56 protein-coding genes (2 of these 56 running past the window's edge) are annotated in these 56,078 nt (G+C 70.4%); 18 read left to right on the top strand and 38 right to left on the bottom strand.

Annotation, left to right across the window (positions count from 1 at the left end):
* Positions 1–578, top strand: the 3' portion of a protein-coding gene (locus HUS56_RS10790; protein WP_173923436.1) for a hypothetical protein. 310 nt of this gene lie to the left of the window's left edge; the window shows 578 of its 888 coding nt (coding positions 311–888); its start codon lies beyond the left edge, outside the window; the stop codon is at positions 576–578.
* On the opposite strand, the gene HUS56_RS10785 is transcribed toward HUS56_RS10790, so the two are convergent.
* Positions 565–1,344, bottom strand: a complete 780-nt coding sequence (locus tag HUS56_RS10785; protein WP_173923435.1) for a hypothetical protein — start codon at positions 1,342–1,344, stop codon at positions 565–567. The two genes, HUS56_RS10790 and HUS56_RS10785, sit on opposite strands and share 14 nt — an antisense overlap.
* A 226-nt stretch (positions 1,345–1,570) precedes the next feature.
* Between HUS56_RS10785 and HUS56_RS10780 the strand changes: the two genes are divergently transcribed.
* Both HUS56_RS10780 and HUS56_RS10775 read left to right on the top strand, forming a co-directional pair.
* Positions 1,571–2,266 carry a hypothetical protein gene (locus HUS56_RS10780; protein WP_173923434.1) on the top strand — a complete coding sequence of 232 codons (696 nt, stop codon included), beginning with the start codon at positions 1,571–1,573 and terminating at the stop codon, positions 2,264–2,266.
* Positions 2,259–3,113: a family 16 glycosylhydrolase gene (locus HUS56_RS10775; protein ID WP_173923433.1), complete on the top strand. Its 855-nt coding sequence runs from the start codon at positions 2,259–2,261 to the stop codon at positions 3,111–3,113. The genes HUS56_RS10780 and HUS56_RS10775 overlap by 8 nt, the downstream gene beginning before the upstream one ends.
* On the opposite strand, the gene HUS56_RS10770 is transcribed toward HUS56_RS10775, so the two are convergent.
* The gene (locus HUS56_RS10770) at positions 3,110–3,985 is read right to left on the bottom strand and encodes an alpha-1,2-fucosyltransferase (protein ID WP_173923432.1); all 876 of its coding nucleotides are present in this window, start codon (positions 3,983–3,985) and stop codon (positions 3,110–3,112) included. The genes HUS56_RS10775 and HUS56_RS10770 overlap by 4 nt on opposite strands.
* 115 nt (positions 3,986–4,100) lie before the next feature.
* On the opposite strand from HUS56_RS10770, the gene HUS56_RS10765 reads away from it, so the two are divergent.
* Together HUS56_RS10765 and HUS56_RS10760 are read left to right on the top strand one after the other, a co-directional pair.
* The gene (locus tag HUS56_RS10765; RefSeq protein WP_173923431.1) at positions 4,101–5,111 is read left to right on the top strand and encodes a malate dehydrogenase; all 1,011 of its coding nucleotides are present in this window, start codon (positions 4,101–4,103) and stop codon (positions 5,109–5,111) included.
* Positions 5,112–5,133: 22 nt separating this feature from the next.
* Positions 5,134–5,307 carry an HPP family protein gene (locus HUS56_RS10760; protein ID WP_173923430.1) on the top strand — a complete coding sequence of 58 codons (174 nt, stop codon included), beginning with the start codon at positions 5,134–5,136 and terminating at the stop codon, positions 5,305–5,307.
* Between the two features lie 83 nt (positions 5,308–5,390).
* Here the strand turns inward: HUS56_RS10760 and HUS56_RS10755 are convergent, their stop codons facing one another.
* The gene (locus HUS56_RS10755) at positions 5,391–6,164 is read right to left on the bottom strand and encodes a TetR/AcrR family transcriptional regulator (protein ID WP_173923429.1); all 774 of its coding nucleotides are present in this window, start codon (positions 6,162–6,164) and stop codon (positions 5,391–5,393) included.
* A gap of 74 nt (positions 6,165–6,238) precedes the next feature.
* Here HUS56_RS10755 and HUS56_RS10750 point away from each other — a divergent pair, with 74 nt between their 5' ends.
* Together HUS56_RS10750 and HUS56_RS10745 are read left to right on the top strand one after the other, a co-directional pair.
* Positions 6,239–7,234: an ATP-binding cassette domain-containing protein gene (locus HUS56_RS10750; RefSeq protein WP_254431404.1), complete on the top strand. Its 996-nt coding sequence runs from the start codon at positions 6,239–6,241 to the stop codon at positions 7,232–7,234.
* Positions 7,231–8,064, top strand: a complete 834-nt coding sequence (locus tag HUS56_RS10745) for an ABC transporter permease (RefSeq protein ID WP_173923427.1) — start codon at positions 7,231–7,233, stop codon at positions 8,062–8,064. The genes HUS56_RS10750 and HUS56_RS10745 overlap by 4 nt, the downstream gene beginning before the upstream one ends.
* A 254-nt stretch (positions 8,065–8,318) precedes the next feature.
* Here HUS56_RS10745 and HUS56_RS10740 read toward each other — a convergent pair whose 3' ends face one another.
* From HUS56_RS10740 to HUS56_RS10690, 11 genes are all read right to left on the bottom strand, one after another.
* Positions 8,319–10,454 (bottom strand): acyl-CoA dehydrogenase, encoded by a 2,136-nt coding sequence (locus HUS56_RS10740; protein ID WP_173923426.1) that lies wholly within the window; start codon positions 10,452–10,454, stop codon positions 8,319–8,321.
* A 204-nt stretch (positions 10,455–10,658) separates the two neighbouring features.
* Complete coding sequence (locus tag HUS56_RS10735) at positions 10,659–11,060, bottom strand: hypothetical protein (protein ID WP_173923425.1); 402 nt, start codon at positions 11,058–11,060, stop codon at positions 10,659–10,661.
* 51 nt (positions 11,061–11,111) lie between these two features.
* Complete coding sequence (locus HUS56_RS10730; protein ID WP_173923424.1) at positions 11,112–11,525, bottom strand: hypothetical protein; 414 nt, start codon at positions 11,523–11,525, stop codon at positions 11,112–11,114.
* 84 nt (positions 11,526–11,609) lie between these two features.
* Positions 11,610–12,041, bottom strand: a complete 432-nt coding sequence (locus tag HUS56_RS10725) for a hypothetical protein (protein WP_173923423.1) — start codon at positions 12,039–12,041, stop codon at positions 11,610–11,612.
* Positions 12,042–12,110: 69 nt separating this feature from the next.
* Positions 12,111–14,105, bottom strand: coding sequence for a DNA helicase RecQ (gene recQ, locus HUS56_RS10720; RefSeq protein ID WP_173923422.1), 1,995 nt, complete (start codon positions 14,103–14,105; stop codon positions 12,111–12,113).
* A 57-nt stretch (positions 14,106–14,162) separates the two neighbouring features.
* Positions 14,163–14,744 (bottom strand): copper resistance CopC family protein, encoded by a 582-nt coding sequence (locus HUS56_RS10715; RefSeq protein WP_173923421.1) that lies wholly within the window; start codon positions 14,742–14,744, stop codon positions 14,163–14,165.
* Positions 14,741–15,442: a YcnI family protein gene (locus HUS56_RS10710; RefSeq protein ID WP_173923420.1), complete on the bottom strand. Its 702-nt coding sequence runs from the start codon at positions 15,440–15,442 to the stop codon at positions 14,741–14,743. Before HUS56_RS10710 ends, HUS56_RS10715 begins: the two co-directional genes overlap by 4 nt.
* Positions 15,443–15,521: 79 nt before the next feature.
* On the bottom strand, positions 15,522–16,121 hold the full coding sequence (locus HUS56_RS10705; protein WP_173923419.1) for a hypothetical protein: 600 nt from the start codon (positions 16,119–16,121) through the stop codon (positions 15,522–15,524).
* A 113-nt stretch (positions 16,122–16,234) separates the two neighbouring features.
* Positions 16,235–18,208: a bifunctional UDP-sugar hydrolase/5'-nucleotidase gene (locus HUS56_RS10700; RefSeq protein WP_173923418.1), complete on the bottom strand. Its 1,974-nt coding sequence runs from the start codon at positions 18,206–18,208 to the stop codon at positions 16,235–16,237.
* Positions 18,209–18,502: 294 nt separating this feature from the next.
* Positions 18,503–21,196, bottom strand: coding sequence for an RNA helicase (locus tag HUS56_RS10695; protein WP_173923417.1), 2,694 nt, complete (start codon positions 21,194–21,196; stop codon positions 18,503–18,505).
* Between the two features lie 38 nt (positions 21,197–21,234).
* On the bottom strand, positions 21,235–21,720 hold the full coding sequence (locus tag HUS56_RS10690; RefSeq protein ID WP_173923416.1) for an LGFP repeat-containing protein: 486 nt from the start codon (positions 21,718–21,720) through the stop codon (positions 21,235–21,237).
* Positions 21,721–22,048: 328 nt separating this feature from the next.
* On the opposite strand from HUS56_RS10690, the gene HUS56_RS10685 reads away from it, so the two are divergent.
* The gene (locus HUS56_RS10685; RefSeq protein WP_173923415.1) at positions 22,049–24,142 is read left to right on the top strand and encodes a hypothetical protein; all 2,094 of its coding nucleotides are present in this window, start codon (positions 22,049–22,051) and stop codon (positions 24,140–24,142) included.
* A 15-nt stretch (positions 24,143–24,157) separates the two neighbouring features.
* Here HUS56_RS10685 and HUS56_RS10680 read toward each other — a convergent pair whose 3' ends face one another.
* Together HUS56_RS10680 and HUS56_RS10675 are read right to left on the bottom strand one after the other, a co-directional pair.
* Complete coding sequence (locus HUS56_RS10680; protein ID WP_173923414.1) at positions 24,158–24,964, bottom strand: DUF1353 domain-containing protein; 807 nt, start codon at positions 24,962–24,964, stop codon at positions 24,158–24,160.
* A 55-nt stretch (positions 24,965–25,019) separates the two neighbouring features.
* Positions 25,020–25,940 carry an AEC family transporter gene (locus HUS56_RS10675; RefSeq protein WP_173923413.1) on the bottom strand — a complete coding sequence of 307 codons (921 nt, stop codon included), beginning with the start codon at positions 25,938–25,940 and terminating at the stop codon, positions 25,020–25,022.
* 122 nt (positions 25,941–26,062) lie between these two features.
* On the opposite strand from HUS56_RS10675, the gene HUS56_RS10670 reads away from it, so the two are divergent.
* Entirely contained in the window at positions 26,063–28,513 is a 2,451-nt protein-coding gene (locus HUS56_RS10670) for a phosphoketolase (RefSeq protein WP_173923412.1), read from the top strand.
* Between the two features lie 87 nt (positions 28,514–28,600).
* Here HUS56_RS10670 and HUS56_RS10665 read toward each other — a convergent pair whose 3' ends face one another.
* From HUS56_RS10665 to HUS56_RS10640, 6 genes are all read right to left on the bottom strand, one after another.
* On the bottom strand, positions 28,601–29,590 hold the full coding sequence (locus tag HUS56_RS10665) for an aldo/keto reductase (protein WP_173923411.1): 990 nt from the start codon (positions 29,588–29,590) through the stop codon (positions 28,601–28,603).
* A 6-nt stretch (positions 29,591–29,596) separates the two neighbouring features.
* Entirely contained in the window at positions 29,597–30,454 is an 858-nt protein-coding gene (locus tag HUS56_RS10660) for a PhzF family phenazine biosynthesis protein (protein ID WP_173923410.1), read from the bottom strand.
* Between the two features lie 7 nt (positions 30,455–30,461).
* On the bottom strand, positions 30,462–31,064 hold the full coding sequence (locus HUS56_RS10655) for a hypothetical protein (RefSeq protein WP_173923409.1): 603 nt from the start codon (positions 31,062–31,064) through the stop codon (positions 30,462–30,464).
* Between the two features lie 148 nt (positions 31,065–31,212).
* A complete protein-coding gene (locus tag HUS56_RS10650; protein ID WP_173923408.1) occupies positions 31,213–31,653 on the bottom strand; it encodes a VOC family protein in 441 nt (146 codons plus the stop codon).
* A 66-nt stretch (positions 31,654–31,719) separates the two neighbouring features.
* Entirely contained in the window at positions 31,720–32,202 is a 483-nt protein-coding gene (locus tag HUS56_RS10645) for an SRPBCC family protein (protein ID WP_173923407.1), read from the bottom strand.
* Positions 32,199–32,555: a helix-turn-helix transcriptional regulator gene (locus HUS56_RS10640; RefSeq protein ID WP_217424013.1), complete on the bottom strand. Its 357-nt coding sequence runs from the start codon at positions 32,553–32,555 to the stop codon at positions 32,199–32,201. The genes HUS56_RS10645 and HUS56_RS10640 overlap by 4 nt, the downstream gene beginning before the upstream one ends.
* Before the next feature lie 264 nt (positions 32,556–32,819).
* On the opposite strand from HUS56_RS10640, the gene HUS56_RS10635 reads away from it, so the two are divergent.
* The 3 genes from HUS56_RS10635 (at position 32,820) to HUS56_RS10625 (ending at position 36,584) form a co-directional block, all read left to right on the top strand.
* Positions 32,820–33,236, top strand: a complete 417-nt coding sequence (locus HUS56_RS10635; protein ID WP_173923406.1) for a VOC family protein — start codon at positions 32,820–32,822, stop codon at positions 33,234–33,236.
* A 148-nt stretch (positions 33,237–33,384) separates the two neighbouring features.
* Positions 33,385–35,523, top strand: coding sequence for an amylo-alpha-1,6-glucosidase (locus HUS56_RS10630; protein WP_173923405.1), 2,139 nt, complete (start codon positions 33,385–33,387; stop codon positions 35,521–35,523).
* Positions 35,520–36,584 (top strand): glycosyltransferase, encoded by a 1,065-nt coding sequence (locus HUS56_RS10625; protein ID WP_173923404.1) that lies wholly within the window; start codon positions 35,520–35,522, stop codon positions 36,582–36,584. Before HUS56_RS10630 ends, HUS56_RS10625 begins: the two co-directional genes overlap by 4 nt.
* A 150-nt stretch (positions 36,585–36,734) precedes the next feature.
* On the opposite strand, the gene HUS56_RS10620 is transcribed toward HUS56_RS10625, so the two are convergent.
* The 4 genes from HUS56_RS10620 to HUS56_RS10605 form a co-directional block, all read right to left on the bottom strand.
* Entirely contained in the window at positions 36,735–36,941 is a 207-nt protein-coding gene (locus HUS56_RS10620; RefSeq protein ID WP_173923403.1) for a cold-shock protein, read from the bottom strand.
* A 107-nt stretch (positions 36,942–37,048) separates the two neighbouring features.
* Positions 37,049–38,185, bottom strand: a complete 1,137-nt coding sequence (locus HUS56_RS10615; protein ID WP_173923768.1) for an acyl-CoA desaturase — start codon at positions 38,183–38,185, stop codon at positions 37,049–37,051.
* Between the two features lie 98 nt (positions 38,186–38,283).
* Positions 38,284–38,943, bottom strand: coding sequence for a UdgX family uracil-DNA binding protein (locus HUS56_RS10610; RefSeq protein WP_173923402.1), 660 nt, complete (start codon positions 38,941–38,943; stop codon positions 38,284–38,286).
* A gap of 183 nt (positions 38,944–39,126) precedes the next feature.
* Complete coding sequence (locus HUS56_RS10605) at positions 39,127–39,330, bottom strand: cold-shock protein (RefSeq protein ID WP_173923401.1); 204 nt, start codon at positions 39,328–39,330, stop codon at positions 39,127–39,129.
* A gap of 377 nt (positions 39,331–39,707) precedes the next feature.
* Here HUS56_RS10605 and HUS56_RS10600 point away from each other — a divergent pair, with 377 nt between their 5' ends.
* A complete protein-coding gene (locus HUS56_RS10600; protein WP_173923400.1) occupies positions 39,708–40,253 on the top strand; it encodes a VanZ family protein in 546 nt (181 codons plus the stop codon).
* Positions 40,254–40,308: 55 nt separating this feature from the next.
* Entirely contained in the window at positions 40,309–41,124 is an 816-nt protein-coding gene (locus HUS56_RS10595) for a sulfite exporter TauE/SafE family protein (protein WP_173923399.1), read from the top strand.
* 67 nt (positions 41,125–41,191) lie between these two features.
* On the opposite strand, the gene HUS56_RS10590 is transcribed toward HUS56_RS10595, so the two are convergent.
* Positions 41,192–42,451: an RNA polymerase sigma factor gene (locus HUS56_RS10590; protein WP_254431403.1), complete on the bottom strand. Its 1,260-nt coding sequence runs from the start codon at positions 42,449–42,451 to the stop codon at positions 41,192–41,194.
* Between the two features lie 13 nt (positions 42,452–42,464).
* Positions 42,465–42,839, bottom strand: coding sequence for a YciI family protein (locus tag HUS56_RS10585; protein ID WP_173923398.1), 375 nt, complete (start codon positions 42,837–42,839; stop codon positions 42,465–42,467).
* A gap of 209 nt (positions 42,840–43,048) precedes the next feature.
* On the opposite strand from HUS56_RS10585, the gene HUS56_RS10580 reads away from it, so the two are divergent.
* Together HUS56_RS10580 and HUS56_RS10575 are read left to right on the top strand one after the other, a co-directional pair.
* Positions 43,049–44,188 carry a YbdK family carboxylate-amine ligase gene (locus HUS56_RS10580; protein WP_173923397.1) on the top strand — a complete coding sequence of 380 codons (1,140 nt, stop codon included), beginning with the start codon at positions 43,049–43,051 and terminating at the stop codon, positions 44,186–44,188.
* 171 nt (positions 44,189–44,359) lie between these two features.
* A complete protein-coding gene (locus HUS56_RS10575) occupies positions 44,360–44,653 on the top strand; it encodes a DUF1905 domain-containing protein (RefSeq protein WP_173923396.1) in 294 nt (97 codons plus the stop codon).
* Between the two features lie 163 nt (positions 44,654–44,816).
* On the opposite strand, the gene HUS56_RS10570 is transcribed toward HUS56_RS10575, so the two are convergent.
* From HUS56_RS10570 to HUS56_RS10525, 10 genes are all read right to left on the bottom strand, one after another.
* Positions 44,817–45,296 carry a hypothetical protein gene (locus tag HUS56_RS10570; RefSeq protein ID WP_173923395.1) on the bottom strand — a complete coding sequence of 160 codons (480 nt, stop codon included), beginning with the start codon at positions 45,294–45,296 and terminating at the stop codon, positions 44,817–44,819.
* 353 nt (positions 45,297–45,649) lie between these two features.
* Complete coding sequence (locus tag HUS56_RS10565) at positions 45,650–46,246, bottom strand: hypothetical protein (RefSeq protein WP_173923394.1); 597 nt, start codon at positions 46,244–46,246, stop codon at positions 45,650–45,652.
* A 79-nt stretch (positions 46,247–46,325) separates the two neighbouring features.
* Positions 46,326–46,559 carry a hypothetical protein gene (locus HUS56_RS10560; protein ID WP_173923393.1) on the bottom strand — a complete coding sequence of 78 codons (234 nt, stop codon included), beginning with the start codon at positions 46,557–46,559 and terminating at the stop codon, positions 46,326–46,328.
* A gap of 82 nt (positions 46,560–46,641) precedes the next feature.
* On the bottom strand, positions 46,642–47,526 hold the full coding sequence (locus tag HUS56_RS10555; RefSeq protein WP_173923766.1) for a MurR/RpiR family transcriptional regulator: 885 nt from the start codon (positions 47,524–47,526) through the stop codon (positions 46,642–46,644).
* Positions 47,516–48,544 (bottom strand): N-acetylmuramic acid 6-phosphate etherase, encoded by a 1,029-nt coding sequence (gene murQ, locus HUS56_RS10550; RefSeq protein WP_173923392.1) that lies wholly within the window; start codon positions 48,542–48,544, stop codon positions 47,516–47,518. Before murQ ends, HUS56_RS10555 begins: the two co-directional genes overlap by 11 nt.
* Positions 48,541–49,806, bottom strand: coding sequence for an anhydro-N-acetylmuramic acid kinase (locus HUS56_RS10545; RefSeq protein WP_173923391.1), 1,266 nt, complete (start codon positions 49,804–49,806; stop codon positions 48,541–48,543). The genes murQ and HUS56_RS10545 overlap by 4 nt, the downstream gene beginning before the upstream one ends.
* The gene (locus HUS56_RS10540) at positions 49,803–51,449 is read right to left on the bottom strand and encodes a glycoside hydrolase family 3 protein (protein WP_173923390.1); all 1,647 of its coding nucleotides are present in this window, start codon (positions 51,447–51,449) and stop codon (positions 49,803–49,805) included. Before HUS56_RS10540 ends, HUS56_RS10545 begins: the two co-directional genes overlap by 4 nt.
* Positions 51,446–52,273 (bottom strand): carbohydrate ABC transporter permease, encoded by an 828-nt coding sequence (locus HUS56_RS10535; protein WP_254431402.1) that lies wholly within the window; start codon positions 52,271–52,273, stop codon positions 51,446–51,448. Before HUS56_RS10535 ends, HUS56_RS10540 begins: the two co-directional genes overlap by 4 nt.
* Complete coding sequence (locus HUS56_RS10530) at positions 52,270–53,241, bottom strand: carbohydrate ABC transporter permease (RefSeq protein ID WP_217423998.1); 972 nt, start codon at positions 53,239–53,241, stop codon at positions 52,270–52,272. The genes HUS56_RS10535 and HUS56_RS10530 overlap by 4 nt, the downstream gene beginning before the upstream one ends.
* A gap of 4 nt (positions 53,242–53,245) precedes the next feature.
* Positions 53,246–54,535, bottom strand: a complete 1,290-nt coding sequence (locus HUS56_RS10525) for a sugar ABC transporter substrate-binding protein (protein ID WP_173923389.1) — start codon at positions 54,533–54,535, stop codon at positions 53,246–53,248.
* 148 nt (positions 54,536–54,683) lie between these two features.
* Here HUS56_RS10525 and HUS56_RS10520 point away from each other — a divergent pair, with 148 nt between their 5' ends.
* Positions 54,684–55,694, top strand: a complete 1,011-nt coding sequence (locus tag HUS56_RS10520; protein ID WP_254431401.1) for a BadF/BadG/BcrA/BcrD ATPase family protein — start codon at positions 54,684–54,686, stop codon at positions 55,692–55,694.
* Positions 55,695–55,728: 34 nt separating this feature from the next.
* Positions 55,729–56,078 carry the 5' portion of an NUDIX domain-containing protein gene (locus HUS56_RS10515; protein WP_173923388.1) on the top strand. It continues 112 nt past the right edge of the window, so only the first 350 of its 462 coding nucleotides appear in the window; its start codon is at positions 55,729–55,731; its stop codon lies off the right edge, out of view.

Raw genomic sequence — 56,078 nt, 5'->3', positions numbered from 1 at the left:
GCTTCCTGCCCGACGAAGGATTCATGAACGCGGCGCTCCGCGGCGGAAGGTCGCTCGCGGGCAAGGACATCGAAGGGCTCATCACGCTCCTCGTGGACGCCGAGATGAAGATGTTCCACGGCCTGGCGACGCCCGTGGTGTTCCTCCAGAACATCGTGGTCGACCTGCTCCTCGGCCTGCGGTTCGATGCCGCGTTCTCGATCTTCGCCGAGCATGTGCGGTCGCGGTACGGCGCGGAGCCGGGGTTCATCACGATGAACCTGCCGATGGCGGTCGACGCGCTCGAGCGGGCTGGGATCGACGACCCCATCGTGTGCTCGAACATGAACAAGCTGGCATTCCGGGTATCGGGCGGCATGCATGCGTACGACGACGTGCTCGCGACGCGCGAGTTCCGGCCGGTGGCGATGTCGGTGTTCGCGTCGGGTGCCATTCCGCCACGTGAGGCGCTGACGTGGGTGCGCGAGCGCCCGCAGATCCGTTCCGTGGTGTTCGGCGCATCCACGCCGCAGCACATCCGTGCGACGGTGGAGATCGCCGAGGAGCTCTGGGGAGCGGAAGTCCTCAGCCCTCGGTGACGCGCTTCTCGGCGTCGCCCCGCGCCGCACGGGGCCGGCGGCTTTCCTTCACGCGGTCCCAGATGAGGGCGACGAAGGCCCCGACGAACAGCCCGAGGAAGATGCCAGCGCCGACGAAGACGTACAGGCCCGGGGTGTTGGAATCCTCGGGGGGCGTCGCCGGATCGATGAGGGAGCCCGCGTTGATCGAGGTCGCGATGAGCACCGCACGCTGGGTGTCGAGGGCGCGGACCTGACCCTCGAGGGAGAGTCTCAGCGGATTCTCGGGTTCCAGGGCCGCGAGCTGCGCGCGAAGCTCCTCGGCGGTCGACGCCAGCGCGTCGGATGCCTCCGAGATGCGTCGCTGCGCGGCGGCCGTCCGCTGGTCGAGGTACGCCGTGGCGATGGTGTTCGCGAGCTCGGCGGAGCGCTCCGCGTCGCCGGTGGTCACGCGGAACTCGAGTACCTGCGAGCCTCGAGGGATCGTCACCTCCAACTGGCTCCGGAGGCCCGAGACGGACGTGTCCTCGATCTCGTCGACCGCGATGGAGAGCACCTCGGTCGACCGCGCGATGAGCCGCTGCGTCTCCATGTTGACGTCGGGCGTCGACCCGTCGGCCGCGGGGATCGCCTCGACCGTGACGGAGGCCGTCGCGGTGTACCGGTCGGGCCAGATGAGGCCGAGCACGGTGGCTGCGACCGCGACGAGGGATGCCACCACGACGAGCACCCGCCACTGGCGAGCGATGCTGCGGTACACGTCTTCGAGCATCGCAGCTCCCTCCACGCAGCTGCTTCTCCGACCGGTCGACACCGTCGGAATGTGCCCAGCATATGCCCGCCGACGGATACGGCGCGGATTTTGTCCTTCCCGGAACCGTCACGTAAAGTGGGGCGCTGTTCGTTACCGAATCGAGATAGTTGAGCAATACTTGCGACACGCGAAGCACAGGGAAACCCCCGCCGGAACCACCCGATCCCGCCTGATCGTCGCCGGAGCCCTCGCATCGGCCATGGCACTCTCCCCCATCGCCGCAGGCGCCATCGCGTCGACCACCGGAACCGATTCCGGCGAGGTCGCCTTCGGAAGCGGCGACTGGTCGTACTATCGCGGCACGTCCGCGCCGGCCGCCGACTGGCGCGACGGCGACAACGGATGGCGCACCGGCACCGCGCCCCTCGGCTTCGGCATCGGTACCGGCTCACTCGGCACCAAGGTGAACAACGACTTCAGGACCCGCCCGCTGGCGACCTACTTCACCAAGACGTTCACCCTCTCCGAGGTGCCGGCCGCCGGCATGACGCTGACGACGTGGGCCGACGACGGCCTCGTCGCCTACGTCAACGGCGCCGAGGTCGTGCGCCGCAACATGCCGACCGGAGAGATCAAGCACACGAGCTACGCGACGGCGGCCCCGCAGAGCAGCACGGCACGTTCCGCGTCGTTCGAGGTGACCGTGCCAGCCTCGCAGCTTCGCGTCGGTGAGAACGTGATCGCCGCGCAGGTGCAGTCGAACTGGCGAGCCACCCACAACGTGACCTTCGACGCGGAGCTGACTGCGAACGCCCCGTCGACGCCCGAGACGACGCCGTCATCCACGCCGGGCTCCGGAGTGGGCGTGGATGACGGCGTCGTCTCGGCCCGCGCCGGAGCCCGCGCCGACCCCCACTCCCACGCCCACGCCCACTCCGGAGCCCGGCGTGGATGACGGCGTCGTCTCGGGCTGGGGCGCACCCGCTTGGCGTGACGAGTTCGACTACGTCGACTCGGCGACCGGCCAGCCGGCCATCGATCCCGCGAAGTGGAACGTGCGAGACCGGTCGGACCTCGGCCTGCTGCAGGACGTGGCCGTGCCAACTCGCGAGCAGGTTTCGGTCGACGAGAACGGCATCGCGCACCTGAAGGGCGAGTGGCTCGACACGCCGATCTCCCGCCCGGCCGGGCAGGCGGGCGCCTCTCCGACGCTGACGCACAAGACCGGCTACATGGACCAGCGCTCGCTGGGCGGCGACGACATGTCGTACAGCCAGCAGTACGGCCGCTGGGAGATCCGCGCCAAGACGCCGACCGGCCCGAAGACGTACGGCTCGCTCGCCGCATTCTGGCTGCGCAACAGCCAGTCGGGTGAGATCGACATCATGGAGGCGTGGGGCTACAACGATGGTCCCGCACCGGGCGGCCAGCGCATCGACACGGCGACGACGACCGTGCACACGCAGACCTCCGGTTCGGGCAACGAGAAGTACGCCTGGACGCACACCGAGTTCGCGAACGACACCGCGCCGTGGCAGGACTTCCACACGTACGCGTTCGAGTTCACGCCGACCTACGCCGCCATCATCGTGGACGACAAGGAAGTGGCCCGGGCAACCCCGGCGACGCATCCGAACCTCTGGAACAAGGACTACTTCGGCAGCCCGCTGCACGTGCGCCTGAACCTGCACGTCGGCCCGTCCGCCCAGTACTGGGGTCTGCCCGACCCGAACCACAAGGACTGGACCCAGCCGCTCGACTACCAGGTCGACTACGTGCGGATCTGGAGCTACCAGGGCTAGAGCCGAACCCAGTCTCGGGGCACCAGTTCTCCCGCATCGCTGTGCCCGTCGGCGAACCACGTCGACGGTGCGATCACCGGATGCGTCGGGGAGCTCGGTGCCCCGAGCCATCCGCCCCACCAGCTGAAGCTGCTGTTCGCGATGATGCGCGTCGAACACGACGCGATCAGCGCGATCTCGCCGCCATCCTGCCGGGTGGCGTCGGCTGGGCACAGCACGTCGCCGTCCTGCGCGAGGTGCTCGCGCACCCAGTCGAGGTCGTCGCTGAACCAGACGCGGCGGGTGCGGCCCAGCGCGGAGACGCGTTCGAGCGCGCGGTCGTAGTAGCCCGCGCCGAGCGCGCCGTGTCGCGCGGCCGCCCCGGGATCGCTCACGTAATCGCCGCGGCGCACGTGCACCGCGACCCGATCTGGGTCAGCACGGAGCTCGTCGGCGAGACGCCGTCCCTGCGGCGAGAGCATCCCGTCGAGGAGATCGCGCACCGTCGCGCGCACCTCGGGCTCGATGTCCGCGAAATACCGCGGCGACTGGAAGTACCCGAGCAGGTACGAGGTGCCGCCGAGCCGCTCGAGCACCGACGGGTCGTACCCCGAACGACGCTGCCGCACGAGTCGGGGCCGTGATCGGTCCGACAGCAGCCCCGCCTTCGTCGCGCCGGCCAGCGCGAGACCCACGGGTGCGGCGAGCCGCTCGCGGGCGGGCAGGAGCGGCCCGATCATGAGCGGCCGGTCGCCGCGGCATCGAACGGCGTCGAACAGCACGCGACGGCCGCTCGCACGCAGCGCGGCCCCGAACGCCCACTCGAACAGCTGGTTGCCGACGCCCCCCTGCAGGCTGAGCACGATCTCACCGGTGCGGATGCGCCAGACCATCCGACCTCCCACCGTCGGTGCCCCGAGCATACTCGTTCGCACGCGGACCGACGGTTCGTCGGCCGTGCCGAGGGCGCGGATGCCGCGAGTCCGCGGCTCGGCGTAGGCTCGCCTCATGAGCGCCGCACCGGTCACGATCACCATCACCGGAGCCGGAGGGCAGATCGGGTACGCCCTGTTGTTCCGAATCGCGTCGGGCGCCATGCTCGGTCCCGAGACGCCGATGCGACTCAACCTGCTCGAGATCCCCCAGGGCCTGCGCGCGGCCGAGGGCGCGGCGCTCGAGCTGCAGGACTCCGCCTTCCCCCTCCTGGCCCGGGTCGAGGTCTTCGACGATGCGGCGGCCGCGTTCCGCGGAGCGAACCACGCGCTCCTCGTCGGAGCCCGTGCCCGCACGGCGGGCATGGAACGGGGCGACCTCCTCGGGGCGAACGCCGGCATCTTCGGGCCGCAGGGCGCGGCGATCAACGCCGAGGCGGCCGACGACATCCGAGTCACCGTCGTCGGGAACCCGGCCAACACGAACGCGCTCATCGCGGCCGCGCACGCTCCCGACGTGCCGCCCGAGCGCTTCTCGGCGCTGACCCGACTCGACCACAACCGAGCGCTCGGCCAGCTGGCACCGGTGCTCGGCACGCCCGTCAGCGACATCCGGAACCTGACGATCTGGGGCAATCACTCCGCGACCCAGTTCCCCGACGTCGCGCATGCGACCGCCGGCGAGCGCCGGGTGCCCGAACTGCTCGCCGAGCGGCTCGGCGGGGCTGAGGCCGCGCGCACCTGGCTCACCGAGGAGTTCATCCCCCGGGGGGCCAAGCGCGGCGCCGAGATCATCGAGGGGCGCGGCTCCTCGTCGGTCGCCTCGGCGGCGAGCGCCACCATCGACCATGTGCGCGACTGGGGGCACGGCACGTCCCGCGGGTGGACGAGCGCCGCGCTCGTCTCCGACGGATCGTACGGGGTACCCGAGGGCCTCATCTCATCGTTCCCGGTCGAATCCGTCGATGGCGCCTGGCGCGTGGTGCAGGGCCTCGAGCTCGACGACTTCGCCCGGCAGCGGATCGAGGCATCCGTTGCCGAGCTCATCGACGAGCGCGAGGCGGTCCGGGCTCTCGGAGTGCTCTGAAACGCGCGACTAGTCTGGACGGATGGCTCGCGAACCGATGACCCCGGCACGCCGCAAGCAGCTCATCGTCGGGCTCGCAGTCGGCGTGATCGTCGGCGTGGGCATCAGCCTCTGGACCGGCTTCTGGCTCTGGCTCGCAGCCGGGCTCGCGGTCGGGCTGGCCGCGGGTGCACTCATGAAGCCGCCGGCCGAATAGTCCACGGTCGTCAGAACAGGCTCACGGAGCCGAACCAGGCCCGTCGCGCCTGTTCTCGCTGCGGGTACGGCGTGGCGCCTGCTTCAGGGGGACGAAGCGGATGCGACGTACGCCTCGATTCCGTCGATGACGCGCGCGAGGCCGAATTCGAAGGCGCGCTCGGGGTCGGAGGGCGCGCCGTACTCCTCGCCGGCGGCCTGCCCGACGCGGCCCGAGATCGGGTACCGTTCGGGCTCCATGATCTGGTCGAGGATCGGCGCGTTCCGCTCCCACCACTCCTCGTCGGTCTCGTCGGTCGTGCGATGCAGGCGTTCTGCGTCGATGTACGCGCGGGCAGGCCCCGACACGAACCCGGTGACGAGCGTGATGATCTGGTCCATGTCGAGGTCGCTGAGCCCGAGTCCCTCGATCATCCTCAGGCTCCACTCCCAGCGGTCGGACACGTTGGGCCCGAGCGGCGGGCGACTCGTATCGATCGAGAGCAGCCACGGATGCCGCAGGAACTCGTTCCACGTGAGCCTGGCGATCTGCTCGAGCCGCTCACGTAGGGATCCGGCGGGCTCGGGCAGCGGTTGCTCGCCCGCCGACCGGTCGACCATGAGGTCGATGAGCTCGGCCTTGCCCGGAACGTAGGTGTAGACCGACATCGGCTTCATCCCGAGCCGCTCTGCGATGCGGCGCATCGAGAGCGCCTCCATGCCCTCCTCATCGGCGATCGCGATGGCGGCGTCGACCACGGCGTCGACGCTCGCGCGCTGCTTCGGGCCGCGGGAGCCCACCGGTTCACCGAGCCGCTCCCGCCACAGCAGGTGCAGGGTGCGGTCGGGTTCGCCGAGGCCGGTCGATTCGGTCGACATGGGGGCTAGCCTACATTCTCCGTATGGTGTACGGTTCGAGAATAATCCCGTACGATGTACGCTGAAAGTGGACGATGAACACAGCCATGGGCTCCACCGCACCTCGACCACCGGCGCTGCGCGGCGCCGGCCTCGCCAAGCGCTACGGCACGACGACCGCGCTCGACGGATTCGACCTCGTCGTCGAGTCGGCCACCGTGCACGGCCTGCTCGGCCCGAACGGCGCCGGCAAGACCACCGCCGTGCGCTGCTTCACCACCCTCACCGATCTCGACGAGGGCACCGCAGCGATCGACGGCATCGACGTACGGCGCGACCCTGCCGCGGTCCGCGAACGCATCGGCCTCGTCGGCCAGTTCCACGCGGTCGACGAGGCGCTCACCGCGCGCCAGAACCTCGTGCTCTTCGGCCGGCTCAGCGGGCTCTCGAAGACGCACGCTCACGAGCGCAGCGCCGAACTGCTCGACGCGTTCGACCTGACGGATGCCGCGGACCGAGCCGTCTCGGGGTTCTCCGGCGGCATGCGCCGCCGCCTCGACATCGCCGCGAGCCTGGTGCTGACGCCGGCCGTGCTGTTCCTCGACGAGCCCACGACGGGCCTGGATCCCCGCGGACGCGCCACCGTCTGGCAGGCCGTGCGCGACATCGCCGCCGCGGGCACGACGGTGCTGCTCACGACGCAATACCTCGACGAGGCCGACCAGCTCGCCGACCGCATCTCGGTGATGGATCACGGCCGGGTCATCGCCGAGGGCACGCCCGACGAGCTCAAGGCGCGGCTCGGTGGCGACCGCGTGCAGGTGGTGGTCGCCGACGCGGGGCGAGCGGATGCCGCAGCCGCGTCCATGGCGCGAGCGGCGGGGGCGGAGGCATCCGTCGACCTCGACACTCGCACCGTCACCGTCGAGGTCGCGAACGGCGCGGCGACGCTCGCGCCGATCGTCCGAGCGTTGGACGCAGACGGCATCGCCTTCGACGACCTCGTGCTGCGCCGACCCACGCTCGACGAGGTGTTCCTGCACCTCACCGGCCCCGCCACGTCCGCCGAACCCCGACTGGAGCCACGATGACCACGACCACGAGCACGCTCCGCGGCGCACCCGTGCGCCGCGGTCACCGCCCGAACGCGCTTCGCGAGGGGGCGCTCATCGCCCGACGTGATGTGCTGCACTGGGTGCGCGAGCCGTGGGGCATCATCTTCGGGCTCGCCTTCAACTTCATGCTGGTGCTGATGTTCGGGTTCCTCTTCGGGGGAGCGATCGCGCTGCCCGGCGGGGGCGACTACCTGCAGTTCCTGCTTCCGGGCATGTTCGCGCTGACGATGCTCTTCGGACTCGAGTCCACGATGACGGCGATGGCGGAGGACGCCGGGCGCGGCATCACCGACCGATTCCGGTCGCTCCCGATCTCGAGCGCGTCCGTCGCCCTCGGTCGTGCCCTCGCCGACCTCGCCAGTTCGGCGTTGAGCCTCGCGGTGCTCATGCTCGGGGGACTCGTGATCGGATGGCGCCCGACCACCGGGCCGGCCGAGATCGCGTTGGGCGTCGTCCTGTTGCTCTGGCTCCGCTTCGCCCTGCTCTGGCTCGGCATCTTCCTCGGGCTGCGGCTCCGCGGCTCGGGCGCCGTCACCGCGGTGCAGGTGCTCGTGTGGCCGATCGGGTTCCTCTCGACCGTGTTCGTGTCGGCCGAGACGATGCCCGGTTGGCTCGGCGCGATCGCCGAGTGGAACCCCGTGTCGGCCACGGCGACGGCCGCTCGAGTCCTCTTCGGCAACCCGACGGGAGCGACGAGCGGGTGGCTCGCCGAGAACGCGGTGCTCGCGGCATCCGTCTGGCCGCTCGCCATCACCCTCGTGTTCCTGCCGCTGGCGGCCGGCGCGTACCGGCGGCTGCGCCGCTGACGCCTCTGCTGATCGAGGAGCGCCGGCGCGAAGCGCCGACCCCTCTGCTGATCGAGGAGCGCCGTCGCGAAGCGCCGACCCCTCTGCTGATCGAGGAGCGCCGGCGCGAAGCGCCGACGCGTCTCGAGATCGGGGGACCGGGTCTCGATACGCGGCCGCCTCCGGCGGGCGCTACTCGACCACCAGAGCCGCCTCCGGCGGGCGCTACTCGACCAACAGAGCCGCCGCCGCGGGCGCTACTCGACCAATGGGAGTTACCGCTGCTTCGCGGACTTCTCGGGAACGGGGAGCGTACCGGCGGCCCGCTGTGCCGCGTAGTACGCACGCGCCTCCTCCTGCCGCTCGAGCTCGGCGCCCGACGCGATCTTCGCGCGCAGATGCTCGGGCTTGAAGCCGAACGCATCGACGAGATCCTGGGCGTGCGGGCGCAGTCGCTCGAGCAGGCGGTCGATGTAGGCGGTCACGGCCTGCGCGCGCTGCGGCGACAGGCGCCCGTGCATCAGGTACCACGCGAGGTGCTTCTCGATGAGGCCGAGTCCGAAGAGGTCGCGCACCCAGGTGAGCACCTGCTTGGTGCCGGGATCGGTCGTGCGCTCGAGGCCGCGCGTGAACGCCTCCCATTGCAGCAGCTCGCCGTGCGCACGGGCCGCCTCGATGAGCTCGTTCTGGTTGCGGTTGAACGCAGCCGCCGCCTCCGCCTTGGGTAGCTTGCGCGCGTCGCGCAGGCGTCCGGCGATCTCGGAGATCATGGTCTCGACGCGGTCGGTGAGCAGCTCGCGCTGGGTCTCCTCGTCGCGGAGCTCGGTGACCGAGCGAGCGGTCGAGCCGAAGTCGGCGATCGTCTGGGCGAGGCGGCGCAGGCCGGTGCCGTGGTACGCGCGCTCGGCGGTCTGTGCGACGACGTAGCGCGCGAGCGCGCCGGCATCCGCCTTGGCGAACTGCTTCGAGAAGTCGGTCAGCAGGCGCTTTGCGACGAGCTGGAGCAGCACGTTGTTGTCGCCCTCGAAGGTCGCGTAGATGTCGAGGTCCTGTCGGAGGCCGACGATGCGGTTCTCGGCGAGGAAGCCGGCGCCACCGGTCGCCTCGCGTGCCTCCTGCAGGGTGTCGAGGGCGTGCCAGGTCGACAGCGGCTTGAGTGCCGCGGCCATCGTCTCGAGGTCTTGACGGTCGTCGTCGGTGTCGGCCTTGCCCGAGAACACGGCGTCGAACTTCAGGAGGAACTCGTCGTGTGCGAAGAACTGCGCGTACGTCGTCGCGAGCTTCGGGAGCAGGCGGCGCTGGTGCCGCTGGTAGTCGAGGAGCACCTCTTCGTCGACGTCGCTCGCCGCGTTGAACTGCCGGCGCTGGTTGCCGTAGGTGATGGCGATGGCGAGTGCCATCGCGGCCGCTGTCGTCGACGCGCCGTCGAGCGAGACGCGGCCCTGCACCAGCGTGCCGAGCATCGTGAAGAAGCGGCGGCCGGGGCTCGAGATCGGGCTCGAGTAGGTGCCGTCCTCGGCGACCGATCCGTAGCGGTTCAACAGGTCCTGGCGCGGAACGCGCACGTTCGTGAAGTGGAGGCGCCCGTTGTCGATGCCGTTGAGCCCGCCCTTGAGACCGTCGTCCTCGCCGCCGACCCCGGGCAGGAACTCGCCGTTCTCGTCGCGGATCGGCACGTAGAACGCGTGCACGCCGTGGTTCACGCCCTTGGTGATGAGCTGGGCGAACACGACCGCGGCCGTACCGTGCAGTGCGGCGTTCCCGAGGTAGTCCTTCCACGCGCCGCGGAACGGCGTGTCGATCACGAACTCCTGCGTGGACTCGTCGTAGGTCGCGGTCGTGCCGATCGCCGCGACATCCGACCCGTGCCCGGTCTCGGTCATCGCGAACGCGCCGGGCACCTTGAGCGACATGATGTCGGGCAGGAAGCGCCTGTGGTGGTCCTCGGTGCCCAGGTGCAGCACGGCCGCACCGAAGAGCCCCCACTGCACGCCCGACTTGATCTGCAGGCTCGGGTCGGCGATCACGAGCTCTTCGAAGGCGGCGATGTTGCCGCCGTGGTCGGCCTCGCCGCCGAGCTCCTTCGGGAACGCGCGGTGCACCGCGCCCTGCTCGACGAGGATGTGCAGCTGCTTCAGTACGCGGTCGCGGTGCTCGGCCATCGACTGGCCCTCGATGCGCTGGAGGTCGGGGTGGGCTGCGCGCTCCCGTGCGGCGAGGCGCAGGTCGGCCCAGGTGCCGAGCAGCTGGCGTCCGAGCGCCTCGACGTCGACCTTCGGAGCCCGGGGTGCGGCAGCGGCCGGTGCGCCGGGGATCGGCGTGGCGTCGGTGTCGTGCGACGGCGTTGCGGGCACGGTGGCGGCGTGATCGCTGGAGGTTTCGGAGGTGGTGCGGGATGCCGTGTCGACCATCGTGAGTACACGTCCTTCGTCAGGTGGATTGGGCTCATTCCAACGTAGGACGGGCCCGACGGCCCTGGAAATGAGGCGTGCGACGCCCACAAACAGCCTCGGCGGGGTCTCGGCGGCGCCTGTTCAGACCCTACAAGGCGACCTCAGCCGGGCATTGCGATATCGACAAGCGGATGCCGCGGCATCCGCTCGGTGTCATGACGCTCAACCGCGGAAGAACGCGCTCGCCCGACGCGTCCAGAGCAGGAAGAGCACGATCACCGCGACCGCGATGCTGAAGTACTCGGCGATGGCGCCGGCCGGATACGCGATCGCGAGGAACACCGAGCCGATGATCGAGAGCATCTCGAAGATCGTGATGAGGATGCGAGAGGCGTTGTTGCCCCGAAGCAGCCCGACGGCGACGACGATGACGACCACGCCGATGAGGATCGTGAGCAGTGCCGACGCGATCAACTGGCTCTCGCCGCCGAACTGCTCGACGGTCGCGCTGACGCTCGTCTGGAACAGCAGGAGGCTGCCGCTGACGATGTCGAGCAGGCCCGAGATCCAGGTCAGCACGGCGACGAGGGTGACTCCCCCAGGTCGATCGATCGAACCGGCCACGACCACTCCCTTGATCGGGCACCGCCAGGACACGGTGCGCCTGCTGCGATGCTAGTGCGCGGCGGCCTGACTGCTGCGGAAATAGGAGCTCGCCGGTCGCGTCCAGAGCAGGATCAGAACGACCGCCGACAGGAGCACGCTCGCCCATTCGCCAACCGGGTTCCCGAGGTACGCGACCGCGAGGAACAGGGAATGGATGAGCGACAGCGCCTGCAGCACGGTGACGATCATGCGTGCGAGTCCCCAGCCGGTCCAGAGGCCGAGCGCGAGCACCACGACGACAAGGCCGAGCACCATGGAGCCGATCGAGTGGGCGAGCACACCGCCCGACCCACCGAGCCCGGCCTCCGCATCCTCGCCGCCCAGCAGCACGAGGACGCCGTTGATGATGTCGACGACCCCCGAGATGAGCGCCAGCACCGCGACGATCGACACGCCGACGGGTCGAGCCACTGCTTCAGCCATGATGCGCACCCCATTCGCTCGGCGCCGCGGCGGGCGACGCCCTGCGCTGATGCTAGCGCGGTGACGGATGCCGCGGCGAGAGCGTCAGCTCGTCGGCTCGTCGGGAGCCAGCCCACGGAAGTACCGGGTCGCGTCGCTCGTCCAGAGCAGGATCACGATCGCGACCGCGAGCAGCGCGCTCGGGATCTCGGTGGCCAGCGTCGTCGGCTGCGTGATGCCGACCCAGATCGACATCGCGAGCGACAGCGCCTGCAGGATCGTCGCCGCGATGCGCGCGACGGGGTTGCCGCCCAGGAGGCCGAACGCGACGACGAGCGTGAGGATGCCGACCAGCGTCGAGATCACGGCCATCGTCACGACCATCGCCGCTCCGCCGAACCGGTCGGCCACGGCGGCGTCGCCCTGGAGGGGAAGCAGCAGCAGGCCGCCGATGATGTCGAAGGCGCCCGAGATGAACGCCAGCGCAGCGACGATGGTGACGCCGAGCGGTCGCCGGGGTCCGAACTGCTCTGACATGACACTCCCTACGACGCAGTGGGTGGTGCACGGATGCCTCGCCGGGCCGCGCTTGCGCTGATCTTAGCCTCAGGCGCTCGCGACCACCGCGAGGAGCGCGTCGCCGTACGCCTCGAGCTTCTTGGCGCCGATGCCCGTGATGCCGTTCAGGTCGGTGAGGGTCTCTGGCCGTGCGACCGCGACGGCGCGCAGCGTGGCGTCGCCGAAGACGATGTAGGCCGGAACACCCTGCTCGCGCGCCTCGCCGGCGCGCCATGCGCGCAACGCCTCGAAGAGCTCGGCCTGCATCGGTTCGAGGTCGGATGCCGCGGGCGCCGGCCTCGCGCCGCGAGCGCGGGGGGCCCGCTCGGGTTCGGTGCGGAGCATGACCGTGCGGCGGCCCGAGAGCACGTCGGCCGCGGCATCCGTCACGACCAGGGTGCCGTATTCGCCGTGCGTGGCGAGCAGGCCCTGCGCGAGGAGCTGGCGCACGACCCCGCGCCACTGCTGCTCGCTGAGATCGCCGCCGATGCTCCAGGTGGCGAGCGAGTCGTGGCCGTACTGCTGCACGCGCGGCGTCTGCTTGCCGCGGAGGATGTCGATGAGGTGGCCCGCGCCGAACCGCTGTCGACGCTCGCGCTGCAGCCGAACGATGGTCGACATGAGCTTCTGCGCCGGGACCGTGCCATCCCACGCGGCCGGGGGTTCGAGGCACGTGTCGCAGTTGCCGCACGGCTCGCTCGCCTCGCCGAAGTACGCGAGCAGGTTCTGGCGGCGGCACTGCACGGTCTCGCACAGGGCGAGCATCGCGTCGAGGTGCTGGCTCAGGCGACGACGGTGGGCGAGGTCGCCCGGGCTCTCGTCGATCATGCGGCGCTGCTGCACCACGTCTTGCAGGCCGTAGGCGAGCCACGCGGTGGCGGGTTCGCCGTCGCGACCGGCGCGGCCGGTCTCTTGGTAGTAGCCCTCGACCGACTTCGGCAGGTCGACGTGCGCGACGAACCGCACGTCGGGCTTGTCGATGCCCATGCCGAACGCGATCGTCGCGACCACGACGACGCCGTCTTCACGGAGGAACTGCTCTTGGGTAAGGCGGCGCGTGCCGGCATCGAGACCCGCGTGGTAGGGCAGCGCGTTCACGCCGTTCGCGGTCAGGAACGCCGCGAGCTTCTCGGTGCTCGCTCGCGAGAGGGCGTAGACGATGCCCGAGACCGGGTTGCCCGCGGCATCCCTGCCCTCGGTTCGAACGAAGTCGAGCAGCTGCGAGCGCACCTCGAGCTTCGGCACGATGCGGTACTGGATGTTCGGGCGGTCGAAGCTCGACACGAAGTGGCGAGCGCCGTCGAGCGAGAGTCGCGCGGTGATCTCGCGATGGGTCGCCTCGGTCGCCGTCGCGGTGAGCGCGATGCGCGGCACCTCGGGCCAGCGCTCGGCGAGCTCGGCGAGCGCCAGGTAGTCGGGCCGGAAGTCGTGACCCCACTGGGCCACGCAGTGCGCCTCGTCGATGGCGAACAGCGCGATGCGCCCACGTTCGAGGAACCGCTTCGTCGCTTCGGTGTTGAGCCGCTCGGGGGCGACGTAGAGCAGGTCGAGCTCGCCGGCGAGGTAGGCGCGCTCGACCTCGGCACGCTCGAACGGCTGCTGGCTCGAGTTGAGGTAGCCGGCGCGCACGCCGTTGCGCACGAGCGCGTCGACCTGGTCGTGCATGAGCGCGACGAGCGGAGAGACGACGACGCCGGTGCCCTCTCGGAGCAGTGATGGGATCTGGTAGCAGAGGCTCTTGCCGCCGCCGGTGGGCACGAGCACGACGGCGTCGCCACCGGCGCTGACGTGGGCGATGATCTCGGCCTGCTCGCCCCGGAACGACTCGAACCCGAAGACGGTGTGCAGCGCGTCGTCGGCGCCGGCGAAGCGGCGCGGCGCGGCGCGGACCTCGGCAGGGGCCGCATCGAGGGGCACCGGGGCCTCGGCCGGCGGCGCCCACTCGTCGGGCGGCGGTGCCCATTCGTCGTCGGGCGGCGGCGGGAACGCCTCAGGATCGGAGGGCACCTCGTCGGCGCCGTGGAGATCCGGGTTCCAGCTCACCCGTCGAGTGTAACGAGCACCCCCGACGGGTGAGCCGTACCATCCCCAGGGCCGCGGTCAGGCTCGGCGACGTACCACGAGCCACGTGCCGAGCGCGGCCGCGATCACGACGAGCACGCCACCGCCGATCCACAGCACGTCGCCGAGGGCGACGGATGCCGCCGACGCGGACCCGCTCGACTCGGCCTCGCCACGTGGCGACTCCTCTGTGGCGTCGCCGCACGCCGGATGGTCGGAGCCAGCTGCGAGCGCCTCACCTTCGGCCGGCGCCCAGTGGAACGCGAACTCGCCGGAGATCGGATGCCCGTCGGCCGAGACGACCTGCCACTCCACGGTGTATCGACCGGCCTGGCCGAGCTCGGCGGAGACCTCGGCGGTGACCCCGTCGACCGTCGCGCAGGCCGTCTCGAAGTGCCGGCCGTCGGGTCCGACGACCCGCATCACGGTGCTACCCCCGATGTCGATGAGTTCGTCGCTCGTGGTCAGCGAGACCGAGCCCGGCTGCTCCGAGACGACCGACTTCTCGGTCGGCGAGGTGGCCACGACGGTGTTGTGGGCTGACGCCGGGCTCGCGACCATGGTCGCCAGGCCGACCGAGGCCACCAGGGCCAGCGCCGCCCCGAGTGCGCGGCGGATCATGGCTTCTTCGTCGCGCCGCGGCGCGCGGTCAGCGCCAGCACGATGCCCACCACTCCGACGGCGAGGCCGCCGATGGCGAGCACGCGGGCGATCGTGTCATCGGACGAGGTCGTGGCCGCGGCATCCGACACCTCGGTCGCCTCGTCGTGCGAGTGCTCGTCGGTCGAATCGTCAGCGGGGGCTTCTGCGCCGTGGCCGTGCTCGTCGCCGGTGGCCTCGGTCACGAGGATCGTGGGTGCTGGACTCTCGGGCTCGGCCTCGCCCTCTTCGGCCACCTCGCTCCAGTTGGTCTCGCCGACTGCGCAGCTCTGGAGCACGGGGAAGGCCAGGGTCTCGCCGGCCGCGTCCTCGGGGAGGCGGACCGACAACTCGATCGTGTCGCGGAAGCCGTCTTCGACGGGGGTGACGGCCGTGTACACGACCTGCGCGGTGCGGTCGCCGTCGGCGATCTTCTCGATCGTCCATCCGGGATGCACCGTCGGCGAGACGCTGGCGATCGACTCGGGGATGTCGAAGGTGAGCGCGGTGGTGGGCGAACCGTCGCAGCCGTGGCTGAACGCGAAGGTCAGCACCGACGAGCTGCCGGCGGCCGTGCTGCTCGGGGTCACCGAGACGTGGGCCTGGGCCGCGGTGGGAACGGCGAGGGCGAGCAGGGCGCCGCCGGCGAGACCGGCGATGGTGAGGCGTGCATGACGCATGTGCGGGAGATCTCTCTTCTGGTCGTCTGCCGGCACGGTGACGTGGATCCGGCGAGGATGGGGTCGAGCGCGGGTCGCCTCAGGGGGCGACGGCGACGACTCGGGGCGGGCCCCGTGACCAGAGCGTGGTGCGATGGAACGAGGTGAGGAGCGTCGGAAGCCAGGCATCCGCGGCGGTGCGGGGCGTCGAGACGACGACAGGCGACGGCATCGCGGTGAGCCGACGCACGAACAGGTGGACGACCCGCGCCAGCGCACGCGCGGCGTCATGGCCGAACGCGAGGGCGATCACGACGATCGCCGCGGCGACGACGTGCGCGAGCGGCATGAGGGCGTGACCGTGGTCGATCACCGGCGCAGTCAGGACGGTGCCGGATTGCGCACCGCCGAGGTGGGCGGCGTGCCCCGACGCAGGTACGGCGACGGATGCTCCGCCGACGATCGCATAGCAGAGGTGCAGCGCGCTCTGGCTGATCAGCGCCGCGACCGACGTGCGAAGGAGTCTCGCGCGACCGCCGGTCAACAGCATGGCGAGCGGAGTGGAGAACGCGATGGCGAGCGCGATGGCGACCGGTCCGGGCGGCGTGCCACCCCCGACCGTGTGCGCGAGCGAGGCCACGAAGGTCGCGAGAGCGGCGATGGCCACTCCGCGAGCTGCGCGCGTGCCTCGGGAAGTCACCTTCCCAGCCTAGCCGTCGGGGACTCCGGGGCTGATGGTCCCGGAACTGAGGGACAACGGGAAACGGCCCCGGACTCGCGTCCGGGGCCGTTCCGCAGGGGTCGAGACTCAGCTCACAGCGGGAGCGTGAACGAAGTCGTCGTGCCGGTCGGGGTGGTGATGACGAACCGGGTGTCCGCGGTGGCGTCCGCGGGGATCGGGAACGTCACCGTGGCCCGCCCGATCTCGTCGAAGGTGTTCGGCGTCGGGAACGACGGGTCGACCGTCGCGGTGGCGAGCACCGTGCCGTCCTCGAGCGCGACCGTCACGGTGCCGGCCTTCGGCTCGGTCGTGCTGAAGTCGAGCGACGAGAGGTTGACCTCCGCCTGACCGCCGGCAACGCTCACCACGTCGACGCCGACCGCGCGCTGGCGGTAGTCGGGCGTTGCCGTGCCGAACTCCTCGAAGTAGGCCACCATCGCCTCGAGGTCGATCTTGCCGGTGTCGGCCTTGTTCGTGCCCTCACGGAAGGTGACGAAGTTGTCACCGCCCGAGGCGAGGAACGAGTTGGCGCCCACCTTGTAGGTCGCCCCGAGGTCGAGCGGCTCACCGTTCAGGAAGATCTCGGTGATGTGCGATCCCTGAGCGGCCGTCGGGTCGTAGGTGTACGTCAGCGCCTCGTTCACGCCGAGCTTCAGGAACGGGCGGGACGCACCGGCCGGCTGCCATTGCTCCTCGAGGATCTGCTTGATCTGGGCACCCGTCAGGTCGAGCGTGACCAGGGTGTTCGCGAACGGCTGCACGTTGGCCGCCTCGCGGTACGTGGTGCCATCGGCGTTGATGTCGGCGCGCAGGCCGCCCGGGTTCATGAACGTGATCTGCACGCCACGGTCCTGATCGGTTTCGTTCAGCGACCAGAGCTGCACGTCGGCGACGAAGTTGCCGAGCGTGGACTCCCCGCCGCGGTTCTCGACGAGGCCGGGCTGGCCGTTCGGCAGGGTACCCGGGCGCTGGGCACGCATGAACGCGCCTTCCGCGATGCCGATCTCGACGTTGCCGAGCTCGTCGGCCACCGCGGTGGCGGCCGTCACGAGCGGGACGATCGCGGGGTCGGGCTCGTACAGCCACTGGGTCACGTTGCCACTCGAGTCCTGCGCGACGGCCATCGTGTAGATGGTGTTCTCCATCTTGGTGATGGACTTCGTGGCCCGGTCGTACGAGATCTCCATGTTGCTGAAGCGCTCGCCGTACTGGCCGCTCGAGATGACGGGACGACCGTCGATCACGTGGTTGTAGGCCAAATGGGTGTGGCCCGAGACGATGGCGTCGATGTTGTCGTTCGCGCCCAGAACGATCTGCCCGAACCGCGATTCGGGGTCGACGGCGTCGGCGATGTTCGTCGTCGCGGCGCCCTCGTGCACGAGCAGGATGACGATGTCGGCCTCGCCGTTGTTCTTCTTGCCGTCGCTGAGCTGGTCGGCGACGCGGTTCGCCGCGACGACCGGCGCCTCGACCGTGATGTCGGCGATGCCGGCCGGGCTGACCAGCGAGGGCAGCTCGTCGGTGACCGCGCCGACGAACCCGATGGTCACGCCCTGGAACTTCTGCAGCCAGTACTCGGGCAGTGCCGCCTCTCCGGTCTCGGCATCGTGGATGTTGGCGCCCAGGTACTCCCAGTCGGCGAGCGGCATCACGCGATCGGTGAGGTCGGCGAAGCCCTGGTCGAACTCGTGGTTGCCGACGGCGCTGACGTCGAGGCCCGCCGCGTTGAGGCCCTCGATGGTGGGAACGTCCTGCTGGATGAACGACGTGAACGTCGACGCGCCGATGAGGTCGCCCGCCGCCGCGAACACGGTATTCGGGTTCTGCGCGCGGAACGCGTCGACGGCACTGCCGAGTCGGGCGATGCCGGCGGCGGTGCCGGACTGCTCGATGCGGCCGTGGAAGTCGTTGATGGTGACCAGATTGATGTCGACGCTGCGGGCTTCCTTGCCCTTCGGCGACGGTGCAGCCTGGGCCGGTGCCAATGCACCGAGCGTGAGTCCGACGGCCGTCGCCGTGGCGAGCGCCGCCCCGGCGACCATCCGCCTGCGTGAACGTGATTGCATCCCGTTGTCTCCTCTGCGAGTCGCGCGAGGGAGCTTCGGATTCGCATCCCCCGGCCATGCGCCCCCTGACACGCAATGCAGGGGACATCAGCAGCGTACGTTCGGGTTCCCCCTCTGCCAAGAGGAATGCGCGCATTCCTCCCCCGTCGACACCCGAGATCCACCTCGAGCGCTCAGATGAGCACGGATGCCGCGGTCGAACGCGCGGATGCGCGCAGTCGGTCCCGTGGGTCGAGTAGCGCCCGACGAAGTCGGTCGCGTATCGAGACCAGTCGCGTCTCGGTCCCGCCCTCCTCAAAGCCGCACGACCTCGGTGACGCGCAGGACCGCAGCGCCCTCCTCGGCAGACGCATGCAGGTCGACCTCCGCCCGGATGCGCCAATCGTGGTCGCCGGCGGGATCGTCGATCGTCTGCTCGACGTGCCAGACGCCGTCCGCGGCATCCGATTCGTCGATCGTGACCAGCCGCGGCGAGCGCGCGGGGCCGCCCGTGAGGATCTCATCGTGCTCGGCGTAGTAGCGGTTCAGCGCGTCGGGCCACATGGGACCCGGGTCGAGCAACTGGAGCTCGTCGTCGTGATCGAGCGCGGCGAGCTGCACGCGTCGGAACAGCTCGTTGCGCACGAGCACCGTGAAGGCGCGCCGGTTCGTCACCACCGACGGCGGTGGCGGCGGAACCACGGCGGCCTCGTCCTCGGGCAGGTGACTCGAGGGATCGACGAGCTCGTTCCACTCGTCGACGAGACTCGAGTCGACCTGTCGCACGAGTTCGCCGAGCCACTCGATGATGTCGAGCAGCTCCTCGTCCTTCGCCTCGCTCGGCACCGTCTGCCGGATGGCTCGGAAGGCGTCGGAGAGGTACCGCAGCACGAGCCCCTCGCTGCGCGCCAGCTGGTAGTACGACACGTACTCGCCGAACGACATGCTGCGCTCGAACATGTCGCGCACGACCGACTTCGGCGACAGCTCGAAGTCGAGCACCCACGGCTGGGTCGACGCGAACGTCTCGAAGGCCTGGGCGAGCAGTTCGTCGAGCGGTTTGGGCCAGGTCACCTCCTCGAGCGCCTCCATGCGCTGCTCGAACTCGATGCCCTCGCGCTTCATCTCGGCGACGGCCTCGCCGCGGGCCTTGAACTGCTGCTGCGACAGGATCGGCCGCGGGTCGTCGAGTGTCGACTCGATGATCGACACGACGTCGAGGGCGTAATGGCCCGTGCCGACGCCGTCGGTCGCCGTCTCGAGACGGCCCTCGGTCTCGAGACGGCCCTGCGGGCCTCCTCGACCCGCAGAATCCGGACGGCCCTGCGGGCCTCCTCGACCCGCAGAATCGAGACGGCCCTGCGGGCCTCCTCGACCCGCAGAATCCGGACGGCCCTGCGGGCCTCCTCGACCCGCAGAAGGGTCGAGCAGCTCGATGGCCGCGAGCGCGAACGGCGAGAGCGGCTGGTTCAGCGCGAAGTTCGGCTGCAGGTCGACCGTGAGCCGGAGGTCGGCGAGGCGCCCGGGCGCCGTGGGCTCGAGGATCTCGACCACCCCGGCGGCGCGCAGCGTCCGCAGGATCTCGAGCGCACGCCGGGCCAGCTCGTACTGCCGCGCCCGCGGCTCGTGATTGTCGAAGACGAGCGATCGGATGCCGCCGACGACGTCTCCCCCGCGGCCGATCACGTTGATCAGCATCGCCGCCGTCAGCTTCAGTTGCGGCACCAGCGCCTCGGGCTCGGCCGCGACGAGCCGCTCGAACGACCCCTCGCCCCAGGTGACGAATCCCGTGGGCGCCTTCTTGCGCACGATCTTCCGCAGCTTCTTCGGGTCGTCGCCGGCCTTGCGGATCGCGGTCTCGTTCTCGATCTCGTGGTCGGGTGCGAGCACCACGACCGTTCCGGCCGTGTCGTACCCCGCACGCCCGGCCCGCCCCGAGATCTGGTGGAACTCACGGGCGCTGAGCTGCCGCATCCGCTGGCCGTCGTACTTCGAGAGCGCGGTGATGAGCACCGAGCGGATCGGCACGTTGATGCCGACCCCGAGCGTGTCGGTGCCGCAGATGACGCGGAGCAGCCCGCGCTGGGCGAGCGTCTCGACGAGCCTCCGGTACCGCGGCAGCATGCCCGCGTGATGCACGCCGATGCCGGCGCGCACGAGCCGCGAGAGGGTCTTGCCGAACGCCGTCGTGAAGCGGAACCCGCCGATCGCGTCGGCGATCTCGTCACGCCCCTCGCGCGAGACGACCCGGATCGACGACAGGGCCTGCGCCCGCTCCATGGCGGCGGCCTGCGAGAAGTGCACGATGTAGACCGGCGCCTGCCGGGTCTCGAGCAGCTCCTCCACGGTCTCCTGCACGGGGGTCTTCGCGTAGGAGAAGTGCAGCGGCACGGGCCGATCCACCCCCATGACGCGCGCGGTCTCGCGACCCGTGCGTCGCGTGAGGTCGTCGGCGATGGCCGTGACGTCGCCGAGCGTGGCCGACATGAGGATGAACTGCACCCGCGGCAGCGTGATGAGCGGCACCTGCCACGCCCAGCCGCGCTCGGGATCGCCGTAGTAGTGGAACTCGTCCATGACGACCTGGTCGACCGCGGCATCCGGGCCCTGACGCAGCGCGAGGTTGGCGAGGATCTCGGCGGTGCAGCAGATGATCGGGGCATCGGGATTCACCGAGCTGTCACCGGTGACCATGCCGACGTTCCGGGCGCCGAAGATCTCGACCAGCTGGAAGAACTTCTCGCTCACGAGCGCCTTGATGGGCGCCGTGTACCAGGTGCGGCCGCCCCGGGCGACGGATGCCGCGTGCGCCGCGACCGCGACGAGCGACTTGCCCGTGCCGGTCGGCGTGGAGAGGATCACGTTCGCGCCCGAGACGATCTCGATGATCGCCTCGTCCTGCGCAGGGTAGAGCGCGAACCCCCGCTCGTCGGCCCACTCGACGAACGCGTCGTACATCGCGTCGGCGTCGTACGGGCGCGGGGCACGATCGAGGAGCGGCTGGGTCATCCGTCCGAGTCTGTCACGAGCGGCCGGATGGCCCGGTGTCAGGTCGCGGGTGCGAGATCCGCGTTCGGGCCGCCGACCGCCTCGAGGTCCCCGCCGTCCACGAGCGCATCGGCTGCGGAGGTCGCGGGCACCGCCACCGAGATGGTGGGACCCAGGGCGGGCGACCAAACGATGCTGCCGTGCTCGAAGCATCCGCTGAACTCACCGTTCGTCGCGTCGAACTGGACATCGGCCACGGGCAGCCCGAGCGCCGAGCGCTCGCCGCCGAGCAGCGTCCAGATGTCGCGAACCATGCCGTGCACGAGTGCCGTGCCGTGCCGTTCGGTCCAGTAGACGGTGCCGCGCTCGTACTCGCGGCGGTGCACCTCGCCGTCGCCGACGCGTGTGTGCAGCGAGACCGCCTCACCGAGCCAGGAATGCTCGGCGCGCTTCGCGCTGATCGCGGGGACCGCCAGCAGCAGCGGACTCGTCGGGTCGTAGCGCACCGCGGTGCGGAAGTCGCTCCAGGTGATCGAGTGGTCCATCGGGTTCTCCGCTCGTCGGCCCGGCCGTGCCGGGGTGGGGGCCGGGCCGGGCCCGGGAGGAAGAGGGAGCCGGCCGGCACCTCGCGTTCGGAGGTGCGGGCCGGCTGTCGGGTCGGCGCCACCGTGACAGTTCCCCCTGCGATCCGGCAGCGCGCGACCGAGATCAACGTTACGAACGGCGTCGGGCTGGGGCATCAGGGGTACCCCTGAACGTCGTGATCGGGCTTCCGGCGGTCGAGGACCACCGAAAGCTTGATCCGCCCGGGCGCGGCCCACTAGCGTGCCGAGAGGCCCGTGAGCGGGGCGCCGACCGACGCAGGAGGAGCACATGCTGATCGCCCCCGATGTGGGTTCCGAATCGACCGCCCGGCCGCAGGCCGGCCAGTTCGACGCGGCGCTGGTCGTCGTGCACGGCATGGGCAACGCCCATCGGAGCCAGATCCTGCTGGAGTGGGCGGAGCCGCTGCTCGAGCGCATGGACTGGGTCGCGCGCGACCGCATGATCGGCGCCGACGAGACCCACGGGGTGACCATCCACGAGTCCGACCTCTCGGGCGACGTTCCCATGGTGACGGCCACCGTGCGGTTCCCGAAGCGTCGCGATCCCGACGCCCCATCGGATGCCCCGGTCGAGACGGTCGAGCGCAACGTCGCGATCCTCGAGGCCAGGTGGTCGGAGTCCTTCGTGCCGATGACCCGCGCACAGGTGTTCAAGTGGGCCGTACCGTTCATGTGGCGGGCGATCACGCGCAGCCTCGGGTTGTTCTGGAACACGATGGTCGTGCTCTCGTGCCTCACCCTCGTGCACCGGCTTCGCGCCCCGAAGCAGGTGCTGCTCATGCCGAAGCCAGTGAACTTCCTCGTCGACCTCGTGCGGCTCGTCATCTCGTCGCTCGCGTACGTCGTGGTCTGGGTGTTCCTCGTGCTGGTCGGCGTCGTGCTCACGCCGATCCTCCCGCTCCTCAGCCCGCTGCTGCTCATCCCGTGGTTCAAGAACATCGCCCAGGGCGTGCTCGACCAGCTCGTCGAGTCGATCGGCGACGTCGCCTCCTGGAAGGAGCGACCCGTTCGAGCGTCCGCGATGCGGCTCGTGGTGCGCGACGCGCTCGAACGGGCGAAGCAGCTCGTCGGCGACGACGGCGAGGTGCACCTCTTCGCCCACTCCCAGGGGGCCGCCGTCGCCACCTTCGCGCTCTTCGAGGAGCTCGAGCCCGCGAAGCTCAACGTGCGTCGGCTCACGACCGTCGGTGCGGCCGTGGTGCTGCTCGGCCGGGAGAAGTGGCAGGGTCGCAAGGACACGTACACGCCCGTGAACACGTGGATCGAGAAGAACCGGAACGCGCCGGAGCACGAGCGCGTGGCCTGGTCGAATCACTGGGCGATCTGGGATCCGTTCTCGGCCGGCCCGATCGCCGACACCAAGCGGGAGGCGCGCAAGCGCTGGCAGGCCGCGTACTTCCCGTCGCCGGCGACCGACGCGCTCGGCCCCGAGGAACACGCCGTGCACAACACCAGCCAGCCGATCCTCGACCACGGCATGTACTTCGCCAACACGGTGCAGGTCGTCGAGCCCACCGTGCGGCACCTGCTCGGACCCGACTTCCCGACGGTCACCGCGCCGGTCGACTACATCCGCAACCGCCTCGTCGTCATCGACAAGAAGTCGCTCGGGCTGTCGACGATCGCCGCCCTCGTGATCGCGGCGATCCTGCCCGGGCTGTCGGGGGCGTCGGCGTTCCTGGCCCTGGTCATCACGGCGGTCGCACGTGCCATCGGCTGGGTGATCGGGCTCATCCCCGGCCTCGACGGATCGGCACCGCTGAACCTCGTCTCGTTCCTCCTCGACGAGAACGCGAATCCCACGCGGCTGACCCCCATCGGCTGGGTCGTGGCCTCGGCGCTCGTCGCGGCGCTCCTCATCTGGCTCAACCAGCTCATGCAGAAGCAGACCGAACGCTCGATCGTCTGGGATCGGTGTCCCCTCGACGTGCGCACCTGGCTGGTGCTGACCGCACTCCCACGCGCGATCTACGTGGCCGGCGCCGCCCTCGTCGTCTGGTTCGCCATCGTCGACTGGGTCGAGCCGCCGCTGGATTCGGGGTGGCTGGCGTTCTGGGCCGTCGTGCTCATCGTCGTCGCGGCGTTCGTCATCGCCGAGCCGCGGTTCGCGCCGGCGCCGGTCGTCGTGCCCGAGCGCGAGTCGCTCGACGCGCCGTCGTCGATCCTGCCCCCGGCCGAGCGCATGCGCCTCGGCGTCGCGATCGAGAGCGCCGAGTACACGCAGGAGCTCGCGGCGCGCAGGGCGCTGCTCGACCCCGAGGGCGCCTGGGCGACGTGGTGGGCGAAGCACTTCCACGGATGGGTGCCGCGGCCCGAACCCGATGCCGCCGGGCTCGACGACCGCACCGTGCGGGGTGCCTGAGTTCGCGCACCGAGCTCAGCGGGCGCCGGCATCGCGCCGCGGTCTCTCGGCCGTCGGGCGGATCACGCCGCCCGGGTCGCCGCCCGTCACGACCTCCACGATCGCCTCGATGAGCCTGAACGGCACCACCGACGCGACGTGCACGACGATGAGGGGGGTCAGCACGGCGCTCGAGTACGTCAGCAGCAGCACGAGCGAGGCGAGTCCCCTCGCGAGCCACGCGAGCGCCGCGAGCGCCGGAACGGGAACGAGCAGCAGCCACCAGGGGTTCCAGAACGCAGCGACGGATGCTCCGACCACGAGCAGCGCGCCCACCACCACCTGCGCGAGCAGCAGCACTCCCCCGGCACCGCCGAACTCGCGCTCTCGATCCGCGGAGACCCAGGCCCACATGAGCCACGCCCGCAGGAGCGGTACGCGCTGCTCGCGCAGCGCCGTGCGGAACACGCGATCGTCTTCGGTGCGCTGGGCGAGCGCTGCACGCCGATCGCCGAGCTCCGCGGCATCCGTCGACCGCTCGTCATGCAGCACCGCCGGCGCGGACTGCCGTCCGTAGCTCGCGATGAAGCTCCACAGCCACATCGGCACGGACGCGAGGTCGGTGACACCGTGCCGGCGCTCCCGGAGGGGCGTCGACGGCCCAGGCGGCGGAATGGACGGCGCGGGCGGCGCTGCCGCCGCAGCCGGCACCCGGTACCGCCGGCCCGTCACGGGGTCGTCGTACACGAACCCGTCGCGAACCTCGAAGCGATACCCGTCAGCGGGCCGCTGCGCCAGCAGCAGCTCGTCGAGCGGGCGTCCGTCGTCGGTCAGGAAGGGCATGCAGCCTCCGGGGTGCTCGCTGGTTCGGTGCTCGCGACCATCCTGCCCTGATCGCTCAGCCGAGGAGCAGCGCCACCGCGAGCAGCACGGGCACGGAGCCGATCGTGGTGAGCAGGACCGTGTCGCGCGCGAGGACCTCGGCGGTCTCGTACCGCTGCGCGAAGTTGTAGACGTTCTGGGCGGTGGGAAGCGCCGCCAGTACCGTCACCGCGTACAGCGCGACGCCGTCGAGCCCGAACGCGAACCGCCCGAACGCCCAGGCTGCGAGGGGCATGGCGATGAGCTTCAGCGCCGTGGCGAGCAGCACGTCGCGTCGGCCGGTCCCTGCGGCGAGCAGACGCTGGCCGTGCAGCGACATCCCGTACGAGATGAGCATGACCGGGACGGCGGCGTGGCCGATGAGCTCGATCGGCTCGAGGACGATGGGTGGCAGGTCGATGCGGGTCACCGCCACCAGAACTCCCGCGAGCGATCCGATGATGATCGGGTTCAGCAACGTCGAACGCAGGATGGCGCGAACCGACGTGCGGCCCTCGACCTGCGCGCCGAGCGTCGCGAGCGCGAACGGCGCGAAGATGAGCAGCTGCAGCAGCACGACGGGTGCGGCGAAGGCGGCGTCGCCGAGCATGTACACGGCGATCGGGATGCCGAAGTTGTTGCCGTTCACGTAGCCCGACGAGAGCGAGCCGATCACGGTGTGCGAGATGCTCCGGCGCCACGCGAGCAGCGCGACGAGGGCGAAGGCCAGCATCATGGTCACGGCCGCCACCGCCGAGACGGGCAGCAACGCCGAGAACAGCGCACCGACGTCGGCGGTCGCGAGCACGGAGAACAGGAGGAACGGCGCGAGCACGTAGAACGCGAGCAGCGCCAGCACCTGACGGCCGCCCGGCCCGAGGATGCCGGTACGAGCGGTGACGTAGCCGACGACGACGGCGAGTGCGATGATCGCAAAGCCCGTGAGGATCTCGATCACCGGCGATCGCCACCGTCGGTCGCCGCGTGCACGTGGGCCATCGCCCCACGCTATCGCTGGTCGCACCGCACCTCCGCGGCCTACGCTCGAAGGGCACGCCGAGCCGAGCGAACGGGGAGACGATGGCCGAGTCAGTCGAGCGGCGCGAGGGATTCGAACGAGCGGCCGAGGCGGCATCCGTACCGCTGGAGATCGTCGACGCGTGGTGGCGCGCGGCCAACTACCTCAGCGTGGGGCAGATCTACCTGATGCGGAATCCGCTCCTCGACGCGCCACTCGGTCGCGACGACGTCAAGCCGCGGCTGCTCGGCCACTGGGGCACGTCGCCCGGACTCAACCTCGTCTACGCGCACCTGAACCGTGCGATCGTCGAGCGCGGGACGCCGACGCTCTACGTCTGCGGGCCCGGGCACGGCGGCCCGGCGATGGTTGCGAACACGTGGCTCGACGGCACGTACTCCGAGCTGTTCCCGGCCGTCACCGCCGATCGCGCCGGCATGGAGGTGCTGTTCCGCCAGTTCTCGTTCCCGGGCGGCATCCCGTCGCATGCCGCACCCGAGACGCCGGGATCGATCAACGAGGGCGGGGAGCTCGGCTACTCGCTCATGCACGCCTTCGGCGCCGCGCTCGACAATCCGGGGCTCGTCGTCGCGTGCGTGATCGGCGACGGCGAGGCCGAGACCGGGCCACTCGCGGCGAGCTGGCGCGCGCACACCTTCCTCAACCCTGTGACCGATGGAGCTGTGCTGCCGATCCTGCACCTGAACGGCTTCAAGATCGCGAACCCGACGCTGCTCGCGCGCATCCCCGAGCCCGAGCTCGTCGACTTCCTGCGGGGCAACGGCTACGACCCGCTGCTCGTCACAGGCGGCTTCGACGGCGAGGACCCGATGCTCGTGCACACGCGAATGGCCGACGCCATCGACGTCGCGTACGACCGCATCGCCGACATCCGGGCGGATGCCACCACGGGCGCGTTCGACGATGAAGCGCCGCGCTGGCCCACCATCGTGCTGCGAACCCCCAAGGGCTGGACGGGCCCGAGCGTGGTCGACGGGGTGCAGGTGGAGGGGACGTTCCACTCGCACCAGGTTCCGCTCGCCGGGGTGCGCGACAACCCCGAGCACCTCGCACTGCTCGAGGAGTGGTTCCGCTCCTACCGTCCCGAGGAGCTCTTCGACGCCGACGGGCGCCCCGTCGCCGAACTCGGGGCGCTGCGGCCCGCCGGCGACCTGCGGATGAGTGCGATGCCGCTCGCGAACGGCGGCACCCTGCAGCCGCTCGAACTGCCCGACACCGCGCCGTTCGCGCTCGAGGTCGACACCGACGAGCGCGGTTCGAGCGGGCTGGCGATGACGACGATGGGCGCCTGGTTCGCCGAGCTCGTGCGCCGCAATCCCGACGACGTGCGCCTGTTCGGGCCCGACGAGGTGCTGTCGAATCGGCTCGGGGCGGTGTTCGACGTGACCGCGCGCGTGTGGGCGGCTCACCTGCATCCGCTCGACGAACATCTCGCGAGGTCGGGTCGCGTCATCGAGTCGCTCAGCGAGCACCTGATGCAGGGCATGCTCGAGGGCTACCTCCTGACCGGGCGGCACGGGCTCATCACGAGTTACGAGGCGTTCATCCACATCGTCGACTCGATGTTCAACCAGCACGCGAAGTGGCTGGAATCGGCGAAGGAGGTGCCGTGGCGCGGCGACGTCGCCTCGCTCAACTACGTGCTCTCATCGCACGTGTGGCGCCAGGACCACAACGGCTTCTCGCATCAGGATCCCGGCTTCCTCAACGTGGTCGTCAACAAGCAGGCGGAGATCGTGCGGGTCTACCTGCCGCCCGACGCGAACACGCTGCTCGCGGTCATGCGACACGCGTTCGACACGCAGAACCGGGTGAACGTGGTGATCGCGGGCAAGCAGCCGCAGCCGCAGTGGCTGACCGCCGACGAGGCCGATGCCCACGTCGCGGCCGGGCTCGGCGTGTGGGAGTGGGCGGGCAACGAGCCGGGATTCGACGCCGGCGACCCCGCGGCATCCGTGCCCGACGTCGTGCTCGCCTGCGCCGGGGACGTGCCGACCATGGAGGCCGTCGCCGCCGCGCAACTGCTGCGCGAACGGCTGCCCGAGCTCAGCGTGCGGTTCGTCAACGTGGTCGACGTGATGCGGATCCAGGACCCGTCGCACCATCCGCACGGCATGAACGACCTGGAGTTCGACGCGATCTTCACGCGCTCGTCTCCCGTGATCTTCGCGTTCCACGGGTACGCGTCGCTGATCCACCAGCTCGCCTACCGGCGCACGAACCACGCGAACCTGCACGTGCGGGGCTTCATCGAGAAGGGCACCACGACCACGCCGTTCGACATGCTGCACCTGAACGACCTGGATCGGTACCGGCTCGCGCTCGACGTGCTGAACCGCGTACCCGGGCTGGCCGGGCAGCCCGGCATCGCCGAGGTCGCCGACGAGTGGCACGCCGCCAGGGCGGCGGCGCGCGACTCCGCCTACGAACACGGCGAGGACCCCGAGTGGCTCACGGGATGGCGGTTCCGCCCCGCTCCCTCTTCGGGTTGAGGAGCGCCGAAGGCGCGTCTCGAAACCGCTCGCGAAGACGGGTTTCGAGACGCCCGCGGTGCGGGCTCCTCAACCCGCAGGAGCGCCTTACCAGCGGTCGTGCACGAGCGCCCGGATCTCGCGGTCGTACAGCTCGCGAACGGCGGCGCCGAATTCGTCGGGGAGCTCGAGGGAGCCCGCCGCCGCGTTCGCGCGCGCCTGCTCGGGGGTGCGGGCGCCGGGAATCACGGTGCTGACGCCGGGCTGCTCTGCGACCCAGGCGAGCGCGACCTGGGCTGCAGTGGCGTCGGGGGCGGCCCGACGAGCGAGCTCGGTGAACTCGGCCGCCGCGCGGACCCCGGTCGCGTAGTCGACCCCTGAGAACGTCTCGCCGACGTCGAACGATTCGCCGTGGCGGTTGAAGTTGCGGTGATCGTCCTGGGGGAACCGGGTGTCGAGCGTGTACCGGCCCGAGAGCAGCCCGCTCGCGAGCGGCACGCGTGCGATGATGCCGACGCCGGCCTCCCGAGCAGCGGGGAGCACCTCGTCGAGCGGCTTCAGCCGGAACGCGTTCAGGATGATCTGCACGGATGCCACGTGCGGGCGTGCGATGGCCGCGAGCGCCTCTTCGACCCGTTCGACGCTGACCCCGTAGTTCGCGACGGCGCCCTCGTCGACGAGGGTGTCGAGCGCGTCGTACACCCGGTCGTCGGAGTACACCGAGGTGGGCGGGCAGTGCAGCTGCACGAGGTCGAGGGTGTCGACGCCGAGCTTGGCACGCGAGCGATCGGTCCACGCGCGGAAGTGCTCGAGCGAGTAGTTCTCGTGCTCCTGCGGCATGCGTCGGCCCATCTTCGTGGCGACGGTGACGCGGGCGTCGGGGTGCTCGCGAAGCCATCGACCGATGAGCGACTCGCTGCGCCCGTCGCCGTAGACGTCGGCGGTGTCGAAGAGGGTGACGCCCGACTCGTGCGCCGCATCGAGCACCGCGAGCGCGTCGGCCTCGTCGACCTCGCCCCAGTCGGCACCGAGCTGCCAGGTGCCGAGGCCGATGATCGAGACGCTGCGGCCCGTGCGGCCGAGGATTCGAGTCTGCATGGTCGCCTACGATATCGGCACGGCGTGCCCGCTCACGACGATGCCGCCGTGCTCGGGGATGTCGACGGTCAGTTCGCTCGGGCGACCGACGTGCCGGCCCTGCTCGATGAGCACGCGGGCCGGCGGCGTGACGGCGCCGAGGTCGCGCAGGTATCCGCCGACCGCCGCCGCCGCGGCACCCGTCGCCGGGTCCTCCGTGATCCGGCCCACCGGGAAGATGTTGCGCGCCTCGAATCGGAGCACGGCCCCGGGTCCGTCGGGGAGGCGATGCAGCACCGTGATCGTCGCGGGCCACTCCTGCGCATCCATGAACGCGCGTGCCGCCCCGGGGTCGAAGGTGAATGCGTCGAAGACGGCGGGGCGTGCGATCACGAGCACCGGGTGCCGGTTGCCGGCGAACGCGATGCGCGGCGGATACCGCTCGTCGAGGTCGGTCCGGTCCACGCCGATGAGCTCGAGCAGCGCCTCGAGCACGAACTCGGGGAAGTGCTCCGTCGCGGGCTCGACGCTGGTGAACGCGGCACGGAGTCCGGCACCGTTCGCCGCCGTCTCGATGACGACCTCGCCGACGGGCGTGGCGAAGCGCACCGATCCGGGCCCATCGCGCTCGGCGATCGCGATCGCCGTCGCGATCGTCGCGTGCCCGCAGAACGGCACCTCGGCGACGGGCGAGAAGTAGCGGATGACACGGGTACCGCCCGACTCGTCGGTGACGAACGCGGTCTCGGAGTACCCCACCTCGGTGGCGATGCGCTGCATCTCGGCGTCGTCGAGGCCCCCCGCGTCGAGCACCACGCCGGCCGGGTTGCCGCCGTCGGGATCGTCGGCGAACGCGGCGTAGCGCAGCACCCTCGGTCGGGTCATGACGCCGTCACGATGCCCTCGCCGGCGTGTACCGCGTCGCCGACCACGTGTCGGCCACCGCGCTCACCTTCGTGTCGCGCCAGCCGGCCGGCCGCAGCACGGAACGCACGGCGTCGTCGCCTGGGGCCCTGGTCTCGCGGCCCTTGCCATGCACGATCCAGACGTGCGTGTCGACCCCGCATTCCCGGAACCACACGGGCAGCGAGGCCAGCTCGGCGTCGGTGCGAATGACCACGACCACGACGTCGGCCTCCCACGGCGCGACGCGCGCGGCATCCGCGAGTGCCTCCTCGAGCTCGGGTCGCGGCAGCTCACCCCGCACGGCGACGGTCGCCTCGCCCGACACGCCGAGCTTCTCGGCCAGCGACGGGGGCGTCGTCGCGAGTGCGTCCGCCCATGCGGACGCCGCCGAGCCCAGCCGGAATCGGAAGGTGTCGCCGTGGGCGACGAACGAGACGACGCCGTCGCTCGCCTCGACCTGCGACCAGGCATGGCGCGGGACCGTCAGGCGACGCTCGCCCGAGATCTGCAACCCTCCCGATTCGAGATGAAGGATGACATCGGCTGCGCCGTGTTCGCCGATCCAGGTCGCCTTGGCCTGCCGTCCCATCTAGAAGAACCCCCGGGAACATGATCCACGCCGATCCGCCGCGATGCAATGCCCCAGTGGGGTGTCGAATGGGGGATGAGGCGACAGCCGATGCCGCGAGCCGAACCCGGAGGCCGGCCCGCGGCATCCGCTGCCTCGGGTGATCGCGTCAGGCCTGCTGCTCGGCCCCGAACGGCCGCCGTGACTCCTCGGGGATGAGCGGATGCTCGGCGCGATCCCTGATCTGCTGCACGCTCCACGAGTTGCCGTCGGGGTCTTCGAAGCCGAAGAAGGTGCCGCCGTCGCGCTCATCGAACACGACGATGTCGCTCGCAGCGACGCCGCGCGCGAGCAGCTCGGCGCGAGCGGCCTCGGCATCGGCCACGACGAGCTGCACTCCCTTCAGCGCGCCGGGCGTCATCTCGTTCTGCGATGGGAGCGTGCCCACGACGATCGAACAGCCCGAGCCGCGTGGGGTGAGCTGGGCGAAGCGCTGGTCGCCGATCACGGTGTCGTGGTCGAGGTCGAATCCGACCTGGTCGCGGTAGAACTCGATGGCGCGGTCGATGTCGGTGACCGGCACGATGACGACCTCGAGCGTCCAGTCCATGGTGTCCTCCGGTGGATTGCGGGTACGGGTGTGGTGGTGGGGCGGATGCCGCGGCATCCGTTCGCATCAGGCCGCGAGGAGTGCGTCGAGACGCCGGTAGCCGTCGGTCAGTCCCCCTTCCATGCCGCTGGCGACCATGCCGTCACGGGACTCGACGCTCGGGTAGACGGAGTGGATGCGCAGACGGGTCCGACCGTCGCCGAGGTCTTCGAACGTCAGCGACTCGATCGCCACGACGTCGGGGTAGCCCTCGAACTCGAAGGTCTGGATCGCGAACTCGTTCTCGCGCACCGTGTGGAACGTGCCGTTGAAGCCGTAGGACTGGCCCTCGGCGTCGGTGTGCACGTAGCGATAGCCGCCTTGGGTGGTGAAGTCCCACCGCTCGATGGTCATCTCGTACCCGTTCGGGCCCAGCCATTGCCGGACGAGCTCGGGGTCGCGATGGGCGTTGAACACTGCGGCGACCGGCGCGTCGAACTCGCGCTCGATGTCGATGAAGGGAAGGCCTTCGGGGGCCGACACGGTGACGGGGTTGGTGGTGGTGGTCATGATTCAGTCGCTTCCTCTGCGGTGCCGGCGGTGGCGCCGGCGTCGGATGCCGCGACCTGCGAGTCGCGGTGGGTGGCGAGCAGCGCGTCCAGGTTGCGGAACCGCTGCTCGTGGATCAATCGATAGCGATCGATCCACGCGGTCAGGGCCTCGAGTCCCGCCGCATCGAGATGCACCGGCCGTCGCTGTGCGTCGCGCGTTCGCGTGACCAGGCCGGCGTGCTCGAGCACCTGGATGTGCTTCGAGACCGCCTGCTTGGTGATCGAGAACGGCTCGGCCAGCTCGTTGACCGTGGCGGGCCCGCGGCTGAGACGGGCGATGATGCGCCGACGCACCGGGTCGGCGAGCGCCATGAAGGCGCGATCGAGGCGGTCGTCGGCGCTGGGATCGAGGATCACGACCGCCTCCTTTCGTCAACCCGGTGCTTGATCAATCTCTTGGTTGATTACGATACGACGGAGCCGACTCCGCGTCAACCGCCAGATGAGACCCTCGCGGAGAGCGCCCCTCGGGAGCAGAATCGGACCGGACGGAACGAACCGAACGGTCGCGAACTGCGGGGTGCCGCGACGAGCACCCACCATGTGCGACGATCTCAACCCACCCGGGAGGACACCATGGCCGTGACGCTCAACCCCTACATCAACTTCAAGGACAACGCCCGCGAGGCCCTGGAGTTCTACCAGTCGGTGTTCGGAGGCGACCTCAACGTGAGCACGTTCGCCGACTTCCAGGCCGCGCAGGACCCCGCTGAGAACGACCTCATCATGCATGGTCAGCTCGAGGGCGCCCAGGGAATGGTGATCATGGGCGCCGACACGCCCAAGCACATGGAGTTCCGGGCGCCCGCCGGAATCTCGATCTCGCTGTCAGGCGACGACGACGCCGCCCTCCGCAGCTACTGGGACAAGCTCGCCGACGGCGGCACGTTCATCCAGCCGCTGGAGGTCGCGCCATGGGGCGACGCGTTCGGCATGCTCACCGACCGCTTCGGGATCACCTGGCTCGTCAACATCACCGGCGCCGCGGCCTGAGCGGAGGGAGCTCTCCGCGCAGCTTACCGACGCCCCGAACTCGGTCAATCCCCTCGCCGCGAGCGCCCGGAGTACCTAGCGTGTCGGTGAAGCGGCCTGGGCTCCCGGACTGACGGTCCGTCGCGCCGGGGCCGAGAGGTGGTGGAACATGACTGGTTGGAATACGGACACACTCGCGAACTCGGCCGGGCCAGGTGCGGTCACCATCGTCGAGGGGACCTCGTTCTGCGTGTCCGCGGAGAACGGCGACATGCTGCCCGAGCTGCCGCACGGTGCCTTCTTCCGCGACACGCGAATCGTCTCCCGATGGAACCTGCTCGTCGACGGCTCTCCAGTCGAGCCGCTCTCGTGCATGAGCTCGGAGCCGTTCCGGGCGTTCATGGTCGGGCGAGCGGGGCACGTGCCGGGTCGGGCCGACACGCCGCTGATCGTCGAACGCGACCGACGCGTGGGCGTGGGAATCCTCGAGGAGATCACGCTGCGGAACTTCTCCCGGGAGCCGATGGCGTTCTCCATCGAGCTCGTGATCGAGGCGGATTTCGCCGACATCTTCGAGGTGAAGGAGGGACGGGCCTCCCGCCGGCCGCGCCCCATTCAGGAGGAGGCGCTGGGCCGGCTCCGGATCGGGCCCCCTCGAGGCGACGGCTTGAGCCTGCTCGTGTCGGCCGACGGAGCCGAGTTCCGCGGCGACCGGATCGCGTTCGACGTGGTCCTCGAGCCTCGCGGCACGTGGTCTCGCGGCATCCGCGTCGCACCGTCGGGGGAAGGGGCGGGCGTCGCCCTCGGCCCCGATGGCGAGGACAGCAACCTGCAAGCACCGCAGCGACGGTTCCTCGCCTGGCAGTCGGGCTCGCCCGTGTCGTCGCTCGAGGACGATGCGATGGAGCGCGTCATCCGCCAGAGCCAGCGTGACTTGGGTTCACTTCGGATCTTCGACCCTGCGCATCCCGATCGTCCGGTGATGGCCGCCGGTGTCCCGTGGTTCATGGCACTCTTCGGCCGCGACTCGCTGCTCACCTCGTTCATGGCGTTGCCGCTCGATCCGTCCCTCGCGCTCGGCACCTTGGGAACACTTGCCGAGTTGCAGGGCGAACGTGTCGACACGTCGTCAGAGGAGGAGCCTGGCCGCATCCTGCATGAGGTGCGCCTCGGCGCCACCACCAACCTGGCGCTCGGCGGCAGTTCGGTCTACTACGGCACGGTCGACGCGACGCCGTTGTTCGTGGTCGTCCTCGGCGAACTGGCCCGGTGGGGCGGCCTTCCCGCCGACAGCGACGGCCTGCTCGCAGCCGCCGACCGGGCGCTCGACTGGGTGGGCGAGTACGGCGACCGGGACGGGGATGGATTCGTCGAGTACCACCGCCTCAACGAGCACGGCCTGATCAACCAGGGCTGGAAGGACTCCTGGGACGGCATCAACTTCGCCGACGGTGAGCTCGCCCAGTCGCCGATCGCGCTCTGCGAGGTGCAGGGATACGTGTACGCGGCGTTCGTCGCCCGGGCGACGCTCGCGTCGCACCGGGGCGATGACGACACGGCTCACACGTGGCTGGAGCGCGCCGACGACCTGAAACGCGAGTTCAACGAGCGGTTCTGGCTCCCCGATCGCGGGTACTTCGCCGTCGCGCTCGATCGCGACAAGCGGCCCGTGGATGCCTGCGCCTCGAACATGGGCCATTGCCTCTGGAGTGGGATCGTCGACGATGACAAGGCGGAGGCTGTCGCCGAGCGCCTGCTCTCGCCCGAGATGTTCAGCGGATGGGGCGTTCGAACGCTCGGGACCGACATGGCCGCGTACAATCCGGCGAGCTACCACAACGGGTCCGTCTGGCCGCACGACAACGCCATCATCGCCGCCGGCCTGATGCGGTACGGCTTCGTCGAGGAGGCGAACCGCATCGCGTCCGCCCTGTTCGAGGCCGCCGGGCACTTCGGTGGACGCCTTCCCGAGCTGTTCTGCGGATTCGATCGCTCGCGCTATCCCGAGCCGGTCTCGTACCCGGCGTCGTGCTCGCCGCAGGCCTGGGCGGCCGCGACACCGCTCTCGTTGCTCCGAACCACGCTGCGGTTCGACCCGTCACTGCCCACCGGCGACATCTGGGTGGCACCCACCTCGGCTGCGCACTTCGGCGACATCCACCTCCGGAACGTGCCGTTCGCCGGCGGCCGGATCTCATTGGACACCTCGCGTTCGGGCACGTCGATCAACGGCCTGCCCGACGGCATCACCCTGCACCACGAAGCGGCCCCGCGCGTCATGGTGCCGACCCGAAGGGAACGCGCATGAGAATCGGCATCATCGCTCCACCGTGGATTCCGATCCCGCCCGAGGCGTACGGGGGCATCGAGTCATTCATCGACACCCTGGCGCGGGCGCTCCACGATGCCGGTCACGACGTGCTGCTCGCGGCATCCGACGACAGCACCACCCCGGTGCCCAAACTCGAGGGCCTCGAGCCGTCGGACCCCGAGACGATGGGTGTCACGTCGCACGAGCTGCGGCATCTGCTTCGTGCGTTCCAAGGCCTCTCGGATGTCGACGTGATCCTCGACAACACGGTCGCCGGTCCCATCGTCGCCAAGACGGCCACGACGGTTCCGGTGGTGACCGTGGCGCACGGGCCGCTCATCCCGCTCGAGCAGGAGCTCTACCTCGCCGCCGCATCGGATGTCGCGTTCGTGGCGATCTCGCACAACCAGGCGTCCCTGGCCGGCCAAGTGCCGATCGCCCGGGTCATCCATCACGGCATCTGCGTCGACGACGTGCCCTTCGGTGCGGGTGGGGATGCGGCCTGCTTCGTCGGCCGGATGCATCCGACGAAGGGCATCCCCGAGGCGATCCGGGCCGCGGAGTTCGCCGGGATCCCGCTCCGCATCGCCGCGAAGATGCATGAACCCGACGAGGAGGAGTACTTCAACGAGGTCATTCGTCCGGCGCTCGGGTCCAACGCCGAGTACGTAGGCGAACTGTCGGCCGCTGAGAAGTACGAGTTGATGGGCAGCTCCTGCGCGATGCTCAACCCGATCCAGTGGGACGAGCCGTTCGGTCTGGTCATGATCGAGGCGCTGGCCGCCGGGACGCCGATCGTGGCCACCCCGCGAGGGTCGGTCGAGGAGATCGTCGAGGAGGGACGCACGGGGTTCATCCGGTCGGAGCCCGAGGATCTCGCGCTGGCCCTCGGCCAGGCGTCGACCTTGGATCGGGAAGCATGCCGCCGGTCGGCCGAGACGCGCTTCTCGGACACCCGGATGGCCGCCGACTACGTGGCCCTGTTCGAGGATCTCCTGCGCGGCCGGGCGCGACCGTCACACGCGGGAGCCGCCCGGAACGCCGCCATCAACGACTGACGGGGTTCAGTCGAACAGCTCCGCCGAGAGCCAGTTCTCGTTCTCCGGCAGCTGGGCCAGTAGTCGATCCCGAAGCGAGCGGATGCCGCGCCGTGCACCTCTGGGAGGCGCCGGGGTGCGGCATCCGCTCGTCGCGGTGGAGTCGAGGACTCAGCCGATGACGGTGATGTTCTCGGCCTGCAGGCCCTTGGGGCCGCGGGCGGTGTCGAATTCGACCTTCTGGTCCTCCTCGAGTGAGCGGTATCCGCCCGACGCGATCGCGCTGAAATGCGCGAAGACGTCGGCAGTGCCGTCATCCGGGGCGATGAAGCCGAAGCCCTTGTCGGCGTTGAACCACTTGACGGTTCCGGTTGCCATATTCATTTCCTTCTGTAGAGCCGAGCCGCTGAACGGCTGCGACGTGCACGACTCGGGGCCGTGCGGGGTTCCGACGGCGACGTCCGCCGCCGGAAGTGCGTGGTCGATCAGACCCGACGGAACTGGTTCACCATCGGGCAGTCGAACGGGTCGCGCGCGGCGAGGCCGACGCGGTTGAGGTAGCGGACCACGATGCCGTACGAGTTCATCAGCGTCGTCTCGGTGTAGGGCACGTCGAGCGTGGCGCAGTACTCGCGAACGATCTCGCGCGTCTTCGCGAGGTGCGGCCGCGGCATGTTCGGGAACAGGTGGTGCTCGACCTGGTAGTTGAGCCCGCCGAAGAGCGCGCTCGCCCAGAATCCGCCCGAGATGTTGCGTGACGTCAGCACCTGCTTCGAGAAGAAGTCGAGCTTCGCGTCGGCGGGGATGATCGGCATTCCCTTGTGGTTCGGAGCGAACGAGGCGCCCATGTAGATGCCGAACACGGCGAGCTGCACGCCGATGAACGCGAACGCCATGCCGAGCGGCAGCACCCAGAAGATCGCGCCGAGGTACACGGCGAAACGCGTCGCGATGAGGCTGAGCTCGATCCACCGTCCCTTCACCGGGCCCCGCTCGAACAGCGTGCGGATCGATCGGAAGTGCAGGTTGAGTCCTTCCAGGGTCAGCAGCGGGAAGAACAGCCAGCCCTGGTTGCGAGTGATGAGCGCCATGAGGGCGCGCTGCTTCGCGGCATCCGACTCGACGAAGGAGATGGTGTCGAACTCGATGTCGGGGTCCTTGCCGAGCTTGTTCGGGTTCGCGTGATGGCGGGTGTGCTTCGTCATCCACCACGAGTAGCTGATGCCCACGACGCCCGCCGCGAGGAGGCGTCCGACACGGTCGTTCGCCGGGCCCGACTCGAGCACCTGGCGGTGCGATGCCTCATGGGCGAGGAAGGCGAACTGCGTGAAGATGAGTCCCAGCGCACCGGCGATGAGCAGTTGGAACCACGAGTCGCCCAGCAGGACGAACCCCGTGATCGCACCGCCAAGCGCCAGTGCGAGCAGCGAGACGAGCGCGAGGTAGAACCATCGCGTCCGGTTCAGGAGCCCCGACTCGCGAACGACGCGTGAGAGCGCGGTGTAGCTGCGGGTGATGTCGGCAGAGCCGGTACGGGGCTTCGTCGCCCGAATCGCACCGAGGGTTTCGGCGTGAGAGATGGTGCACGTCCAAGCTGGGTCGTCGACTTCCCAGCCGGGGATCGCGGGCAAGGCGCCCGCTGCAGATACCCTCACCCTACGCGACCCCGATGCGAGGCGCCTGTGACGCACACGATTCGGCCGGCGAAGCGGCAGCGACCTCAGCTCGCCGCGGCATCCGCAGCAGTACGCAGGTCGGCGACGAGCGCGTCGAACGCCTCGCGGCGCTTGGCCGCGTCGTCGATGCGGAGGAGGGCCGACGGATGCGTCGTCACGAGCACCGGCGCCGGCAGTGCGGATGCCGCGCCCGCGGCATCCGGCGGAAGCACTCGACCGCGCACCTCGCCGATGCGCACCGTGCGCCCGAGCACCGACCGCGCCGCGGTCGCCCCCAGCGCAACGACGACGTCGGGGTTCACCACGTCGAATTCGGCCTCCAGCCACGGCCGGCACGCGACGATGTGCCCGACCGATGGCTTCTGGTGGATGCGACGCTTGCCGCGGCGTTCGAACCTGAAGTGCTTCACGGCGTTCGTCACGTAGACCTGCCGGCGTGGGATACCCGCGGCGTCGATGGCATCGGCCAGCACCCGACCGGCCGGGCCCACGAATGGCTCACCCTCGAGGTCCTCGCGGTCGCCCGGCTGCTCGCCCACGAGCATGAGGCGCGCGTCCTCCCGACCCTTCGAGAACACGACGTGGGTCGCGTCCTGCCACAGCTCGCAGCCCCGGCAGTCGGGCGCCGCGGCGCGGAGCTCGTCGAGGCCGGCTCCGCTCGGCACCCACTGCTCGGCGCCGGGACGTTCCACGTCACCCGCCATGGCGCGACGCTACGCCGGCGCCCCCTTCGTCGGAAGGGGGTTGCCAAGCGCTCGGGCCAGCCCGGCCTGGGGTGCACACTGAACGGGTGCGCATCATCGTCATCAGCCGCCTGGTGTGACGATATGTGACGAACGCCCCCGCCAGCCGAGACTGTGGGGGCGTTCGAGTGGAGAATCCGAAGCTCAGATGCTGCGGATGTTCTCGGCCTGCAGACCCTTGGGGCCCTGCGCGACCTCGAACTCGACCTTCTGGCCCTCGTCGAGCGAGCGGTACCCGCTGCCCGTGATGGCGCTGAAGTGCGCGAAGACGTCGGCCGAGCCGTCGTCGGGAGCGATGAAGCCGAAGCCCTTTTCGGCGTTGAACCACTTGACGGTTCCGGTTGCCATACTGCTGTCCTTCTAATCAATGGGCCGCTTACTGCGGACCCGAAGCGATCGACGGTCGATCGCAGCCTCGGCGACACGGTGCCGCCGAAGCGAGGGGGCGAGGGGCGGGTGTGCGCTGCGGCAGCCGCCGTCTCGTATCGGGTCATGCCACGCGGATCGGTCCGCCTCCGGGCAATCAGGATGGAGGCGCGGGCAGTTGCCCGCCTGATGGAGGAATCGTGGGATCTACCCTATCGGTTCCCGCCGGCGTTCTGAAGGTCGAGAGCGGATCGTGACGTGCGCCGATGGATCGCCTCGGCTGCGCTGCCCGCGACGCGGGAAGCGAACATGCGGCAAGATGCCAGCCCACTCGTAGGAATCGGGAGCAGAATCGAGGGATGAACCGCCGCCCCCTGCGATTCGTCGCCCTCGCCTATGCCGCCCTCGTGCTGTGGGTGACCCTCGGGCCGGCGCCGTGGCGGACGAGCGGGCACCAGGTCGCCGGCGGCATCCTGAACCCCCAGGCGTGGACCGACTCGGTCACGTGGACGACCGGATATCTCGCGGAGATGGCGTTCAACGTGGCGCTGTTCCTGCCCGTCGGGATGCTCGCGGCGTTGCTCATCCGCCGTCGGCGATGGCCCCTGGCCCTGCTCGCCGGATTCGCCTTCACCGCGGTGATCGAGCTCGTGCAGGCGCCGCTCGATGACCGCATCTCAGATCCTCGCGACCTGGTGATGAACACGACCGGCGCCGTCTTCGGCGTGCTGCTCGTGATGGCGGCGCGGATGGTGCGCCGGTCGGGTGCGGTCGCCGCGATCCCCGTGACGGCGCCGACGCCGATCGTCGCCCCACCGCCCGCCGACGACGACCGCGCCCACCCCGAGCCGGTGGGCGCGAGCTCCGGGCGATCCGCCTCGGTCGGCGACGGACACGCCGCCTGACGCTGCCGCGCCGCAGCCTTCGGGGCGAGTGCTCGGCCGCCGCTACAGTGTTCGGGTGACCTCCCCCACCGCTCCCGCCTCCCCCGCGGGTCCGTCGCGGGTGCGGTTGGCGATCGTCGGCGCAGCCGGCGGGCTCTTCTCGGGAGCGTTCGGCGTGGGCGGCGGCATCCTGATGGTGCCGCTGCTCATCACCTTCGCCGGCCTCGACCAGCGACGCGCCTCATCGACATCGCTCGCGGCGATCGTGCCGGCGGCCGTCGCAGGATCGGTGACGTACCTCGTCAACGGCGAGATCGACCTGCTCGCCGCCCTCTTCGTCGCCGTCGGAGCCGTCGTCGGCTCGTGGGTGGGCGCGTGGCTGCTCCGCACGCTCTCGCTCGACTGGCTTCGCTGGTTGTTCATCGCACTGCTCGTCGCCGTCGCGGTGCGCCTGGTGGTCGTGACGCCGGTGCGAGGCGGCGGACTCGCCGAGCTGGACGCCGCGACGATCGCCGGCATGGTCGCCCTCGGAGTGGTGATCGGGATCGCCTCGGGGCTCTTCGGCATCGGCGGCGGCGTCATCATGGTGCCCGCGTTCATCGCCCTGTTCGGCATGGGCGACCTGGTGGCCAAGGGCACGTCGCTCCTGGTCATGATCCCGACGGCCGTCAGCGGCACCGTGGTCAACGCGCGCGCCGGCATCGTCGACGTTCGCGCGGCACTCGTGGTCGGCGTCGCGGCGACGATCGCGTCGTTCGGCGGCGTCGCGATCGCCTTCGTGCTCTCGCCCGAATGGTCGGCATGGCTGTTCGCCGCCCTCATCGTGGTCGCCGCGACCCAGCTCACGATCCGCGCGATCCGGCTGCAGAAGAAGGGGCGGCGCGACGACTGAGACCCGGCCACACCGGGCCGGGCGGCCGTTACGAAGACCCGGGAGCGGCGCGGCGACGGGGCGACGGTCAGCGGATGCTTCGGAGCGCCTCGGCCTTGCCGGCGAGATAGCGCTGCTCGGGCCCGTTCAGGGTGCGGCGTCCCGCCTCGGCGAACGCGAGCGAGGCGGCATCCGTTCGCCCCGCCCGCTCGAGCAGGTGCGCGCGCACGGCCCAGGTGCGGTGGTGCTCGGTGAGCGGCGCGTCCGCCTCGACGTCGGACCGCATCTCCTCGAGGTCGAGCGCCGAGAGGCCGGCCTCGGGGCCCTCGACCATGGCGAGCGCGACGATGCGACCCAGCGTCACCATGGGGCCGGGCGCCAGATGACCGAGCAGCTTGTAGAGGGTGAGGATCTCGAGCCAGTCGGTGTCGGCGGTCGACGCGGCCTCGTCGTGCACGGCGGCGATCGCCGCCTGCACCTGATACGGCCCGATGGGGGCACGGTCGAGCACCTGGGTCACGAGCGCGACGCCCTCGTCGATCATGGCGCGGTCCCACAGGGCGCGGTCCTGCTCGTCGAGCGGGACGAGGGCGCCGGTCGAGTCGGTTCGTGCAGCGCGGCGGGCGTCGGTGAGCAGCATCAGGGCGAGCAGGCCGGTGGTCTCGCCTGAGGGGTCGGGTCCGGCGGCGTGCAGCTGCCTCGTGAGCCGGATCGCCTCCGTGGACAGGTCCACGCGGGCGAGCGCCTCGCCGGAGCTCGCCGTGTGCCCCTCGGTGAAGATGAGGTAGAGCACGTCGCGGAGTGCGGTGAGGCGGGCGTCGACCTCGTCGGCTCGGGGCATCCGGAATCTCTCTCCACTGGCGCGGATGCGGGCCTTGGCCCGCGAGATCCGCTGCGCGACCGTCGCCTCGGGCACGAGCAGGCCGCGTGCGATCTCGGCGGTCGTGAGCCCGCCGACGGCCCGCAGGGTCAGGGCGACCTGTGCCGGTTGGGAGAGGGCCGGGTGGCAGCACAGCAGGAACAGCGCGAGCGTGTCGTCGCGTGACGGGACGGGCGCGGGCGGGGGCTCGAGCTCGGCGGCGACCGACTCGCGGCGGCGGCGGGCGGCATCCGATCGGACCTCGTCGATGTACCGCCGCGAGGCGACTCGCACGAGCCAGGCTCGCGGGTTGTCGGGGATGCCGTCTCGGAGCCATTGGTCGGATGCCGCGAGCAGCGCCTCCTGCATGGCGTCCTCGCACGCCGCGAAGTCGCCGTACCGGCGCACGAGCACCGCGAGCGCCGAAGGAGCGGCGTCTCGCAGGGCTCGGACGGCGTCGATGGCGGCGTCCTCCGCGGCGTGGTTCACGGTCGGATGCGCCTCACAGATCGCTCCCGCCGGACATCTCGAGCACGGGGCGCACCTCGATGAGACCGTACTCGGCCTCGGGGAAGCGACCGGCGATCTCGATGGCGCGCGCCTCGGACTCGCAGTCGACGAGGTAGAAGCCGGCGAGCAGCTCCTTCGTCTCGGCGAAGGGGCCGTCGCCCACGGTCACCCCGTCGGCGGTGCGGGTGACGTGCTTCGCGAGCGAGACATCGGCGAGGGCCTCGTCGGCGATGAGCTCCCCGCTCGCGGCGAGCTCATCGGAGATGCGCTGGTAGTAGTCGTATCCCGCCGCCTGCTCGTCGGCGCTGAAGCTCTCCCACGCCTGTCGCGACGACGGGTTGCTGTAGATCTGGATGAAGTACTTCATGGGAATCGCTCCTTGGATCCTGTGTTCGTCTCATTCCTTCGTCGGGAGGCTCGTCGCGCTCCCATCAGTATGTCGAGGCTGATTCACGATTCTCGACTGATCCGAAGCATCGGTGCGTACCGTTATGGCGTCGGCCGGGTCTTGGGGTTGACAGCGCGGTGCGCGCGTGGCGAGAGTTCGCGTAGGGCATCCGGCCCGCGGAGGTGGGTATGAGGACGTTCGGCATCGAAGAGGAGTTCCAGTTCCTCGTTCCCGACACGCTCGCGCCCGCCGACGTCGGCGAGGAGGTGTTCCGGCGGCTGTCGGCGTCGCTCGAGTGGCACGACGTGACGCACCGCGAGTTCATGGCGTCGCAGGTGGAGCACGCCTCAGCGGTGTTCGAGTCGCTGGATGTCGCGCGTTCGGCGCTGCTCGGATTCCGGCGCACCATCGCGGCCCATGCTGCCGAGCTCGGGGTCCTCGCGGGCAGCGTGGGTACCTCGCCTCAGGCGCCCCCATTCCCGTCGATCACGGAGCTCGAGCGTTACCGTCGCATCGTTCTCGATATGGCGGGCGGCATCGCCGACCACCAGCTGAACGGGCTCCACGTGCACATCGGCGTGGCCGATCGCGAGAGCGGCGTCATCGCGCTGAACGCCGCACGGCCGTGGATTCCCCTGCTGAAGGCCATGACCGCGAACTCGCCGCTGTGGCGCGGCCAGGACACCGGCTACGACAGCTGGCGCACCGTGCTCCTGCGCCGATGGACCACGGCGGGCGCGCCGCCGGCGTTCGTGGACGCCGACGATTACCAGCACCGGGTCTCACGCCTGATCGGCATCGGCGGCACGTCGGACCGGGCGCTGGTCGCGTGGGACCTGCGGCTGTCGGAGCACCTGCCGACCATCGAGTTCCGCATCGGTGATGCCCAGCTCGACGCTGAGACGTCGCTCGCCGTGGCGGCACTCTGCCGAGCGCTCGTGACGCACGCGCTCGAGCGCCCGTCGGCCGCGAGGGTGGCGGCGCTCGAGTCTGCGGATGCCCCGACGGAGCTGCTCTCGTCGGCAGTCCTGCACTCGGCTCGGTACGGGATGCGGCAGCGCGTGCTCGATCCCCTGACACGCAGGATGGCCCCGTCGGCCGATGTGCTCGCGGGATGCGTGCGATTGCTCGCCGACGAGCTGGAGGACACGGGCGACCTGGAGGTGGTGACGGAGGTCGCGCGGCGATTGGTGCTCTCGGGCACCGGCGCCGAACATCAGCGGGCGGCGTTCGAAGAGGCGGGCATCGCGGGCGTCCGTCGACTGCTCGAGTCGGGATTCGTGGCCGATCAGGGCAGCAGCAGCGAGCCGTTGACGTCGATCCTATAGCGGGGGGCCTCCCGCCTCGGGAACGCATGAGAATCCGGGTCATGGCCCGCTGTGCGGCCCCATCGTGCGGATGCTCATGCGTTTTGCGCAGTTCGCGCCTGCGCTCTGCGTCGGCGTTCGGTGACTGCACCGCCCCCGGGACCCCGCGGAGGTCGCGGGTACCATGCGGACATGCGATTCCGCTTCACCGCACCGCTCTGGCAGTGGAGCGCGCAGGACGGGTGGTTCTTCGTCACCGTGCCCGAAGGTCCGTCTGAGGACATCCGGGGGATTCCGCGCGTGCCGCGCGGCTTCGGCTCGGTGCGTGTGCGCGCGACCGTTGGCGGAACGACGTGGTCGACCTCAGTCTTCCCCGATTCCAAGCTCGGCTGCTACGTGCTGCCGGTGAAGAAGGCCGTGCGGACCGCGGAGGGAATCGGTGACGGCGATGACGTCGAGGTGGCGCTCGAAGTGCTCGACATGTGAGCTGACGGCGGTGGCGGGGGCATCAGCCGATCGCCCGTCTCGAGCTCGCGGAGGATGGTTCCGATCTGGTGTCTCCGGCACTTCGGCACTTCGGCACTTCGGCACCGCAATCGCCGGATGAGGAAGGCCACCCGCAGCCGGCGGCTCGGAGGCGATCCGGCGGTCAGCACCCCGGTCCGGCCGGATTCGCGATGCAGTCGCCGTTCGTGAGCACGGTGTCGAACTGCCCCACGAGCACGCGTTGCGGACCGCTTGAAATCGCGAGCGTTCCGGCGATGGGTCGCCAGGCGGACCCGGCGAATCGGTACTCGGCGCTGAGCACAACCTCGAGCTCGACGGCGAATTCACCCGCCGCGGCATACGTGTGGCTCGTGGGAGTGTCGGTGAACTCGGCCTGACCGAGCGCGGCCCATGTGGCACCCGGCCCGCCGTTCACGACGAGTCCGCCGTCGCTGTGAATCCAGCGGTACCCGACCGGCGTGAACCGCACGTCGGCCGGTTGCCCGAGCAGCGTGCCCGAAACCACCTGAACGGATGCCGCAGCCACGAAGTTCGCCGGCAGCCCCTGCACCGCCCAGCCGCCGGGCTCCATGTCGTTCACCGGCGCGGCCGGACGGAACGACGCGATGTCGCGCAACCTCACGACGACGGGTGCGGCGGGGTCTTCGGTCGGCGGTGGGGTCGGATTCCCGGCGCAGATCGCGAGGTTCAGGGGACTGCAGTTCGACGGCGGGGGTGGCGGTGGCGGTGGCGGCGCCTGGGGGTGGCCAGTCTCCGCACCTTCGCTTGAGCCGACATCCTGCTCGATGTCGGACTCGCGTTCGCTCTGAGATTGGTCCTCATGACGGGCTATGCCCTCAAGAATGGCCTCCTCACCGTTCGTCGACCCGTCCACATCTCGGGGACAGCCGATGTACCCGACTGCCGGGTTACAGGCGCTGGCTGGGGCTACGCCGGTGAGGACCGCTGCGATCACGCCCAGCGTGGTCCCAGTAGTCAGCAGAAGTCGTCGCCGGGCCACAGGCTTACCTCATCGACCAACAGCTTCGTCGTACCGGCCAGTGCGACCAGCGACGCTGTAAGGGGAGTGCGATTGTCGCGGTCGGGCGGGGTAACATCGGCGCCCGAGTCGTCCAGTATCCTCACTGAAGTCACGTCCCGGCAGACGTAGACGGTCACACGTGTTTCAGACCCATCGTCGCTGGCCTGGGCGAGCGAGAAGGAGTCGAGAACCGCTGCTCCCTCCGCCCGGATACCGAGCTCTCGATACTGGGCGAACTCGTCCAGTAATTGCGGAACAAGCGACGGAGTCGCAAAATCTGCGATTCGTTCGGCACCTTCCCCGGCTTGCGAAGCGATTGACTGAGATGCTGACTCGAAAGCCTCGTACGCCTCGATGGCCGCTGCGAGCGCCTCCTCGTCGGACGCGAAGATGGGCTCGACCGAAGGGGCAGCGGCGGTCGGGGTGGGGCTCGGTTCGGGCGCTCCGGCGCATCCGCTGAGCAGCACCGCGACGAGCGCCGTCGTCGCGGCCGCGGCCGCCGCGCCCCGGCGCGCGAGCGCCGAAGGACGGGGACGGGAGCGCGGCGGCATGCCGACGAGCCTAGAGGAGCACGCGCGAGCGACGGGCCGCGTTATCCACAGCCGGGAGCCGACCGGCAGCCGAGCCCCGTCAGCGCATGAGGCCGCGCACGAGTTCGCCCCACTCGAAGCCGCACTCGCGGCAGTCGAAGAGCGGGTCGTCGACCGGGAAGGGCTCGGCCGCGGCATCCGTCGACGAATCGAGATCGGGCTCCACCCAGAGTGCGGTCACGACCAGCCGCACGGCGGTCGAGTCGCAGCGCGGGCACTGCTCATCGAGCACATCGCGTTCGACGTGGGGCTGCGGGTGCACCGGGTTGTTCATGGCGCCCACGGTACGCCGCGCCGCCGACATCGGCGGTCGCACACGCGCGTGCGAGGCGATCCCGAAGACGCGGAACGCGCGCTCAGTCCCGTCGCCGACGCCCGTTCACGCGGTGCTTCGCCGTCACCTCGAAGGTGCGCCGAAGGGGGTCGGCGACCTGGTCGTGGCGGCCCTGCGCCACGCGCACGAACAGGAAGTCGACGACGGCAAGCTGTGCGATCCGGCTCGACATGGCGCCCATGCGGTAGGTCGACTCGCGGGCCTGGGTCGTGAGCACGATGTCGGCGACCTCGGTGATGGGCGACTCCGCCGAGTTGGTGAGGGCCACCGTCGTGGCACCCGCGTCGCGAGCGGTGCTCAGCGCGTGGATCGTCTCGCTCGTGAGTCCCGAGTGCGAGATGCCGATCGCCACATCCCCCGTTCCGCGCAACGCCGCCGAGACGAGCGCGAGGTGCACGTCGACGGAACAGAACGCCGAGATGCCGATGCGGGCGAGCTTCTGCTGCAGGTCCTGCGCGGTGAGGCCGCTCGCACCGAACCCGTAGACGTCGACGTGGCCGGCGGCCGAGATCGCGTCCACGACCTGGTCGAGCACCGCGACGTCGAGGCCCTGCGCGGTCTGCTCGATCGCGAGCACCTCGTGAAACGCGATCTTCGCGATGACCTCGGCGCCCGAGTCGTCCGGGCTGATATCCGAATCGGCCAGCCCGAACCGGTCGCGCTCGGCGGCCTCGCGGCTCAGCGCGCTCGCGACCTCCATTCGGAACTCGCGGTATCCCGTGTACCCGAGCGTCTGGCAGAACCGCGCCACCGTCGACAGCGACGTGCCGCAGCGCTGCGCGAGATCGGTGATCGTCAGGTCGACGACGATCGTCGGGTCGGAGATGATCGCCTCGGCCACCCGCGCCTCCGACGAGCTCAGCCGCGGCAGGGCCTGCCGCACGGTCGAGAGCACGTCAAGCGCCATCGCCACCCGTCTCCTCTCGTGAACCGGTTCGTGGGCCACTCCCTGCGCGCGGCGATCCCTCGAGCGCCCCCACGACGACGTCGGCGGAAGGGGCGCTCGCGAGCGCATCACGCAACACCCCATCGTGCGCCGCGAGGCGAGCGATCGCCTCATCGGGCGTCACCCCAGTAAGGGTCACGAGGATCGCCGCCTTCACCGATCCGCCGACCGATTCGAGGGCAGCGGATGCCGCGGCCGCGTCGATCCCCGTCGCAAGCATGACGATGCGTTCCGCGCGAGCCCGCAGCTTCGCGTTCGTCGCCTGCACGTCGACCATGAGGTTGCCGTGCACCTTGCCGAGGCGCACCATCGCGATCGTCGAGATCGCGTTGAGCACGAGCTTCTGCGCAGTGCCGCCCTTCAGCCGGGTCGAGCCCGCGACGATCTCGGGGCCCACCACCGTCTCGATCGCGACATCCGCCAGCTCACCGATGCGCGAACCGGCGTTGCACGAGAGTCCGACGGTGAGCGCTCCGAGGCCGCGCGCGTATTCGAGCGCGCCCACGACATACGGGGTGCGGCCCGACGCCGAGACGCCGACGACCGCATCGGCGGCGGTGAGCCCGATCGACTCGAGGTCGGCCGCCCCCAGCGCCGCGTCGTCCTCGGCGTCCTCGACGGCAGTGCGAAGCGCGACGTCTCCGCCGGCGATGAGGCCGACCACGAGCGACGGATCCGTGCCGAACGTCGGCGGGATCTCGCTCGCGTCGAGCACGCCCATGCGGCCCGCCGTTCCGGCGCCGAGGTAGACGAGCCGGCCGCCCGCGCGAAGCCGCGGCACGATCGCGTCGACGGCCACGGCCACCTGGGGACTCGCGTCGGTCACCGCGGCCACGGCCTGCGCGCTCTCCTCATGCATGGCGGCGAGCTGCGCCTCGGTGTCGAGCAGGTCGAAGTCGCGGTGCGTCTCGTTCACGCCCTCCGTGGCGAGTCCGCCGAGCACATCGCGGAGCGACTCGTGCGGTGCGGTGTGGTTCATTGCGGTGGTCCCCCTCGTTCTGTGCCGACAGTGCGGTCGGTGCCTTCGACGGTGACGGATGCGACGCCGACGAGCGGCGGCGGAAGCTGCAGCGGCATCCGACCGCTCGTGAACCGCCCGGCCACGCGCGGTTCGCCCGGGCCGCCGCTCGAGAGCCGCGCGGGCACGCCGTGCCAGCTGAGGAAGCCGAGGAGCGCGAACATCAGCGACTCCTTGAACAGCGGGTCGATGCCGCGCCGGGCGCTCGACTCGACGGCGATGCCACGATCGGCCGCGTGCGCGCGGAGCCGGGCGAGCAGCTCGGGGTTCAGGGCGCCGCCACCCGAGCAGACGAGCGATCGGGGCGCGTCGTCGTCCGCGGGCAGCGCCTCGGCGATCGTGCGGGCGGTGAATTCGGTGAGGGTGGCGACGAGGTCCTCGAAGGCGATGGCTTCGGTTCGGGATGCCGCGACCGCGCGATCGACGACACCGACGTCGAACGTCTCACGACCGGTCGACTTCGGCGGCGATGCCGCGAGGTACGGATGCCGCAGCAGCTCGTCGAGGAGCCCGCCGTCGACGCGACCCGACGCCGCGAGGCGACCGCCGTCGTCGAAGGCCATGCGACCGTCGGTGTGCCGCGCGACCACCGCGTCGACGAGCCCGTTCCCGGGCCCGCTGTCGAAGGCGGTCACCTCGCCGTCGGGATGCACCACCTGCACGTTGGCGATGCCCCCGATGTTCACGGTCGCGAGCGCACGCCCTGTCGCGGCGGCCTCGGCCCCGAGCCAGGCACGGTCGAACACCGCCATGAGCGGGGCCCCCTCACCGCCGGCGGCGATGTCGGCGGCGCGCAGGTGCGAGAGCACGGGAACGCCGATGCGCTCAGCGATCCACGCGGGCTCGCCGAGCTGCAGGGTTCCCCGAGCCCGACCCCCGTCGACCCAGTGGAAGAGGGTCTGGCCGTGCGACACGACGAGGTCGGGCATCGATGCGACGGCGTCGACCGAGCTCGCGGCGACCTCGGCGAACGCCTGGCCGAGGTCGGTGTCGAGCCGGCAGAACTCGCCCGCGGTGAACGGCCGGCCCTCAGCGGCGCGGAGGATGCGCTCACGCAGTTCGGGTGACCACGGCACGGTGTCGGTGTCGAGCACCCGCATGGACAGGTCTGCCGATTCGGCATCGGAACCGCCGTTTCGCGGCTGCTCGACGGGCGCGATGTCGACGACCGCGACGTCGATGCCATCGGCGGAGGTGCCCGACTGCAGGGAGCAGACGATCATGCGCTCGCGCTTCCCGCGGTGGCCGCGGCGTCGGCGTGCGAGCCGGCGAGCTGGGCGTCGGCGGCCTCCCCCGCGAGGCGGCTGCCGGCACGCAGGTGCATGGCGGGGAGCGCGAGCGGCCCGCTCGGCATGCCGACGTTGACGACCACCGCGTCGGGCCGGGTGCCGGCGATCCGCGCGACGGCATCGACCTGGGCGCCTTCGACCCCGACGGCGTCGACGAGCACGACGACAGGCCGCCGCGCGCGGAACGCCAGCGCCTCCTCGAGCGCGCGAGTTCGTTCAACTTCGGTCATCGCGCCGACATCCACACGCACCGTTCGGCCGCCGGCTGCGAGCGCACGGGCGACGTGGTCGGTGTCGCCCTCGACCGCCATCGACGGCCGGCCGCGAAGGTCGAGCACGATGCGCGGGCCAGGTGCGGCAGCGACGTCGCCGTCGATGCTGATGGCGGCACGCGCGACGGATGCCGCATCGAACGGCCCGGGCTCGTCATCGCCCCACGCAGCCCCGCCGTCGAGGCCGCCGCCGGCGAGCGAGCCACCCAGGATCCGTACGCGGGCCGCGGCAGCCTCGAGCACCGAGACGGGAAGGGTTCCGTCGTCGAGCGCCGCGAGGATGGCCGCCTGCACCTCGTGGAAGTCGCGTTCGTCCTGGTCGGGCGCTGCCGCGTCGCCCAGGTTCAGCGGATTGCCCACGCAGAGCAGGTCGGCGCCGGCGAGGAGGGCCTGCACGGCTCCGGGGCCGGCGCCGACGGTCTCGCGGATCGCCGCCATGTCGAGCGCGTCGGAGACGATGACGCCCTCGAAGCCCATCCCCCGCAGCCGCGCGAGGACCGCGGAGTTCAACGTCGCGGGCGCAGCTCCCCACTCGGGCACCACGAGGTGGCCGGTCATGATCGCCGCGACACCGGCCTCGATCGCCGCCTGGAAGGGCGGCAGGTGCATCCGCTCGATCTCGTCGGCGTCGATCGGCAGGGTCGGCAGCGCGAGGTGCGAGTCGAGGTGCGTGTCGCCGTGACCGGGGAAGTGCTTCACGCAGGCCGCGGCGCCCGCCGATTGGATGCCGCGGACGGCCGCCACGACGTGCCGCGAGACGAGCTCGGCGGTGTCGCCGAACGCGCGGACGCCGATCACCGGGTTGCGCGGATCGGTGTTCACGTCGGCGACGGGAGCGAGCACGACGTTCGCGCCGACGGCGAGCGAACGCCGCGCGAGTTCGCGGCCGACGGCGGTCGTGGCATCCGTGTCGTCGACGAAGCCGAGCTGGGCCGCTCCGGGCAGGGTGGAGCCGGTGGACGCCTCGAGTCGCGTGACGTTGCCGCCCTCCTCGTCGATGCCGACGAGCACGTCGTCGCGGAGGTTGCGGAACGCGGGTCTCGAGACGCGTCCGGCTTCGCCGGGCGCTCCTCGACCAGCAGAGGCATCGGCTTCGCCGGGCGCTCCTCGACCAGCAGAGGCATCGGCTTCGCCGGGCGCTCCTCGACCGCCGGCGGGGAGGTTCTGCGAGAACATCACCGCGCCCGCGAGGCCGCCGTCGCCGATCTCTCGACGCAGCCAGTCGGGCACGTCGTGCCCGAGGTACCCGGGCCAGAGCACGCCGCCCACGAGCGCGCGCAGCGTGGGGTCGTCGGCGGCGCTCATCCCTTCACCGCTCCCGCGACGAGACCCGCCGAGAGCCGCCGCTGCACGACGACGAAGAAGATCATGACGGGAATCGTGATGATCGTGGAGGCGGCCATGATGTAACCCCACTCATTGGTGTGCTCGCCGAAGAACTGCTTGAGCCCGATGGCGACGGTGTAGTTCTCGGACGCCCCGCCGAGCAGGGTCATCGCGAAGATGAACTCGTTCCAGGCGGTGATGAACGAGAAGACGGATGTCGCGACGAGGCCGGGCATCACGAGGGGCAGCAGCACCGACCGGAACATCCGGCCCCAGCTGGCGCCGTCGATGTACGCCGCCTCCTCGAGCTCGATCGGGACCGCGGCGACGAAGCCCCGGAGCATCCAGATGCCGAACGGCAGCGACAGCGCGACGTAGACCACCATGAGGCCGAGCAGCGTGTTCAGCATGCCGAGGTCGCGCACCTGCACGAAGAGGGGGATCACGAGCGCCTCGAGCGGCACCATCTGCACGATGAGGATCATGAGCAGCACCGACGTGCGGAACGTGAACCGGAAGCGGGCGACGGCGACCGAGGCGAGCAGGGCGAGCACCGCGCTGGCGAGCACGGTCACCACCGCGACGATGGCGGAGTTGCGGAGGAAGACGTCGAAGCCGCCCTCGGTGAGCACGTAGGTGAAGTTGTCGAACGTGAACTCGCGCGGCACGAGGGTCTGGCCGCCCGCGCCCGCCTTGGCGTCGAACGCACTGGAGAGCATCCAGAACGCGGGGAAGAGCGTGAACGCGAGCAGCAGCGCGACGAGCACGGCCTTCAGCGCCGCGAAGCGCGTCTTGCGGTTCACAGCTCCTCCTCCTTCAGCATGGTGCGCACGTAGATGACAGTGATGATGAGCAGCAGCACGGTCAGGAGCACGGCGATCGCCGAGCCGAAGCCGTAGCGGTTCTGGCCGAAGGACTCGACGTACGACCAGACGCCGAGGTTCAGCGCCTCGCGGTTCGAGCCCGCGCCGCCCGGCATCAGGTAGACCTGCGCGAAGACCTTGAAGTCCCAGATGGTCGACAGGATGATCACCACGGTGAACACCTGCTTCAGGTTGGGCACGATGATGCGCCAGAAGCGGCGCCAGGCGCCGGCCCCGTCCATCTCGGCGGCCTCGAGCATCTCCTTCGGCACGCCGAGCAGGCCCGCGAGGATGGTGATGGCCACGAACGGGAAGCCGTGGTGGATGACGTTCAGCAGCACGATCGCGTAGAACGTGTATCGGTTCGTGAACCAGTTGACGGGCTCGTCCTGGAGCCCGAGCGCCTGGAGGGTCTCGTTGAAGATGCCCCGGTCGGCATCGAAGATCCACACCCAGACGTACGTGCCGGTGACCGCCGGCATGGCCCATGCCACCATGATCGCGCTGCCGACGATCGTGCGCCAGAACGTTCCGAGCGACGCCATGAGCACGGCGACCGCGGTGCCGAGGGCGACGGTGCCCGCCACGGCGAGCGCCGCGAAGCCCGCGGTGTTCGGCAGGACGACGGTCCACAGGGTGGGGTCGGTGAAGACCTCGACATAGTTGTCGAAGCCGATCCAGTTCGGCTCGCCCGACACGATCTCGCGCAGGCCGTAGTCCTGCAGCGAGAACAGGAAGACGCGCACGAGCGGCCAGAGCAGCAGCACCGCGAGCACGGCGAGCGCGGGTGCCAGCAGCAGCCACGGTCGCGAGCGCACGAGCGGATTCCGCCGCTGCACGGGCCCGCCGGCCGCGCGGGGGGACTCCGCCCCCCGCGCGACCTGCGGTGCCTGGATCGTCGAGGTCACGAACTCAGTTGCCGTTCATGATCTCGTCCATCTCCGCCGCGGCATCCGTCATGGCCTGTTCGACCGTCTTCTGCCCGGAGAGGATCGCCTGGATGGCAGTGTTCGTCGTCTTCTTCGCCTGCACGGCCCCGAACTTCGGCGTCACCGGCACGGCACCGCCACCGTCGACCATCTGCGTGGCGAACGGCGTGACGAGCGGGTCATCCGACTCCATCGTCTCGGCGAGCAGGGACTGCTGGCCCGGGAAGTACCCGGTCTGCTGACCCCACTGCTCGGCGAACTCGCCGGTCGTCATGAGCTTGATGAACTCCCACGCGAGCTCCTTGTTCTCCGCGGTCTCGAACATCGAGAGGTGGGAGCCGCCGAGCACCGACGGCGCGATCCCGCCGTCCTTGCCGGGGATCGGTGCCGCGGCGAACTTGCCCTCGAGTTCGGCGTTCTTCTCGACGATCGCCGACGGGGTCCACGAGCCCATGAGCGCCATCGCGATGTTGCCCTGTGCGAAGTTGTCGAGGACGTCGGTCTCCTTCCACGTCGTGGCACCGGCCGAGGAGAAGCCGTGCTTCAGGGCGAGGTCGGTGTAGAACTGCACGCCCTCCTGCGACTCCGAGCTCGCGAGGCCCGACTTCCAGGCGTCGCCGTCCTGCTCGGACACCTCGCCGCCGGCTCCCCAGACCCACGGGTAGACCAGGAACTCGGCGTCACCCGGAACCGCGAAGGCCATCATCTCGGGGTGCGCGGCCTTGATCGCCTCGCCCGCCGCGACGATCTCGTCCCAGCTGGTCGGCGCGGCGAGACCGAGCTCGTCGAAGATGTCGGAGCGGTACACGAGCGACCGAACGCCCGCGTACCAGGGCATGCCGTAGAGCTCCCTGTCGTAGGTGCCCGACTCCACGAGCCCGTCGACGAGGTCGTCGGCGAGCTCATCGTCGTCGACGAAGTCGCCGATCGGTGCGAGCGCGCCCGCGTCGGCGAACTCGGCGGTCCAGGTCGTGCCGGTCTCGGCCACGTCGGGAGTCGTGCCGCCCGCGATCGACGTGACGAAGCGGTCGTGGGCATCCGCCCACTGCACGAACTCGACGTTGAGCTCCGCGCCGGTCTCCTCGGTGAAGGCCGCACCGACCTCGTCGAAGAAGGCCTCGGAGTCGGGGTTCGTCCCGTCCATGATCCAGACGTTCAGGGTCTCGCCCTCGGCGCTGACATCGCCACTCTCGTTGTTCGAACCGCCGGCGCACGCGGTGAGTCCCAGTGCGGCCGTGGCGAGCACGGCGATGGGCAGCAATCGCTTCTTCATGGATGTCTCCTCGTTGAACATCGCTCGATGGCGCACGACGGCGCCGGGGAATGTGACTCTGGAAGTAGTATTCGTCAACGATTTCTTTTTTGCAACAAACTTCCGAACACTCGAATACGGGCCGACGCGACCCGCGTAGGCTCTCGTCGTGAGCACCGCCCCGAACCCCGGCCCGTCGGCGGTCGACCCGACGAGGCACGATACGTCATCGGGCTGGATTCTCGGCATCGACGTGGGCGGAACCGGGTCCCGCGCGGCGCTCGAACGGTTCACGACGACCTCCCCCGACGAGCGGCAACGCTTCGACGGCGCACGCGTCAGCGTCGACTCCGGCGGCTCGACGGTGCTCGACGTCGCCGCGTCGCTCATCGAGGCGGTGCGTCTCGAGCGGCCGGATGCCGCGATCGCGGCGGTCGGCGTCGGTGCCACCGGGCTGGCATCTCTCGTCTCCGATCCGGTCGCGGGGCTCGAGCGCCTCGCGGCCGCCGCCGGCGGGGCATCCGTCGCTCTGGCCGTGGATGCCGTGACGGCGCATCTCGGCGCGCTCGGCGGACGCGGCGGTGCCGTCGTCGCCGTCGGCACTGGCGCGATCGCGATCGGCACCGACCTCGGCGAGCGATGGAAGCGCGTCGGCGGATGGGGCCACCTCTTCGACGACCGCGGCTCGGGCGCGTGGATCGGCATCGAGGGCCTGAAGGCCGCCATCCGCACCCACGACGGCGTGACGACGGATGCCGCGGCACTCCTCGCGGCGGCGGTCGAACGGTTCGGCTCCGCGCCGTCGTGGCCCGGGCAGCTGCTCGGCCGGCCCGACCGGGCCGCGCTGCTCGCGGAGTTCGCGGCGGATGTCGCCGGGCTCGCGGATTCGGACGACCCCGTGGCATCCGACATCATGCGACGGGCGGGCGCCGGGGTCGCCGCCACCCTCGCCGCCGCCCTCGACCCCGGGATCCCGCCGCTGGCGGCCGGGACGGGAGGCGTCTTCTCGGCGGGTGGCGTGTTCGCCGCTGCGTTCGAGCGGGAGTTCGCCCGGCTCGCGCCGCACGCCGAGTTGGTCGCGCCGGCGGGCAGCCCGCTCGACGGCGCCGTGCGGCTCGCCGGGCTCGTCGTGTCGCGAGAGGTCGTGGCGGGGCATCCGCCGTTCGTCTGGATGCGATGAGCCGCAGCCGGCGGGTCGGCGCTAGCGTTTCCACATGGCGGAGACGAGTGCGGGCGTCCTGCTCTTCCGGCGCGACGGCGCGCTCGAGGTGCTGCTCGGGCACATGGGCGGGCCGTTCTGGCGTGGCAAGGAGGTGGCCGCGTGGTCCATCCCGAAGGGCACGTACACCGACGAGGATCCGCTCGTCGCGGCGCTGCGCGAGTTCGAGGAGGAGCTGGGCCGACCCGCACCCGACGTGCCGTACATCGAGCTCGGCGCGTTCAGGTACGCGTCGGGCAAGGTCGTGGCGGTGTTCGCGGGCGAGTCCGACTTCGACGCGAGCGAGATCGACAGCAACCTGTTCGAGATCGAGTGGCCGCCGAGGTCGGGGCGTCGGCAGTCGTT

Origin of the sequence: Agromyces sp. Marseille-P2726 (assembly GCF_902809835.1) — a bacterium.
Classification (GTDB): domain Bacteria; phylum Actinomycetota; class Actinomycetes; order Actinomycetales; family Microbacteriaceae; genus Agromyces.
The sequence above is the reverse complement of the archived record's forward strand: the minus strand, read 5'-3'. Positions and strand labels throughout refer to the sequence as shown.

Excerpts from the sequence above, each read along its gene's own strand:
- HUS56_RS10555 (WP_173923766.1), bottom strand. The coding sequence starts at position 47,526 with ATGGCGCTTGACGTGCTCTCGACCGTGCGGCAGGCCCTGCCGCGGCTG.
- HUS56_RS10730 (WP_173923424.1), bottom strand. The coding sequence starts at position 11,525 with ATGGCTGAAGCAGTGGCTCGACCCGTCGGCGTGTCGATCGTCGCGGTG.
- HUS56_RS10750 (WP_254431404.1), top strand. The coding sequence starts at position 6,239 with ATGAACACAGCCATGGGCTCCACCGCACCTCGACCACCGGCGCTGCGC.
- HUS56_RS10745 (WP_173923427.1), top strand. The coding sequence starts at position 7,231 with ATGACCACGACCACGAGCACGCTCCGCGGCGCACCCGTGCGCCGCGGT.
- HUS56_RS10665 (WP_173923411.1), bottom strand. The coding sequence starts at position 29,590 with ATGCAGACTCGAATCCTCGGCCGCACGGGCCGCAGCGTCTCGATCATC.
- HUS56_RS10765 (WP_173923431.1), top strand. The coding sequence starts at position 4,101 with ATGAGCGCCGCACCGGTCACGATCACCATCACCGGAGCCGGAGGGCAG.
- HUS56_RS10690 (WP_173923416.1), bottom strand. The coding sequence starts at position 21,720 with ATGGACCACTCGATCACCTGGAGCGACTTCCGCACCGCGGTGCGCTAC.
- HUS56_RS10525 (WP_173923389.1), bottom strand. The coding sequence starts at position 54,535 with ATGAAGAAGCGATTGCTGCCCATCGCCGTGCTCGCCACGGCCGCACTG.
- HUS56_RS10620 (WP_173923403.1), bottom strand. The coding sequence starts at position 36,941 with ATGGCAACCGGAACCGTCAAGTGGTTCAACGCCGACAAGGGCTTCGGC.
- HUS56_RS10645 (WP_173923407.1), bottom strand. The coding sequence starts at position 32,202 with ATGACCACCACCACCAACCCCGTCACCGTGTCGGCCCCCGAAGGCCTT.
- HUS56_RS10630 (WP_173923405.1), top strand. The coding sequence starts at position 33,385 with ATGACTGGTTGGAATACGGACACACTCGCGAACTCGGCCGGGCCAGGT.
- HUS56_RS10770 (WP_173923432.1), bottom strand. The coding sequence starts at position 3,985 with ATGGTCTGGCGCATCCGCACCGGTGAGATCGTGCTCAGCCTGCAGGGG.
- HUS56_RS10780 (WP_173923434.1), top strand. The coding sequence starts at position 1,571 with ATGGCACTCTCCCCCATCGCCGCAGGCGCCATCGCGTCGACCACCGGA.
- HUS56_RS10560 (WP_173923393.1), bottom strand. The coding sequence starts at position 46,559 with ATGAACAACCCGGTGCACCCGCAGCCCCACGTCGAACGCGATGTGCTC.
- HUS56_RS10575 (WP_173923396.1), top strand. The coding sequence starts at position 44,360 with ATGCGATTCCGCTTCACCGCACCGCTCTGGCAGTGGAGCGCGCAGGAC.
- HUS56_RS10725 (WP_173923423.1), bottom strand. The coding sequence starts at position 12,041 with ATGTCAGAGCAGTTCGGACCCCGGCGACCGCTCGGCGTCACCATCGTC.
- HUS56_RS10680 (WP_173923414.1), bottom strand. The coding sequence starts at position 24,964 with ATGCCCTTCCTGACCGACGACGGACGCCCGCTCGACGAGCTGCTGCTG.
- HUS56_RS10695 (WP_173923417.1), bottom strand. The coding sequence starts at position 21,196 with ATGACCCAGCCGCTCCTCGATCGTGCCCCGCGCCCGTACGACGCCGAC.
- HUS56_RS10670 (WP_173923412.1), top strand. The coding sequence starts at position 26,063 with ATGGCCGAGTCAGTCGAGCGGCGCGAGGGATTCGAACGAGCGGCCGAG.
- HUS56_RS10660 (WP_173923410.1), bottom strand. The coding sequence starts at position 30,454 with ATGACCCGACCGAGGGTGCTGCGCTACGCCGCGTTCGCCGACGATCCC.
- HUS56_RS10755 (WP_173923429.1), bottom strand. The coding sequence starts at position 6,164 with ATGTCGACCGAATCGACCGGCCTCGGCGAACCCGACCGCACCCTGCAC.
- HUS56_RS10700 (WP_173923418.1), bottom strand. The coding sequence starts at position 18,208 with ATGCAATCACGTTCACGCAGGCGGATGGTCGCCGGGGCGGCGCTCGCC.
- HUS56_RS10610 (WP_173923402.1), bottom strand. The coding sequence starts at position 38,943 with ATGGCGGGTGACGTGGAACGTCCCGGCGCCGAGCAGTGGGTGCCGAGC.
- HUS56_RS10710 (WP_173923420.1), bottom strand. The coding sequence starts at position 15,442 with ATGCGTCATGCACGCCTCACCATCGCCGGTCTCGCCGGCGGCGCCCTG.
- HUS56_RS10655 (WP_173923409.1), bottom strand. The coding sequence starts at position 31,064 with ATGGGACGGCAGGCCAAGGCGACCTGGATCGGCGAACACGGCGCAGCC.
- HUS56_RS10715 (WP_173923421.1), bottom strand. The coding sequence starts at position 14,744 with ATGATCCGCCGCGCACTCGGGGCGGCGCTGGCCCTGGTGGCCTCGGTC.
- HUS56_RS10580 (WP_173923397.1), top strand. The coding sequence starts at position 43,049 with ATGAGGACGTTCGGCATCGAAGAGGAGTTCCAGTTCCTCGTTCCCGAC.
- HUS56_RS10600 (WP_173923400.1), top strand. The coding sequence starts at position 39,708 with ATGAACCGCCGCCCCCTGCGATTCGTCGCCCTCGCCTATGCCGCCCTC.
- HUS56_RS10685 (WP_173923415.1), top strand. The coding sequence starts at position 22,049 with ATGCTGATCGCCCCCGATGTGGGTTCCGAATCGACCGCCCGGCCGCAG.
- HUS56_RS10650 (WP_173923408.1), bottom strand. The coding sequence starts at position 31,653 with ATGGACTGGACGCTCGAGGTCGTCATCGTGCCGGTCACCGACATCGAC.
- HUS56_RS10540 (WP_173923390.1), bottom strand. The coding sequence starts at position 51,449 with ATGAGCGCCGCCGACGACCCCACGCTGCGCGCGCTCGTGGGCGGCGTG.
- HUS56_RS10585 (WP_173923398.1), bottom strand. The coding sequence starts at position 42,839 with ATGAAGTACTTCATCCAGATCTACAGCAACCCGTCGTCGCGACAGGCG.
- HUS56_RS10740 (WP_173923426.1), bottom strand. The coding sequence starts at position 10,454 with ATGGTCGACACGGCATCCCGCACCACCTCCGAAACCTCCAGCGATCAC.
- HUS56_RS10760 (WP_173923430.1), top strand. The coding sequence starts at position 5,134 with ATGGCTCGCGAACCGATGACCCCGGCACGCCGCAAGCAGCTCATCGTC.
- HUS56_RS10640 (WP_217424013.1), bottom strand. The coding sequence starts at position 32,555 with ATGGCGCTCGCCGACCCGGTGCGTCGGCGCATCATCGCCCGTCTCAGC.
- HUS56_RS10545 (WP_173923391.1), bottom strand. The coding sequence starts at position 49,806 with ATGATCGTCTGCTCCCTGCAGTCGGGCACCTCCGCCGATGGCATCGAC.
- HUS56_RS10625 (WP_173923404.1), top strand. The coding sequence starts at position 35,520 with ATGAGAATCGGCATCATCGCTCCACCGTGGATTCCGATCCCGCCCGAG.
- HUS56_RS10565 (WP_173923394.1), bottom strand. The coding sequence starts at position 46,246 with ATGCCGCCGCGCTCCCGTCCCCGTCCTTCGGCGCTCGCGCGCCGGGGC.
- HUS56_RS10635 (WP_173923406.1), top strand. The coding sequence starts at position 32,820 with ATGGCCGTGACGCTCAACCCCTACATCAACTTCAAGGACAACGCCCGC.
- HUS56_RS10605 (WP_173923401.1), bottom strand. The coding sequence starts at position 39,330 with ATGGCAACCGGAACCGTCAAGTGGTTCAACGCCGAAAAGGGCTTCGGC.
- murQ (WP_173923392.1), bottom strand. The coding sequence starts at position 48,544 with ATGAACCACACCGCACCGCACGAGTCGCTCCGCGATGTGCTCGGCGGA.